Below are 55,456 nucleotides of genomic sequence, written 5' to 3'. Positions count from 1 at the left end.
CGCCACGTAGCGCTTGGGCAGGTGCGCCTGCGGCGCGGTGGCGTGGCGCACCAGCCGCTCGTCGTTGGTGAACAGCAAGAGGCCCGTGGTGTCCCGGTCCAGGCGCCCCACCGCGAGCCACTCGTACCCGCGCAGCGCGGGAGACAGCCGGGCCGTCAGGTGCTCGAACACCGTGCCCACGCCCTCCGGGTCCGAGCCGTGCACCACCAGCCCCGCGGGCTTGTGCAGCATGACCGCCCGGGTAGGAGCCTCCAGGCTCCGCGGCTCGCCATCCACCCGCACGCGCGAGGCGGGCCCCACCGGAGCAAAGGGCTCGCGCGTGACGTGCCCGTCCAGCTCCACGCGCCCCTCGAGGATGGCGCGCTCCGCCTCGGCCCGGGGCATCACCCCCGCTCGGCCCAGGGCCCGCGACAGCCAGTCCGCTCGCTCGCCCTCCGGCGTCCCGGCGCCCCGCAGGCGCGCGGCCTCCAACCATCGAGGCGTCCGCTGTTTGCGTGTCACGTCAGCTCCCTCCCGGGCACCCACCTGCGGCGGGCGACCCGGCAAACACCTGAAAGGCCGCGCATCCCGTGCCTACCTCGCACTCGGACGCCCCCAAGGGAAGGGGCGTCACGCGCCCGTGGTTTGACTCCCTCTCGGTGCTCTGCCATGTGCGCCGCGACCGTGTCCTCCGCGCTCGAAGGTACGCCCGTGGTTCCGTCGGAAATCCTCGCCTCCACGTCCTCGCTCCCACCCCCTGCCCCCGCGGTGACGTTCATCCTGCGGCTGGGACAGGCGCTCCACCGGTATGGCACGCCCGCCCATCGCCTGGAGGGGCTGATGCAGCGGGTGTGTGAGCGCCTGGGGTTGGATACCCGCTTCTTCTCCACGCCCACCGCCATCTTCGCCTCCTTCGGTCCGCCCGAGGCGCTGCGCACCTGCCTCATCCGCACCGAGCCCGGGGACACGGACCTGGAGCGCCTGACGCTGCTGGACGTGCTCACGGATGACGTCATCCACGGGCGCATGTCCCCCAGCGAAGGCGCGATGCGCGTGGAGGCCATCCTCGCGCGCCCGCCGCGCTACGGCCCGCTGCTTCAAATCCTGTGCTGGACGCTGGCGGGCGCCGCCGCGGGCCGGCTCTTCGGCGGAGGTCTGCGGGAGATGCTGGTGGCGGCGCTCAGCAGCTTCGCCATCGGCGCGCTGGACCTCGCCACGGTGAAGCAGCCCTCCACCGCGCGCGTGCTCGAGTTCGCCGCGGCCATCATCTCCTCGGCCACCGCCGCCGTCGCCGCGCGCTTCCTCGGGCCCCTGTCCGTGGAGGTGGCCACGCTGGCGGGGCTCATCGTGCTGTTGCCGGGCCTGGCGCTCACCGTGGCCATCAACGAGGTGGCCACGCGCAACCTCATCTCGGGAACCTCGCGCCTCACGGGCGCGGCGCTCGTCTTCCTCCAGCTCGGGTTCGGCGTGGCGCTCGGCGGCAAGGTGGCGGTGATGCTCCCGCCCGCTCCGGTGGGCATGACGCCCGCGGCGCTGCCCCCCTGGACGGCCGTGGTGTCGCTGCTCGTCGCGGGCTTCGCGATCGCAGTGCTCTTCCGCGCCCACCCTCGTGATTGGGGATGGATTGCGCTGGGCGGCACGTGCGCGTTCGCGGGCTCTCGCCTGGGCGCGCTGTTCCTCGGGCCTCAGCTTGGAGCCTTCGTGGGCGCGCTGCTGTTGGGCATTGGCAGCAACGCGCTGGCGAAGCTGCGCAACCGCCCGTCGATGACCACGGTGCTGCCGGGCCTCATGCTGCTGGTGCCCGGAAGCGTGGGCTTCCGCAGCCTCGCGTCGCTGATGGAGCGAGACGTGGTGGCCGGCGTGGACACCGCCTTCTCCATGCTGATGGTGGCCGTGGCGCTCGCGTCGGGGCTGCTGGCCGCCAACGCGGTCCTGCCGCCCCGCAAGGTGCTCTGACGCGGAGCCTCAGCCGCGCGTGAGGACGAGCGTCGCGATGGCGAGCAGGAAGTACGGCACCAGCGCCGCCGCGCCCCCGTACTCCTTGGCCATGCGCTGGCCGAAGAAGAGGCACACCAGCGAGCCCGCCGACAGCGCCGCGCCCATCCACGCGAGCCGCGCGGCCCCGGAGACGACGAGCGCCACCACGCCCGCCGCGCTCACCGCGCCGGACGCCAGCTCCATCAGCGTGAGGACGGCCAGCATCGGCGCCACCACGCCGCGCAGGGGGGACTTGGAGAAGTGGCCGGTGAGCCAGCCCAGGTTGCCCTTCCAGTCCACCACCTTGTCCACCCCCGACTGGAGGAACAGGATGGCGAGGAAGGCGGCGCACAGCACCTGAGGCAACCACTGGGTGAACGCGGGCGAGTCGAGAGGCGGCATGGCGCGCACTCTAACCGCCTCGCGCCCGTCCCCAAGCCCGGCGAGCAAGCGACCCACCGGACGCCCCTGGGTATCCCTCGACGGGCTGCCTAGCTTCCAGGGGTCATGGCATCCGACCGGGTCGCCCAACGCGTCTTCACCGGCCTCATCCTGCTGTCCCTGTTCCTGCTGTGCCTGGTCATCCGCCCGTTCGCCGAGGCGTTCTTCCTGGCGGCGGTGCTGGCTGGCACGTTCTCGGGGCTGCACCGATGGCTGACCCGCAAGCTGCGCGGACATGACCACGTGTCCGCGGGGCTCATCTGCGCCGCCTTCGTGCTCGCGCTCTTGATTCCGCTGGGCGGGCTCACCGCCTTCCTCATCACGGAAATCTCCGAGGGCGTGCGCTTCATCGGGCAGACCATCCAGCACGAGGGGCTGCAAGGACTCGTCGACAAGCTGCCGGACATCCTGCGCGTGCCCCTGGAGAAGATGCTGGAGCAGCTGCCGGTGGAGCAGGAGAGCCTCAACCGCACCTTGCAGCAGCAGGGCGCGGCGGCGGCCAAGGCGGTGACGGGGGCCGTGGCGGCCACGGGCTCCATCGCGCTGCAGACCGCGATGATGCTCATCGCCTTCTTCTTCTTCCTGACGGACGGGGACCGGCTGGTGCGGTGGCTGGAGAGCGTCTCGCCGCTGCGGCCCGGACAGACGCAGGAGCTGCTGCGCGAGTTCCGCGCCACCTCGGTGTCGGTGCTGGTGTCGTCGGTGGCCACCGCGGGCGTGCAGGCGGGAGCGGCGCTGGTGGGCTACCTCATCGGCGGCGTCCCGGCCCCGCTGTTCTTCGCGGGGCTGACGTTCTTCTTCGCCCTCATCCCGGCGGTGGGCGCGGCGGTGGTGGTGCTCGCCGCCGCCCTGCTGATGCTCCTGAGCGGCCACGCCTGGACGGCCCTCTTCCTGACCATCTGGGGCGTCGCGGTGGTGGGCGTGGTGGACAACATCGTCAAGCCGCTGCTGGCTCGCAAGGGGATGAACCAGCACGGGGCCATCGTCTTCTTCGCCCTGCTGGGAGGACTCGCGGCGTTCGGCGCGGTCGGGCTGCTGCTGGGCCCGCTCATCGTGGCGTTCTTCCTCACGCTGGTGAGAATCTCCCAGCGCGACGAGCGGGCCCCGGCTCAGTCCTCCCCACCTCCGCCCAGCGCGTCAGGGCGAGGGTAGCGCGCGGTACGCCTCGCGCAGCGCCTCGGGCGAGGCCGCCACGCGCGCCGCGACCCGCGTGGCCTCGGCGACAGGCAACCGGCCCAGCAGGCTGCGCTCCAGGTGCTGCGCGATGAAGTCCTGGGACTCATCCACCTTCACGTCCACCACCTGCCCCTTCGCGTCCAGCACGGGCACCAGGCGCGGCGAGGAGATGAGCAGCATCGTGGGCACGTCCAGCCGCTTCACGCGCGCGGTGATTTCGTCGCGCAGCGCCGGCTCGAAGTGGATGCCCTTCTCCTGCACGAGCGCGCGGATGCCCTCGTAGTCCCCGGTGGCCTTGATGACCATGAGCTTGGAGAGCAGCTCGCCCACCGCCTCGCGCATGCGGGCGTAGTCGGTCACCGTCCAGTAGGTGCGGCCATCCACGACCTTCTGCGCCACCGCGCCCTTCTCGCGCAGGTACGTCACGGTCATCTGGTGTCCGCGCTGATGGTCCTCCTCGAAGCTGTCCCCCGTCTCCACGCTGCGCAGGTTGGTGAGGCCCTCCGCCAGGAAGTCCCGGTACATCTGCCGCGCGATGGCCTCGTGGTCGGGTGACAGCTCCGCGAGCGCCGGGTCGTAGGCGTGCCACAGCGCGACCAGGTCCGCCCGCGCCTCCTCCAGCGTGTTGTCGTACTCGCGCAGGAACGCGGAGGGCGGCTGTCCCTTGAGCTTGGGGTCCACCTGCCCGGAGGCATGGCCCAGCACCTCGTGGAACGCCACCAGCCACTTGCGCGCGGTGACGGAGAAGCGCGCGGCCTGGGCGCGCTCCTCCTCGGTGGGAGACAGCTCCATGGCCATGGGCAGGCGCACCAGCGCGGACGCGGCCTCCATGACGTTGGTCACCATGACGCTCTTGCTGCCGTAGCGCTCCCGGATGTGCTGCTCATTGGGCAGGTTGATGCCCGCGGGCGGCTGCGGGTACGTGGTGATGAGGTTGATGGCCTTGGCCACCGGCGGCGCCACCTTCTTGCGCTTGTACTTCTGGGGCCAGGGCAGCCGGTCCTCGAAGTACTGCGCGCGCCGTCCCATCAACTCCATGATGCGGTTCTCCTTCGCATCGCGGTAATTGACGAGCGCCTCCCACTGGCCCTTGTGCCCGCGAGGATCCACATACGTCTCGATGAAGCCGAGGTTGGCGTCCACCTGCGGATCCACCTTCAGCCACGCGATGTTGTACGCGTCCCAGTCCTTCAGGTCGCCGGTCTGGAAGAAGCGCACCAGCTTGCCCAGCGCCGCGCGCTGCGCCGGAGCCGCCGAGCGCATCGCCTCCCCCAGGTGCCCGTTGACGCGCGCCAGCTCGCCCGCGAACAAGCCGGGCGCCACCTTGCCGTCCGGAGTGCCCGCGCGGAACACCTGCTCGACGAGCTTCCCGTCCTGCTTCACCACGCGCGAGTCGAGCGGGTACTTCTCGTTGAAGCCCTCCAGGTCCTTCATCGTGACGCCGGGGCCGTAGGCCGTGTTGGCCGACGCGGTGAGCAGGTCCTGCCCGGGTGGCGGAGCCTTGGAGGTGAGCTGCGGCTCGAAGCTCGCATCGAAGAGGGTGGGACGCAGCTCGGTGAGCCACGCCTTCAGGCCCGCCTCGTCCTTCACGCCCAGGGGCGCTCCCGCCTTCAGCGCGCGCACGGCGGCGGCCTCGAGTTGCTCGGGCGTGAACTCGGGGACGAACTTCTGCCCGGTCACCTGATCATGATTGCCGGTGTGGCCATAGAAGCGGACCAGGTAGTTGCCGAGCTGGGTGTCGAACGCGGCGCCCTGTCCCTCGCGGCCAAACAGATACACGCTCTCCAACAGGCGCTTGGCGGGGACCAGCTTCCACCCGAGCTGCGCATAGGCGATGTCCTCGCCCGCGTGCGCCGCCAGCGTGAGGGACCACGCCACGCGCTTGTCGGCGGCAGACAGCGCCGGGACGCCGGGCGCGAAGACCTGCGCGACGGCGGTGGTTCCCAGCCGCTGCTTGAGGAAGTCACTCGACGAGGCGGGCGCCGCGCTCGGGGCGGGGGGCGCGGCGGCGAGCAGGGCGGCCAGGAACAGGGGCGTCATCATGCGGCTCCGGAAATGAGAGGTCGGGTGCGTGGCTAGCGCGCTCCTCGGGCCGACTCAAGCGCCCTCGTGCCTCGAGGACCATGGACAGACATCTCGCCCGGGGCACCGCGGCGCGCACGTGTCGCCAGGTTCTCCGCACCGGGCCCGAGGGAAGCCACGTCACGCGTCATCCCATCCGACAACGACGATGCACTAGCATTCGCGACCGCGTGCTTCCCCCCACGCTCGGAAAGGCTCCCATGCATCCACCTCCGCGTCGCGCACGACTCGCGTTGTTGTTCGTCCCGCTCCTCGCGCTCGCCCTTCAACCCGCCTGCGGAGACGAGCCTGGAGAGCCGCAAGGCCCCGGTCCCAGCGCCGACGCGGGCCCCAAGGATGCAGGCCCGGAACAGCGCGACGCGGGCCCCGAATGGACAGACGCCGGCCCCACGGATGCGGGCCCTGACAGGTCTGACGCCGGTCCCTCGGATGCCGGCCCCACGGAAGACTGCGCCGCAGTTCCGGACGAGCCACTGCCTCCGCCTCCCGTCGTCCGGGACACGACGGTGGACATCCTCACGCGGCTCACCGCCATCCCCGGCCTCACCGTGCGCGAGAACCCCGACCGCGTCCCAGTCCCCTCCGGCTATCGCTTCTTCACGCTGGAGTACGACCAGCCCGCGGACCACAACCGCCCTGGCTGCCAGCGATTCACCCAGCGCCTGACGCTGCTCCACAAGCTGGATGTCGCCCCCATGGTCTTCTACAACTCCGGGTACTTCGTGGGCCCCACCGCGGGCCGCCGAGAGTTGACGGCCCTGCTCAGCGGCAACCAGCTCTCCATCGAGCACCGCTACTTCCCACCCAGCATCCCCAAGCCCACGGACTGGAGCCTGCTCACCATCCGCCAGTCCGCGGCGGACTACCACCGCGTCATCCAGGCACTGAAGGCCGTCTACACGGGCAAGTGGATCTCCACGGGCGCGAGCAAGGGTGGCGAGACCGCGGTCTTCCACCGCCGCTTCTATCCAAACGACGTGGACGGCACCGTGGCCTACGTGGCGCCGCTGGCCCGCGCGGACGACGAGCGCTTCCCCGCGTTCCAGGCGGCCGTGGGTGGAGACGCCCAAGCGGAGTGCCGCGAGCGCATGCACACCTTCCAGCGTGTCGTGCTGGGACGCCGCGAGCGGATGCTCACGTTGTTCCAGAACTACGCCACGTCACAGGGCAAGACGTTCACGAGGCTCGGCATCGAGAAGGCCTTCGAGCACTGCGTCATCGAGTCCTACTTCGCCTTCTGGCAGTACTACGCCCCCAGCGACTGCTCCGCGTTCCTCGGCGACAGCGCGACCGACGCGGAGCTGATGACGGTCCTCCAGGATTACTCGCCGCTGGAGACGTTCATGGACGAGGGCAACAGCGGCGTCGTCGCGTATCAGGCGTATTACTATCAGGCCGCCGTCGAGCTGGGCTGGCCCAAGCCCTATGACGACCACCTGGGCGCGCTCGTCCACTTCCCAGACACAGACACCGGACCGCAGTATGCGCCCCCCGGCGTCCCCTTGCCCTTCCGCCCCGAGTCCATGCAAGACATCCGGACCTGGGTGACAACGCAGGGCGAGCGGCTGATGTTCATCTATGGCGAGCTGGACCCGTGGACGGCGGCCGCGTATCCGCTGGGCCAGGCCAAGGACTCGTTCCTGTTTCAAGCCCCGGGGGCCAATCACGGGAGCTTGATCCGCTCCCTGAGCGTCTCCGACAACGCGACCGCCACGCAGGTCGTGCGGCGCTGGGCGGGAGTCTCCACGCTGCAGGTCCTGCGCGTCCCCGACGAGCCGGAGGCCCCCGCCTACAACGAGTTCGATCCGCACCTGCCCACTCGCCTGCGCGTGTCACCCGGACGCGCGCGCCACTGAGCGAGCCACGAGACCCGAGGCGCCTCACGGATAGGTGATGGACCCCACGTAGTTGGCCTCCGTGGGGGCGCACTCGAAGTTCAGCGAGGGTTGGATCCTCGGCGTATCGAACACCCGCTCCAGTTGCCCCGGCCGGCGCACCACCACGTGCGCATCCACCGGGGTGCTGACGTCCACGTCCGGCGTGAAGGTCGTCAATGACAGACAGATGTCATAGGTGCCCGGCGGCGGAGTCGTCCCCAGCGGCCAGTAGATGTTCTCGGGCCCCAGCCCCTTGCGCGCATCCACGTCCAGGATGCCGCGGTCCGTGGCGTCGCTGGGGCCCGGGTTCCAGAACGAGATGAGCTTGCCCGTGGGCGTGCGCACCAGGAGGTCCGCGTCCCCGTCGCGATTCCAGGTCGCGGTGAACTGGAGCGCGCCGCCGCCCACGCAGACCCCGAGTTCGCACGTCCCACCATACGCACAGGCATGTCCACACGCGCCGCAGTGGAGCACGTCGGTCTGGGTGTCCACACAAGCGCTACCGCAGACGGTGCGCGGCGCCAGACAATCCGGCTGGCACGTGTAACCGCCCGGCGTGTTCACACACAGCTCGCCCGGCGCGCACTGGGCCGTGCCCAGGTAGCACTCATCCACGTCCGTGCAGACGCTGGGTTGCCCATGGCAGGTATAGCCATGCTCCACCTGGCAGATGCTGTTGCAGCCATCCCTGGACTGGAGGTTGCCGTCGTCGCACGTCTCGACGCCATTCGTCTGGCCGTCGCCACAGACGACCCGGCCCGCCGCCTCGATGGCATCCACCATGAACAACTCGATGACCGACCCGCGCAGGCGAACGTAACGGTAGGACGCGCTGCCGCCTCGGAACGGCACCATCGCGACGTGCGTCCCCACGCTCACGTTCACCAGGCGCAACGTCCCGGTGGTCAGCACGGTGCCATCCGCGCGGAGGAAGTCCACCTGCGTCGCCACCGACAGCTCGACGCCCTGGTAATACACCTTCAGGTTTCCCGTCCCCTCCTCGCCCGCGCCCAGGTCCAGCACGAGCGACGCATTGAGCAGCCCGAGCACCGTGGCCGCCTCGCCATCCGGCGCGCCCACCGCGTTGTTCGCGTTGAGCACCGTGGCCGTGGTTCCAGGTGCCACGGCGTCCGCGTACAGGTCTCCCCCCAGCTTCACGCCCTGGGAAGCACGGACGAGCGGAGCGGGACGGGTCGCCAAGGCCGCCTCGCTCACGGGCAGCTCTCCGCACGCGACACCCAAGGCCCCCGCCAGCAACGGCGCCAGGACGCGCCCCGAAGCCATGCGTCGATGCCTGCTCATGGTGAACTCGCTTTCGCCCGAGGAATGAGAGGGATTCCGGGCACGGGCCGTCCCGGTTGGGATGTCCTGCACGCAGAAGTCTTTCCCAATTCCTCAGCGCGCCACGGGTCAGGCGGACCTCGCCGTGGAAGGCCCGACACTCAGCGCGGCGCCCAGGGCGACGAATGCCGCGCCGCGAACATCGCCCCGCGCGCAAGCATCCACCATCGACAGGCGGACCTCCCCGCGGGGTCATGCTCCCGGCGCGCGTCGAGTTGTGCGCGGAGCCCAGGTCCCCCCAGAATCGTCGCCATGCCAACGTGGCGCCCTTCTTTGTGGCTCGTGTTGCTCGCGCTCGGCACGTCCGCGAGCTGCGCGAGGAACCTTGCTCCAGCTCCCACCGAGCCGCCCGTCGCGCAGCCCGCCGCCCCTACCGCGACTCCGAGCCCCCCACCTCCGAGCACCCTTCCTCCCGCCACGCTCGAAGCCGCGCTCCAGCTCCGCGCGCGTGGACAACACGACCCAGGCCTGCGCGTCCTGGAGCGTGTCTTCGTTCACGCCAGCGAGGCCGGAGACGTGTCCACCGCGGCGAGGGCCCTGCAACGTCAGGGAGACCTCCTGCTGGACCTGCAGCGCTGCGAGGAGGCGGGCCGCTTCTATCAGCGCGCGCTGGTGCTCTACGAAGCGCGCGGAGACCTCGCCATGGCCGGACTCGCGGCGAATGACCTCGGCTTGTGGAGCCGCCGCTGCGGCAACCTGGAGACCGGGGCCATCAGCTGGTTCACGCTGGCCATGGAGCGCCGACGCGCCGCGGGCGACCTGCCGGGCCTCAGGGTCAGCGCCAACAACCTCGGCGCCACGTACTTCAACCTGCGGATGACCGAGGAGGGCCACCGCGCCTACCTGCAGGCCCTGGCCGCCGCCGAGGCCCTCCACGACGCGAGCGCGGAGCGACAAGTGCACGCCAACCTCGCGCTGCTCTGGACGCTGGAGGCCGAGCACCACGCGGACTGGGACGACGGAGAACCCCCGCCGCCGGTGGCACCGGACTCCACCGCCCAGCTCAAGGCTCGCGAGCACTTCGCGCGCGCCCTCGAAGCGGCGCATCGCGCGCAGGAGCCCGAGTCCGCCGTGTGCGCCACGTTCGGCCGGTTCAGCAATCGCTGCGACCGTCTGGCGCCGCGGGCTCAACGCGCGCCGTAGACGCCAGGCACGGGCGTGGCCTCCGAAGGGAGCGCCCGCGAGGCGTCGAAGCGCTCCAAGTGAGGGCCCCAACGCTCCAGGAAGCCCGCTCGCATGAGCGCGGCATCCTCCAGGACGATCCGCTCCAACGGCACGTCCAGGCCCGCCATGAGGAACAGCGCGTGCGCCGCGAGCCGCCGCACCTCGCCATCCGAGTCATCGAGCGCCTCGAGCAGCGCGCGCGCCGCCTCGGGGCGAGCCAACGTGGCGAGTGACTCCACCGCGAATCGCCGCGCGCCCTGCAGCTCCGCCTGAAGGTACTCGCGGATGGCCTCGATGGCCTTGGGCGTACCCGCCGCCGCGAGGAGCATCATGCGAGGCCGGCCGTGCAACGTCTTCGCCTCCAGGCCGAAGGGCTCCAGCGCGGGCCCGGGATGGAATGTCAGCGCCCGCAAGGCGGCACAGCGCGGATCCGGGTCCTCGTCTCCCGGGCGACAGCCGATGGGCTCCGTACCGGAACCGAGCACGGCGAGCAGCGCCTCGGTGGCGCGTGGATCCGGAGCGGGACGAAAGACCACCTCGCGTGTCTGGGCGCGGAGGTCCGAGCGCAGGTGCAAGTCAGGCAGCGCGTCGAGGAAGGTGTCGCGCTTGGAGAGAGAACCAAAATAGGCGAGTGACTCCACGGCTTCATTGCGCAGCTCCATGGAGCTGGGCTCCTTGGCGCGCTGGGTGAGCAGGGGAAGCGCGGCGCTGTCCTGGAGCCTGCCCAGGAGGAACACCCCTCGGCGCTTGGACTCGGCGGACAGGTCCGAGCGCTCCTGGTCTTCCAAGAGCTGGCGCACGAGCGCACTGAAGCGCTCGGGGCCCAATTCCTCGCGGCTGCGGAAACAACGCGCCAGCAGGTCGAAGTTCTGAGGCAGCGCCACCGCGCGACGCGAGGTCTTCGCGGGCGCGCGGGCCCACGTGAGCAAGGCCGCATCCGCGCCGACGGGCGTCGCCGCCACGGCATGGGACTGAACGCCCAGCACGAACATCCACAAGGACAGCCAGAGGTGTCGCGGCATGGCGACAGTATCGCCTGTCGCAGCGGCCGGCGGGAGCCATCCACGCTCCCACCGGCCCAAGTCAGCGCGAACCCTAGAAGGCCGCGCCGCTCGCGCGCAGACCGGGCGAGGACGACAGGCTGGACACGCTCGTGTGCAGCACGAACGTGCCGGTGGCGCTCACGTCCGGGCTGCGGTTGGCGGACACGCCATCCGTACCGGTGAGCGACGAGGCGAACGTGGCCGTGTCCACGACCGTGCCGGACGCGTTCTTCACCGTCACGGTGTCACCGCTGTTCGACAAGCCCAGCGTCCCCGAGGACGCGGCCACCGCGCCCACCGTGCCAGCGGGGATGCCGGACGCGGCGCCGAACACGACCACGGCCTTGCCGGCCGCCAGCGACGTGCCGCTCGCGAACGTGTGCCGCACGCTGCTCGCGTCGGACACGGTCCAGCCGCTCAGGTCCACCGCCGCCGAGCTCGTGTTGACCAACTCCACGAACTCGCCGCTGACGTCCGAGCCCGCCTCGTTGAGCAGCACCTCGTTGATGAACACCGTGCCGGTGCCCCCGGTGGACGTGGTGATGGTGAAGGCCGCGTTGCTCGAGTCCGTCACCGTGGCGTCCGAGGCATCGCTCACGCGCACCAGCGCGGTGGTGCTCGCGGTGGAGGGGACCGTCCACGTGTAGCTGCCCGCCGAGGCCGGCGTGCTCGCCGCCAGCGTGGTCCACGTGGAGCCATCCAGCGTGTACTCCACCTTCACGTTCGTCACGCTGGAGGAGGTCCAGGTGATGGTCTGCGCGCTCCCCGCCGCGTAGCTCTCGCCGCCGTTGGGCGAGCCCACCGTCACGCTCCCCACGGGCGCCGCGTCCCCGGGGATGAGGAAGTCCTTGATGACACCCATGTGCTGCATGCCGTTGGCGCCACTGTCGGCCGCCAGCGCGGGAGCAATCTCCGCGATGGGCGAGTACACGCGCGTGTCCGCCACCAGGCCGCTGGCGAACGAGCTGCCGCCGATGACCACCGACGTCTGATACGCGCGCAGGTCGCTGTCCACCAGCACGTGGTCATACGGGCTGTTGCGTCCGGCGTTGGTGTTGCCGTTGCCGTTGCGATCCGCCGGATACGGCGACGCGGTGTTCACCACGGCGGACAGCGTGTTCAGACACCCCTCGGTGCGGCTGCCGGTGTTGAAGTCACCGCCGATGACGAGGTAGTCGCTCGCGGGGACGTTCGCCTGGATGAAGCTGAGCAGGTTGGTGGCCTCCGTGTTGCGCACGCTGGAGCTGGTGGTCAGCAGGTGCACGCTCACCACCCACAGGTCCTTGGGACCCGGCACGTCGATGCGCGCCCACGCGAAGTCGCGGTTGGTCACGCTGGTGTCGTCCCACTCACCCGAGGCGATGATGGGCCAGCGGCTGATGATGCCGTTGGGGATCTGCGCCCCACCCTCGCGGTAGTACGAGAAGCCCGTGCCGAACGCCGTGTCCACGAACGTGCGCAGGTCCGCCGCCGAGTTCGACAGGTAGTTGAACTCCTGGATCATCACCACGTCCGGCTTCGTCCCCTGGAAGATGCGGATGCCGTGACCTGGGTCGTAGTTCTGCCCGGTCCCACTGGAGATGTTCGCCGCCATCAGGCGCATGCGCACGCTCGTCAGCGGCGCCTCGGCCGTGGCCAGCGGCTCCGACGCCGTGACCTCCGGCGCGGTGCTCCCACCGCACGCGGCGGCCAGCAACAACGACAGCGCACCCACCCAACGCCAAGGATTCTTCATCCGTCTTGAAACCACAGTCTCAGTCAGCACGATGTCCGGTCCTGCTCCGCTCGGGAGCGTGGAGGTTTCTCGAGAACCACGGCGGCCTGATGCACGCGCGAACGCGTACACAATGACCATCATGTTTATCGCGCGAACCGAGAAGAGATTGTGTGAACGATATTGTCTGAAATATTGTTTCGCCGTCGCGGCGGCGGTGGACAGCGCCACGAACAGGTATCGCCGCCCCTGTTCCCGGTGTTCTCAGGCGACGCAGCCCCCGTCGCCGCTCGACACGGGAGGCGTGCGCTTCGGGGCTGGCTCGCGGCGCGTCTCCCTGTCGCATCCCAAGAGAGCATCCGAGCCCTCGTCCCGAGCCTCGCGGCATCTTCCATCTGAGCGCCCTGAAGCAGCGATGCGCTGTTGTGGAGCCCGGCTCGGGTGCTCATCGTCGAAGGCATGCGCGCCATCGACACCCAGGACGAGCGGATCGCCACCTTGCTGGTCGCGGACGACCGCGGACTGCCGCGCGATGGCAGCACCGACGTGCAGGTGCGCCTGCGCGATGGCCGCCGCTTCATCGTCACGTTGCACACGCTGGAGGCGCTCGCGCGCCGGCTCGAGGACGCGCCCGCGTTCGTCATGTCGGGTCTGCTGCTCGTCAAGCGCATGACGGACGCGGCGGTGGTGAGCGCCGTGTGCGCGGCGCTGGGCGAGGGGATCGAACGGTACGGCGCGCTCCAGCCCCCCATCGAGGAGTAGCGCGAGGAGTAGCGCGAGGAGTAACGCGAGGATTGGCGCGAGGCTCAGCGTGTGGCCCACGCGACGTCCCGACTGGACGCCCGCGAACACGGGCCACGCCGCGTGTCCGCGAGCGGATGGACGTCCCACCCGTGGGCCCTCTCCGCGAGGACGCGCTGATACCTCGCCGCGGATGAACCTTCATGTCTTGAAACGCAGTCGAGTGGGGTGGCTCGTTGCGGGGGGACTGCTCGCTGCCTGCGCGGGAGAGGATGCGGCCGAGCCCTCCATGCAGACGGGGACCGTCGAGCAGGCGCTCATCACCTGCGGCCCGTTCTGTCCGCCTGGATACACTTCCGTGGGGTTCGCGTGCGGCACGGCCTGTCCGGGGACCTGCCCGAATGCGGTGTCCTGCGTCCCCATCCCACAGGGCGCGACCCTCACCGCGACGCCTTCATCCGTCCCCGTGCAACCTGGGAAGTTGGGCACGTCGCGCATCTGCTGGAACACCTCGGGGCTTCACTCTCCGGTGTGGATCAAGGTCAGCGCCCATGGCGCGCCCGAGCAGCTCTTCACCAAGGAGAGCGACTCGGGCCGCGCGTGTGAGAACGCTCCCTGGATTCAAGCGGGCAGCTCCTACGTCTTCAGCATCCGCACGCAGAAGACCGGCGGCTCCGTCCTGGCGAGCGTCACGGTCGTAGGGGTTCCAACTCCCTGACGCGCAGTGCGTTGGCCCGCCGCGGCGCGAGGCGCTCCCCCACTCGACGCCGCACCTCGCCGCGCGCGAAGGAGATTGACGGCGCGGGAGGGGAGCGCTCGGATGCGCGCCCATGACCCAGCTGCGAACCCGCGCTGAAGCTTCGAAGTACAAGGAAACCTCCCGCCACGCCGATGTGCTCGCCTTCGTCGACGGGCTCTGCCTCCAGACGAAGCTCGCGCGCCGCGTGGACTTTGGCCTGAGCGGCGAAGGCCAGCCCCTGGTGGCGCTCATCCTGAGCGACCGGGGCTGCTTCACGCCCGAGCAGGCGCGCAAGCAGAAGAAGATGGTCGTGATGGTGGAGGCCAACATCCACGCGGGCGAGGTGGAGGGCAAGGAGGCGGTGCTCGGGCTCGCGCGCGACCTGACGCTGACCTCGCTGGGCAAGAAGCTGCTCGACTCGCTCTGCCTCGTGCTGATTCCGAACTTCAACCCGGACGGCAACGACCGCATCAGCCCCAACAACCGCAAGCTCGACCTGAAGAACCTGGAGGGGCAGGTGAACCCCGAAGGGGGCGTGGGCACGCGCTACACGGGCGAGGGCTGGAACCTCAACCGCGACAGCATGAAGCAGGAGGCGCCCGAGACGCGCGCGCTCGCGGCGTTCTACCAGGCGTGGTACCCGGACCTGTTCATCGACTGCCACACCACCGACGGCAGCATCCACGGCTTCGACCTGACGTACGACACGTCGCACTCGAACGAGCCGCTGTTCAGCGAGCTGCGCGCGCTCAACCGCGTGCTCCTGGAGCGCGTGGCCAAGGCGGTGAAGACGCGCCACGGCTTCGACAGCTTCTGGTACGGCAACTACAAGCAGGAGGGCGACCCGCGCTCCGGCTGGCACACCTACCCTGCCCTCCCGCGCTTCGGCAGCCACTACCGCGGACTCCTGGGTCGGCTCGACGTGCTGCTGGAGACCTACAGCTACATCGACTTCCCGCGCCGCTGCGCGGTGATGCGCGCGTGGTTGCTGGAGCTGATCCGCGACGCCGCCAAGCACGCCAAGACGTACCGCGCCGCCACCGCCGCCGAGGAGCAGCGCATCATCGACCGAGGCACCACGCCCGACGTGAGCGAGTTCGTCGGCATCAACTACGGCGTCGCGACGCGAGACGCGGAGGGCGCGCTGACGTTCGACTACCCCGCCTATGCGAAGGCCGGCGACACCGCGCGCATCCAGTCCTTCGATGAGGCGAGCATCTCGGCGCGGCGCTTCCCGGGGAAGCGGAAGCGCGAGTACACGATGCCGCACTACCGCACGTTCGTTCCGACGCACGCGGTGAGCACGCCGGAGGCGTACCTCGTCCCGGCCGAACTCGCCTCGCGCCTGGAAGGCCATGGCATCCGCTTCGAGCGACTGTCCGCCGCGAAGTCCTTCATGGTGGACAGCTACCGCGTCACGCGCCGCGAGGAGACCTTCAGCCCGGACGTGGCCGCCAACATGCCGCCGCCCGGCGAGGCCGAGCTGCCGCAGAGCCAGAAGCCCAAGCCCGTGCGCTTCGAGACGGTGCTGACGGTGACCCCGGAGCGCCTCACCCAGGAGTTCCCCGCCGGCACGCTGTACGTCCCCACCGCGCAGCGCGGTGGCACGTTGGCGGTGTACCTGCTGGAGCCGCACTCGGATGACGGCTTCTGCCGGTGGCAGTTCGTGGACGCGCTGCTCGGAACGAACGAGTTCTACCCCATCCACCGCGTGGTGAACGCGACGAGCGCGCCCAAGAAGGTGGAGTAGTCCGCGCCCGGCCGCTCAGGAGGACGCGGGGGCCACGTTGCCCGCGCGTCCCGGAGCGGCCAGGGCGAGCCCCAGCGCGGCGGTGGCGGTGAGGCCCGAGGCGATCGCGAACTGCAGCGCGAAGTGTCCCCGGGCCAGCGACATGGCCGCCACGGCCAGCGACCCGCCCAGCAGTCGCATGGCGTAGAGCGTGCTCGTGATGATGCCCCGGTGATGCCAGGGCGCTCGCGACTGAGGCCCCAAGAGCGACGTGCTCGCCGCGGGCCCAAGCCCCAGGCCCACGATGGTGAGGCACGCGAAGGTGGCCACCACGCCCCAGCCTCGCGCGGCGGCAAGCGACAGCAGGCCCGCGCCCAAGGCCGCGACGACGAAGCTGAGGCCCACGCTGGCGCGCATGCCGCCCCGCACCAGGACCTTCACGCCGAAGGTGGAGCCCACGGACCACCCCACCAGCATGGGCACGAGCGCGAGCCCCGCGCCGAGCGGCGTGTGGCCTCCCTGCTCCGTCATCCACAGCGGCACCCACGCCGACATCGTGTACAAGAGCGCGCCCGCGAACAGTCCGCCCGCGACGCCACTCAGCACGGTGCGGTCCGTGGCCAGCTCGCGCGGCAGCAGGGGCATGGAGACCGCGCGCTGCTGACGCGCGAACGTCACGCCCACCAGCACGGCCCCGAGCGCGCAGAACAACCGCGTCCCCATCCCACCGGGCTCCAAGGCGAACAGCAACAGCGCGGCGGAAGCGCCCGCGAGCAACGGCCCCCAGCGGTCCAGCGGCTCGCCCACGCGGCGAGGCGGATCCCGGTAGGACAGGTGCAGCAGCGTCGCGGCGAGCAGGCCCACGGGCAGGTTGACCAGGAACACCCAGCGCCACGAGGCGTGCATCACCAGCCAGCCGCCGATGAGCGGGCCCAGCGCATTGGCCCCGCCCCACGCGCCGGTGAACAGGCCTTGGATGGCCGCGCGCTCGCGCAGCGTGTAGAGGTCGGCGCTGATGGTGAGCGTGGTGGGCTGCAGCGCGCCGGCGCCCAGTCCCTGCATGACGCGGAACGCGATGAGCGCGGGCATCGACGTGGCCAGGCCGCACAGCGCCGAGCCTCCGAGGAACAGGCCCATGCCGAAGAAGAAGACGGGCTTGCGCCCCAATCGGTCCGCGAGCTTGCCGGACACGAGCACGCCCACGGTGGAGGCGAAGAGGAAGGCGGAGAAGACCCACGAGTAGAGCTGGGGTCCACCCAGCTCACGGGTGATGGTGGGCATGGCACTGGTCACCACCGTGCCCTCGAAGGCGCTGACCACCAGGGCCAGCAACACCGCGCCGGTGGCCACTCGACGGGCCGCGCCCGGACGCATCGCGGACACCGACTGAGACGTCAGCTCGCTTCCATCCATGGCCCCCATGTATGCGGAAGGCGGGCATGCGGAAACCGCATCTTTCGCATAGGCTCGTTGAGGAAACCGCATGACCTCCGAACAGCTACGAGCCTTCCTCCAAGTGGCGCGCGACGGCCGGGTCTCCACCGCCGCCAAGGCGCTGGGCCTGTCGCAGTCCGGACTGTCGCGGCAGCTCCAGTCATTGGAGGCCGAGCTGAGCACGCGGCTGCTCGTCCGCACGCCCACGGGCGCGGTGCTCACCGATGCGGGGGCGCGCTTCCTGCCCCATGCACGTCGAGCCCTGGATGCGCTGGCCGCGGGCGTCACCGAGTTGGAGCGACTGTCGGGCACGCCGAGCGGTCCAGTGTCGTTGGGGACGCTGACCACGGTGGGGGCCTATCTGCTGCCGGAGCTGATTCCGGCGTTCTCGCGCCTGCATCCCGAGGTGCGGCCTCGATTGAGCGAGGACCGGGCGGCGGTGTTGGAGGAAAGCGTCGCGCGGGGGACGTTGGACCTGGCCATCCTGACGTTGCCGGTGCGGCGGGTGGATCTGGTGACGCAGAAGCTGTGGGAGGAGTCGCTGCTGCTCGCGGTGCCGAAGGGGCATCGGCTGACGCGACTCGGGAGGCCGGTGGCGCTCGCGGAGGTGGTGGAAGAGACGTGGGTGCTCATCCCGGGGATGGCGGGCGCGCGAGCACTGGAAGCCGCGTGCGAGGCGCGCGGGGTGACGCCTCACGTGGCGCTGGAGACGGACAACTCCGAGGCCGTGCTGCGCATGGTGGAGCGGGGCCTGGGCGTATCGCTGGTGCCCGAGCTGGCGGCGAGCAGTCACACCACGCACCACGTCGAGCTGATTCCCGTGGCGAAGGGCGCGCCGAAGCGACAAGTGGCGCTGGTGCATCGAGGCGAGGGCTACCTGACGGCGGCGGCGCGGGCGCTGAAGGCGTTCATCGTCGAGCACGCGAAGCGACCGGCCACGCGCGGCAAGGCGAAGTAGGCTCGGCGCACAGGAGAGGAATCCTCATGGCGCGGCAGGACGGGTACGTGACGTACGTGGTGGAGTTGCTCGAGCCACTGGGTGCGGTGCAGGTGCGGCACATGTTCGGGGGCTGGGGCGTCTATTACGGCGGTCGGATGTTCGGGCTCATCGCCGAGGGGCAGCTCTACCTGAAGGTCGACGAACTCACGCGCGACGCCTTCGAGCGAGCCGGAGGTCAACCCTTCGTCTACGGGGGTGGAGAGCATCCCGTGTCGCTGGGCTACTGGACGCCGCCCTCGGACGCGGCGGATGACGCCCGAGAGCTGCTGCCCTGGGCACGCAAGGCCGTGGACGCGGCGCAGCGGGCCGCGGTGAAGAAGGCCCAGGCCCAGCAAGCCACGGCGGACAGAAAGGCCGCGGCCGCGAAGAAGGCCGCCGCCAAGAAAGCAGCCGCTGAGGCGAAGCCCGCCGCGAAGAAGTCGGCGGCCAAGAAGCCCGCCGCGAAAAAGGCCGCGACCCAGAAGCCCGCCGCGAAGAAGGTCAGCGCACGAAGGGCTCGCGCATAGGCAGACGTCCCTCGCGTCCTGGCGAGTCTCCGCTCCGCCAGGACTTCAGCCCAGCGGGGCCCCCAGGCCCCACGGGCTAGAGTCCCAGCTCGCTGGAGGACAGCTCGCGCATGCGGAACTTCTGGACCTTTCCCGTCACCGTCATGGGGAAGGACTCCACGAACTTCCAGTAGCGGGGAATCTTGAACGTGGCGATGCGCCCCGTGCAGAACTCTCGCAGCGACGCCTCGGTGAGGCTCACGCCCGGGCGCCCACGCACCCAGGCCATCACCTCTTCGCCGTACTTCGCGCTCGGCACTCCGATGACCTGCGCCTCGCTGACACCCGGGTGCGTGTGGAGGAACTCTTCCACCTCGCGCGGGTACACGTTCTCGCCGCCTCGGATGATCATGTCCTTGATGCGACCGACGATCCGCACGTAGCCATCCGCGTCCATCAGGGCCAGGTCACCCGTGTGCATCCAGCCCGCGGCGTCCACCGCCGCCGCCGTGGCCTCGGCGTTCTCCCAGTACCCCAGCATCACGCTGTAGCCCCGCGTGCACAGCTCCCCCGGCTGCCCTCGCGGCACGACGGCCCTCGAATCCGGATCCACGACCTTCACCTCGATGTGCGGGTGCACATGCCCCACCGTGGCCACGCGCCGCTCCAACGTGTCCTCCAGCAGCGTCTGCGTCGACACCGGCGAGGTCTCGGTCATGCCGTAGCAGATGGACACCTCGCGCATGTGCATCCGCGACTGCACCGCCTTCATCACCTCCACGGGACACGGCGAGCCCGCCATGATGCCCGTGCGCAGCGAGCTCAAGTCGAACTCGCCAAAGCGCGGCTCATCCAACTCCGCGATGAACATCGTCGGCACGCCGTAGAGCGATGTGCAGCGCTCGGCCTGCACCGCCTGCAACACCGCGAGCGGCTCGAAGCCCTCGCCCGGAATCACCATGCACGCCCCATGGGACGTGCACGCCAGGTTGCCCATCACCATGCCGAAGCAGTGGTAGAAGGGCACGGGGATGCACACCCGCTCCTCGGGCCCGTAGCCCAGCAACTCCCCCACGAAGAAGCCGTTGTTGAGCACGTTGTGGTGCGACAGCGTGGCGCCCTTCGGGAAGCCCGTCGTCCCAGAGGTGTACTGGATGTTGATGGGGTCATCGAACTGGAGCGAGGCCTCGCGGTCCGCCAGCGTCCGCTCGCTCACGTGCGCCCCGGTGCGCGCGAGCAACTCCCAGTCATCATCCAGCACCAGCGCCACGCGCAGCGCCGGGCAACGGGGCCGCACCTCCTCCAGCATCGTCCGGTAGTCCGTCTGCCGGAAGCCCTTGGCCAACAGCAGCACGCTGACGCCGGCCTGATTGAGCGCGTACTCCAGCTCCGCCGTGCGGTAGGCCGGGTTGAGGTTGACGAGGATGGCGCCCACCCGCGCCGCCGCGTACTGGCACACCACCCACTCGAAGCGATTGGGAGACCACAGCCCCACCCGGTCGCCCTTGCCCACGCCCAATCCCAAGAGGCCCATGGCCGCCTCAGTGGTCGCGTCCCAGAACTGGCGGTACGTCGCGCGGTAGCCCTGCGACACCACCACCAGCGCCTCCCGGTCACCATGCGCCTCCACCATGCGCTGGAGGTTCCTCCCGACGGTCTCCCCGAGCAGCGGGGTCGGGCACGTGCCATGGGCATAGGAGGGAGCGGTCATGCCCCATCGTCCCCAGGACGCGGCGTGCTCCACAAGCGACCGATGACCGCGGGGCTCGCCGGCCCGTCAGCCATTCACTATCGCGGCGCGGCAAGCGCCACGGCGGGTCCGCCGCGAGCCAGGGACTCGCACAGTCGCGCATGGAGACGGAAGGCCAGACGCGCCTCCTGGACAATCTCCTCCACCGCGTCCTCACCCAGCCGCAGCGCCTCCAGTCGCTCATGCAGCCGCGCGCGGAAGGCCGGCACCTCGCCCAGCGAGAGCGCGTTGTAGAACGCCGTGCCATGGCCGTCCTCCAACTCGAAGGACTCCGCCACCAGCTGCGCCTTCAGCGGCCCCGGATAGAGGTCCAGCACGCAGCGCGCATACGCATGGGCCAGCAGCAGGTGCGGCGCCTCGCCGAGCACCTCCCGCATCCGCTCCACGTGCAGCAGCGTCTCCTCGCACGCGAACGGCTCGCTGCGCGTGTCCCCGCAGAACCAGGCGAGGTCCGCCTCCAACGCGGACGCGCGCCGCAGCTCCGGCAGCCACAACACCTGCGCCAGGGGCACATCCCTCAACCGGGGCAGCAAGGACTCGAATGTCACGTAGAGGACATGGAGCTGACGCAGGTACGCCGTGTAGTGGGCCGCGCGGACGTACTCGCCCAGCACGCCGCCCTCCCAGGGCTCGCAGAACAGCGACTGCAGGAACAGCGAGCGCTCCACGCGCAGGCGCGCCTCCACCGTCTCCTCCTCCAGCCGCAAGGCCAGCCCCGTCGCCTGCGACGCGACGGACAGGCGCCGCTCGCGCGCCGAGGTCTCCGGACGCGGGCCCCTCCAGACGCCGGTGACCGTCACTGCTTCCACCCGCCCGTGGAGACCCCGTGGGGCGCGCCCGCCATCGCTGGCGTCTCGGACTCGGCCGGCCCCGCCAGGCGCCGCACCGCCTCGGCCAGCGTGAGCCCCAGCGCCCGCAGGATGTCCTCGTCCAGCCGCAGCGTCACCGGCCCCACTGCCAGGTGGATGTGCCCGCAGGCGCACCGCGTGACCTCGGCGCATGGCCCCCGCGCCAGCACTGTCTTTCCGCATTCCTGAGCAGACATCGCGTCCTCGCCTGGGCTCAAATTTTGACTTTGATTCTCAAAGTCAAACTCATGATGTCCCAAGCCTTGGGCCGCGGTCAAGGGGCGGGGGCGTGAGCGCCCCGCGTTCCGTCATGCGCGATGACGCGGGCGGGCGTTAGGGAGAGGTCCCCCCTCTTCGGCTAGTCTGACGCAACGCCCCATGGAAGACCCTCACGCAAGACTGGTAGCGGCCCTGTTGGATGCGAGGCAGCGCCACTGCTTTCCCCCGGACGTGCGCAAGGCGGCGCCGGAGTTCGTCGGGCAGGTGCTGGGCTTGTTGTTCCCGCACTTCGCGGACCGGCTGGAGTGCAGCGCCGCGGCGGTTCGGCGTGACGTCACCACCGTGGAAGCCAGCCTGCACCGGCTGTTGGACCTGCTGGAGCCGCACTATCCGCGCACGGAGCCGTCGCTCCCGGCGCGCTTCATGGCGGGACTGCCGGACACGTACGCGTGGCTCCAGCAGGACGCGCAGGCCATCTTCGACGCGGACCCCGCCGCGCGCAGCGTGGACGAGGTCATCCTCACGTATCCGGGCTTCCTCGCCATCGCCATCTACCGCGTGGCGCACGCGCTCCACGGCCTGGGCTTCCCGCTGCTGCCGCGGCTGCTCACCGAGCACGCGCATCAGCGCACGGGCGTGGACATCCACCCGGGGGCGGTCATCGGGCGGCGCTTCGTCATCGACCACGGCACGGGCGTGGTCATCGGCGAGACGACGCTGATTGGCGACAACGTGAAGCTCTACCAGGGCGTCACCCTGGGCGCGCTGATGGTGGAGAAGGCCCTGGCGAACAAGAAGCGCCACCCGACCATCGAGGACGGCGTGGTGGTGTACGCCAACGCCACCATCCTCGGCGGCGAGACGGTGGTGGGCCAGGGCAGCATCATCGCCGGCAACGCGTGGCTCACGCAGAGCGTGCCGCGCAACTCCATCGTCACCCGACGCAGCGAGGTCCGCCCGCGCAACGGCGACAGCGGACTCGATGAGCTGGACTACCACATTTGAAACGCAGCGCAGCCCTCACCCGCAGCCCCGCCACGGACCCATGAAAGCCGACTCCATCCTGCAGACCATCGGCAACACGCCGCATGTGCGCATCCAGCGGCTGTTCCCCTCTCGCGTCACCGTCCACATGAAGCTGGAGCGCGCCAACCCGGGCGGCAGCATCAAGGACCGCATCGCCCTGGCGATGATTGAAGACGCGGAGAAGCGCGGCATCCTCAACAAGGACAGCGTCATCATCGAGCCCACCAGCGGCAACACCGGCATCGGGCTGGCCATGGTGGCCGCGGTGAAGGGCTACAAGCTGGTGCTCGTCATGCCCGAGTCCATGAGCATCGAGCGCCGCCGCCTCATGGCCGCCTACGGCGCCACCTTCGAGCTGACCCCGCGCGCGCAGGGCATGAAGGGCGCCATCGCGCGCGCCAATGAGCTGGTGGCCCAGGTGCCCAACGCGTGGATGCCCCAGCAGTTCGAGAACGCGGCCAACATCGAGGTGCACCAGCGCACCACCGCGCAGGAGATCCTCAACGACTTCCCGGACGGGCTGGACTACCTCATCACCGGCGTGGGCACGGGTGGCCACATCACCGGCGTCGCCGAGGTGCTCAAGAAGCGCTGGCCCAAGCTCAAGGTGTTCGCGGTGGAGCCCGTGAAGTCCCCCGTCATCAGCGGCGGCGCGCCGGGCCCGCACCCCATCCAGGGCATTGGCGCGGGCTTCATCCCCAAGAACCTGCACACGGAAGTGCTCGACGGCACCATCCAGGTGGCCGAGGAGGACGCGTTCACCTTCACGCGCCGCTCCGCGCGCGAGGAGGGCATCTTCGTGGGCATCTCCTCGGGCGCCTCGCTGTCCGCGGTGAACCAGAAGCTGGGCGAGATGCCGGACGGCAGCCGCGTGCTGTGCTTCTGCTACGACACGGGCGAGCGCTACCTGTCCATCGACTCGCTCTTCCCCGCGCAATAGCGCTCGGGACTCAGGGGTGCGCGAACTCGCGCACCCAGCTCACCACCCGGTCCATCTCCTCTGGCGTGTTGTAGAAGTGCGGCGACAGGCGGATGCGCCCGCGCCGCACGGAATGCGCCACCTTGCGCTCGGACAACCAGGTGCTGAGCGCGCGCGGATCCGCGCCGGGCGGCAGGAAGGTGAGGATGCCCGCGCGGTGTTCGGGCGCGGGCCCCACGTCGCAGCCCAGGTCGCGAAGGCCCGCCTCCAGCCGCGAGACGAGCTGGCCGATGCGCTCGGCGATGCGGTCCACCCCCACCTCCAGCAACAGCTCCAGCGCCGCGCCCAGCGCGTAGATGCCGGTGTAGGCCGCGCTGCCCTCCTCGAACTTCAGCGCGTCCGGGCGCAGCTCGAAGTGGCTGCGATTGAAGTTCCACGCGTCCGTGGTGCTGCGCCAGCCCACCAGCACCGGGCGCACGCGCGGCAGGACGTCGCGCGCCACGTAGAGGATGCCGATGCCCGCGATGCCCAGCATCCACTTGTGGCTGTCCGCGCTGAGGAAGTGCGCGCGAGACTTCTTCACGTCCACCGGCACGCAGCCCACGCTCTGGATGCCGTCCACGCACAACAACGCGCCCGCGCGTTCGCACACCGCCCCGAGCGCATCGAGGTCCGTGCGGTACCCCGTCGCGAACTGCACGGACGACACGGCCACCAACCGCGTGCGCGAGGTGAGCGAGGCGGCCACTGCCTCCGGCGTGACTCCGCCCGCGGGCGTCTCGATGTCGCGCACCACCACGCCGCGGTCGCGCAGGTGGAGCCAGGGATAGACATTGGAGGGGTACTCCAGGCGGGTGGCCACCACGACCTCGTCACCGGGACGCCAGTCGAGTCCCTCGGCCACCAGGCCCAGGCCGTGGCTGGTGTTGCGCACGAAGGCCACTTCGTCCGGCGCGGCACCGATGAGCCGCGCGGCCATGCCTCGGACCTTCTCGCAGTGGGCCTCCCAGCCGCGCTCGTGCTGGATGCCGGTATGCACCAGGTCCTCCATCCAGCCACGCACGGCGCTCGCGGCGCGCAGGCTCGTGGGCGCCACGCCCGCGTGATTCAGGTAGAGCTGCTCCTGTAGGACAGGGAACTCGGCGCGGTAGGACTCGAGGGGGCGGGTCATCCGAGGCACTGTAGCCGCGAGCGCGCGGGAGGGGGTCTCCACGAAGGGCCCGAAGTGCGCTATCCGTCCTGCGCCCCGAGTTGAGGAGCCCATGATGCGCCGCGACGTGCTGGCTGCCGTGCTGTCGACCCTCGTGCTGCTCTCGGGATGCGCGGGCACCGTCCACGCGCCCTACCCGCCCATCCGCGCGGACACGTCTCCCCAGGCGCTCGTGCGCGGCGCCGACATCTTCCACGCGAGCTGTGAGGCCTGTCATCGCGGCGGAGACCGAGACACCGCCTCGGGCGCGCCCTTGCGCGAGCTGCCCTCGTACATGGGCCGCTTCCACTCGGCCAACCTGACCGCGGATCCGGTGGGCGGCATTGGCGCGGCGAAGGACGAGGAGCTGGCGCGCGCCATCCGCTACGCGGTGAGTCGCGACGGGCGCCTCATGGTGATGCCCAGCTACGGCATGGGCGACGCGGACCTCGCGGCGGTGCTGGGCTTCCTGCGCTCGGAGGACCCGCTGTTCCGAGCGGATCCAAAGCCCGCGCCCGCGTGCGAGTTCAGCTTCGTGGGCGGCATCGGCTTCCGCTTCATCACCGGCAACACCCCCGCGGAGCGCCCCGCCTCCGGCATCCCCGTGCCCCCCAAGGGGCCCACGCTGGAGTACGGCCGCTACATGGCCCACGAGGTCTACGACTGCGCCTCGTGCCACACGGACGGCTTCAGCCCCGACAAGACGAAAGGCGACGACGCCTTCTCGGGCGGCATGGCCTTCGTGGACCCCGAGGGCCGCAAGGTCTACTCCAGCAACCTCACGTTCGATGCCACAGGCCTCGCGAACTGGACGCTCGCGGACTTCACCCGCGCGCTGCGCGACGGGCTCGCGCCGGATGGCTCGGCGCTGCGCTCCCCCATGCCGCGCTTCCGCGCCCTCGATGAAGCCGAGGCCCGGGCGCTCTACGACTACCTGCGCACCCTGGCTCCGAAGAAGAACAACGTGGACGGCGCGCGCCCCCGCCTCACCGCCACCAGCGTCCGCGCGGCCTGGGTGAATCCCGACACGGGCGCGGGCGACCAGAGCGCGGAGACCCAGCTCGACACCGCCGCCGAGGCCGCCGTCGCCGAGGCCCTTCCGACACCTGCTGCGCCTCCTCCGACGACCACACCCACGGCGACGCCCTCGGTCGGCTCGACGCCCCCTCCCGCGACCACGCTGGCCAGCGGGCAGGTGAATCCCGTGGTGCGCAAGCCGAGGCCCGTGCTGACGCCCGCGAAGGTGGACGCGGCGAAGCTGTTCGTCCAGTACGGGTGCTCGAGCTGCCATGCGCCCGGGGCGCGCTACCACGACCGGCTCGCGCACGCGGCCCACCGCTCGGACCTGGAGCTGGTGAAGTGGGTGCGCAACCCGGAGAAGTACCTGCCGGGCACGCCCATGCCCACCTACGCCGAGCTGATTGACGAGCGCACCGCGCTGGCCCTCGTTCGGTGGGTGAAGGCCGGTGGCCCCTCGACCCTGGCGACGCCGCGCTGACAAAAGATTCACGGCGAAATTGCCAGAAAAAGCCCCTCGCCACGTATCCCGGAAGAGGTGGTGCACGAGGGGGGAGTCCTCCAAATCACCTCGTAGTTCAGTTCGCCTTCCCCTCCATGGTGGCGGGGGGGCACCCGCGTCTTCCGGAATCAGGCCGGCCCCTTATTCCGGGGGCGCGGTTCCAGCACTGGCCTCCGTGTCTTCGCCGCGACCAGAGACCCTGGTCACCGGGTGGGCACGGACCAGTGCTGGATTTTTTTGTGTAGCGTGGCGCCCATGATGGGGTGCCTCCTCAACATCGACCTGGGCGAGCTGCCCGACGAGGACCCTCGGCTCTACGCCCTGGCGCACGTGGCCAACATCGCGTGCGGCGGACACGCGGGGGATGACGCCTCCATGCGCCACGCCTTGGCGCAATGTGAGCGGCACGGCACTCACGTCGGTGCGCACCCATCGTTCGAGGATCGCGAAGGCTTCGGGCGGCGCACGCTCGACGTCGCCCCTGACGTCCTCGGTCAGCAAGTGGCGGAGCAATGCACCCGGCTCGCGAGGCTCGCCTCCGAGCGGGGCCAGCGCGTCGCCTTCGCCAAGCCCCACGGCGCGCTCTACCACGCAGCCCACGCCACGCCGGCCATCGCTCGGGCGGTCGTCGCGGGACTCATCCGCGCGCTGGGACCGGACCTCACGCTCATCGGGCCTCCGCAGGGGGCGCTGTGGGACGCGGCGCGCGAGGCGAGCCTCGCCTATCTGCGCGAGGGCTTCGCGGACCGGGGGACGCGGCCGGACGGCTCGCTCATCCCGAGGGGCCAGCCCGGGGCCGTGCTGACGGACCTCGCGCGCGTGCGGGAGAACGCCTCGCGGCTGGCGAAGAGCGGTGCGGTCGAGACGCTGTGCGTTCACGGCGACACGCCGGGCGCGGTCACCCTGGCCACCGAGGTGCGTGCGGGACTGGATGCACTCGCGATTCGCGAGGACCCGCTGGGCGAGTGCGCGCTGCGACTGACGCTCCCGGAGGGGCTGGACGGAGGACGGGCACAGGAGACCCTGCGCGCCCTGCCTCACGTGGTGGATTGCGTCCTCACCGAGGACCACGTCAGCGTGTACTTCGCTCCCGACGCGCCTCCGGAGGAGCCTCGGCTCGTCCTCGCGCGCTTGCGCTTGCTGCCCGCGGTCGAGCAGCCCCATCCGCGCGTCACCCTGCGCGTGCGCTACGACGGCCCCGACCTGGCGAAGGTGGCGGAGCACGGCGGGTTGACGGTGGACGAGGTGGCGCGACGGCACGCGGCGCGCGAGTACACCGTCCGATGCGTGGGCTTCCTGCCAGGGTTCGCCTACCTGGGCGAAGTGGACCCAAGCATCGCGTGCCCGCGACTGGCCTCGCCTCGCGCGCGAGTGCCGGCGCTCTCGGTGGGCATCGCGGGAGCGCGCACGGGCGTCTACCCCTTCACGTCCCCCGGGGGATGGAACCTGGTGGGGACCGCGCTGGACTTCACGGCCTTCGACTCGGAGCGGGGCGCGGTGCTGCGGCCCGGAGACCGGGTGCGCTTCGAGCAGGTGGATGCATGAACGGCTGGCTGGACATCACCGGAATGGGTGCGCCGGTCACGGTGCAGGATGGCGGGCGCCCCGGGCAGATGCACCACGGCGTCCCCTCCGGAGGGCCCTTGGTTCCGGAGTTGCTCGTGGCGGCCAACCGCGCGGTGGGCAATCCCCGAGGCGCGGCGGCGCTCGAATCCTACGGGCGGCTGGCGCTGCGAGTGCGCGGCCGCGCGGCCCGCATCTCCGTGGACGGGCGCTCGTTCACGGTGGCGGATGGCGAGACCTTCACCGTCCCCGCCCCCGAGTCCCTCGCCGTGCGCTACGTCGCGGTGGACGGAGGCATCGCGGTGCCCGAGGTGTTGGGAGGACGGGGCACGCTGCTCGTCGCGAACCTGGGCGGGCATCAGGGGCGCGCCCTGCGCCCGGGAGACGCGCTCCCCCTCGGCGCCGGCAATGGTCCGCCCGACGCTCAATCCCCCGAGGTGAGCCTGGACGCGCAGGCCCCTGTGCGAGTCACCGCGGGGCCGGACCTGGAGCGCTTCGACGCCACGGCGCTGCCGCTGCTGGTGGGCACGGACTTCACCGTGTCCACGCTGAGTGACCGGGTGGGCATGCGGCTGCGCGGTGCCGCCATTCCCCATGGCGATGAAGGCACGGGTACGTCGAGGCCCATGGCGCGCGGGGCCATCCAGGTGACGTTGTCCGGAGAGCCCATCGTGCTCGGGCCGGATCACCCCACGACGGGAGGCTATCCGCTCATCGCCGTCGTCATCCGCGCGGACTGGGGACGGCTCGCCGCGCGCCGCCCCGGCGCCCACGTGCGCTTCGCGTCCGTGTCCGTCGAAGAAGCACGAGAAGCGTGGACCCACCGCGCCGCCGAGCTGGGCCTGTCCACCGAGCGCTGAGCGGCACGGGGACAGGCGCGCGCGGACCTCACGTCCCAGCGCGACCGAAACTCAGCGCTGGAGCAGGCGCGCGAGGAACTCACGGGTACGCGGCTGCTTCGGCTCGCGAAGCACCTGCTGCGGCGTGCCTTCCTCCACCACGCGGCCTCCGTCGAGGAAGAGCACGCGGTGAGCCACGTCCGCGGCGAAGCCCATCTCGTGCGTCACCACGCACATGGTCATGCCCTCGCGCGCCAGCTCGCGCATGACCTCCAGCACCTCGCCCACCAGCTCGGGGTCCAGCGCGCTCGTGGGCTCATCGAAGAGCATCAGCTCCGGCTTCATCGCCAGCGCGCGAGCAATGGCCACCCGCTGCTGCTGCCCACCCGAGAGCTGCGCCGGGTATGCGTCCACGCGATCGCCCAGATGCACCATCGACAGCATGCGCCGGCCCAACACCTCGGCCTCCGCATCGGGCATGCCCAGCACCTTGCGCGGCGCCAGCGTCACGTTCTGCAACGCGCTGAGGTGCGGGAACAGGTGGAAGCGCTGGAACACCATGCCCACTCGGCGATGCAGGGCCTGGAGCGCCGCGGCGTCATCTCGCACGGGCACTCCACCCACCATCACTTCGCCTTCGGACGGCAGCTCCAGGCCACACAGGCACCGAAGCAGCGTGGACTTTCCACATCCGGACGGGCCGACGAACACCACCACCTCGCCCGGTTGAACGGTGAGGTCCACGCCACGCAGGACGTCCACCGCCCCGAAGCGCTTGTGCAGGTTGCGGACTTCGACGAGCGCCATGTCGTTCCTCAGCGTTGATTTTGGAGGCGCCGTTCCAGCGCCGCGGCCAGCCGTGTCAGCGGCAACGTGGCCAGGAGATAGAACACCGCCACCAGCGGCCAGATGGCCAACGGCGCCGCGAGCTGGCTGGCCAGCTCCTGCCCCGAGCGCGTCAGCTCCGCCATGCCGATGATGGACACCAGCGACGAGTCCTTCAGCAGCGCGATGCCCTCGTTCGTCAGCGGCGGCAGCACGTTGCGCACCGCCTGCGGGAGGATGACGAAGCGCATGGCCTGCGCGGAGCTCATGCCCAACGCGCGCGCGGCCTCGGACTGCCCCGGGTCCACCGACGCGATGCCCGCGCGGAAGATCTCCGCCACATAGGCCGCGCTGTTGAGCGTCAGCGCCAGCACCGCCGCCAGGAACGGCGCCAGGTCCACCCCGAGCAGCTGCGGCAGCGCGTAGTAGATGAAGATGATCTGCACGAGCAGCGGCGTCCCGCGCAGCACCTCGACATAGCCCGCGCACAGCCACGCCAGCACCTTCGGCTTCGCGCGCCGCCCCAGCGCCACGCCCAGCCCCAAAGGCAGACCGGCCAGGAGCGCCAGCGCGGTGAGCCCCAGCGTCAGCGCCATGCCCCGCACCAGCCGACGCGCCACGCTGCCCCAAGGCACGCCCGTCAGCGCTGGCTTGGCCTGCTGCGCCGCGACTCCGAAGTACTTCTCCTCCAGCGCGGCGAACCGACCATTGTCGCGCAGCCGCTTCAGCGCCGCGTTCACCGCCGTGCGCAGGGCCGGGTCGTCCGGCCGCATCACGATTCCGTAGTGCTCCTCGGTGAGCAGGTCCCCGGTGGTGCGCAGGCCCTTGAAGCCGTGGTGGATGAAGTAGCGCAGCGTCGGCGAGTCCCCCACCACGCCCGCGAGGTTGCCGTTGAGCAGGTCCTGCAGCGCCAGGTCGATGCTCGGGTACTGGCGCACCTGCACGTCCGGGAGCTTCTGGAGCACCAGCGCGGCGGTGGTGTTGATCTGGATGCCCGCGACCTTGCCGCGCAGGCTCTCGATGCCAGTGATGCTCAGGTCATCCTGGCGCGCGGCCACCCGCTGGCCGGCCGTGTAATACGGATCCGAAAAGGCCAGACGCTCCTGCCGCTCCGGGGTGATGGTGACGGCGGACATCACCAGGTCGAACTTGCCGGCGAGCAGCGCGGGGAAGACACCGTCGAACGAGGTGTTCGTCCACTCGACCTTGGCGCCCAGCTCCTCGCCCACCAGGTTGCCCAGCTCCACGTCGAAGCCGACCAGCTCCCCGTCGTGCACCGACTCAAAGGGCGGATAGGTGGCGTCCGTGCCGATGCGCAGCGTGCGCCCACGGAAGTCCCCCGGGGCGGAGGGTGCCTCCTTGCGCCCACAGCCCGGGGCGAGCACGAGCCCCCAGATGAGTCCGAGGAAGGCCAGCCCGGCAACGGAGGGTCGGAAGCGGAGGAAGCGCGGGTGCATGGAGACCCCGTGTTACATCGGCGGCTTCGTCCCCTGGAGCAAGCGCTTTCGTACCCGTCCTGCCCCGGACGCACCGGTAGCAACTCTGTTCGGCCGCCCACCGAGAATCCCCACATGTCTCCCCCGCGCATTGGCTCCCGCGTCGCTCCGCAGCCCCGTCCCATTTCCGAGAACCCGCGCCCACGTCCCGACGTGAAGGCCCGCGCCACGCCCGTCCGCGATGAGCGCGGCGTGTCGGGGTTCGAGTCGAAGCCGCGCTCGGCCGGCCCCGTCGCCCTCGCGGCCACGGCCCCCGCGTCCCGAGGCACCGGCGTCACGCCCGGGTCCTACCCCAGCGCCCGAGACGTGGAGGCCATCTCCGCGATGAAGGACCCCGTGGCCCGCAACATGGCCATCACCCAGGGCTACTCGGACCTGTCGAGCGCGATGGGGCAGATGCTCGGCACGGAGAACGCGAGCTGGGCCACCTTCGGCACGTGGGCGTCCAAGCAGGCAGGGGTGAGCATCCGCCAGGAGGACATGCCCAAGATGCTGGTGGACGCGCTCCACGGCGCGGGCGACGTCATGGGGCCGCTGTCCAAGGTGGACGACATCCTCCGCAAGGTGGGCCTGCCCGCGCTGCCGGGCCTGTCGGACATCGCGAAGGCGGGCTCGAAGGCGCTCGACGACGTCAGCAAGGCGATCGCCGACGGCAACCAGCTCGTGTTCCACGAGGTGGGCACCGAGTTCGCGCGCTTCATCGAGACCTTCCAGGGCGACACGGCCTACGACGCGGCCAAGACGCAGAAGTACCTGGAGAGCTTCCCCGCGGACAAGCCGCTGCTCAAGCAGGCCTTCGGGCACTACGCCGAGGCCATGTTCGAGAAGGATCCGAACAAGAAGGCCGAGCTGATGCTGCTGGCCAATGATCAAATCGGCCTGCACGAGCAGACGCAGCTTCAGCCCTACGTGGAGAAGGCGCTGAACACGCCGGTGAAGGAGACGTTCCGGGACCTGCTCAAGCAGTCCATCCAGGGCGCGGCCAACGCCCTGCCCTTCCCCGCCAACCTCGCCGCCAAGGCCGCCATCAAGAGCGGCGTGGTGGACGCGGCGCTGTCGCCCGTGGTGGACGGGCTGGCGAGCACGTTCCGCCGCTTCGCCACGGACCACATGATGAAGCTGGCGGTGCCCGGCGGCGCGTTGAAGCTCGGCAATGACCTGCCGCCTCCCGCGGGCATGGAGCAGGACCTGTTCCCGTCGAACCTGCGCTCGCTCGAGAACCCGGAGCTTCGCGCGCTGATGGGCAAGCTCGACCGCACGCCGGACAGCCTGCACGGCACCGCCGCCAAGGACTGGAGCCGCCTGGACCAGCGGATGAACTACATCATCGACCTGTTCCGCTCGCGCCAGTCGGATCCGCACCTGTTCGACCCGCCCTTCGGCAAGCGTGGCCAGTACCCGGTGCGCGCCGAGGCGCCTCGCGTCGCCTGAGTCGCAGCCGCACCCACCCCGCCGCGGCGGTCCGCGTGGCGGGGTTGAATTCTCGGGCTCGGGGGGCGTTTGAGCGGGGCAGAACCTGCCCTCAGGAGCTCCCCCCATGTCGAAGTGGCTGCTGGCAACGTTGACGCTCTCCCTCCCCGTGTTGGCGCAAGCGGGCGGGCCGCCCGAGCGAGCACAGGACCGTCGAGAGCTGCGCGAAGACCGCCGGGAGCAGCGGGATGACCGGCGGGACCTGCATCAGCTGGAGTCGCTGATCAATCGCTACGACGCGGCACGCGGGCGTCGCGACCGCAATGACCTGAACCGCGTGGAGTCGGAGCTGCGCGCGTACATCGCCTCCGAGCTGGACGAGAGCCACCACGAGCTGGCCAAGGACGTCCGCGAGGTGCGCCGCGACAACCGCGAGCTGCGCGACGACCGGAACGGCTGGAGTTCCCCGGGTGCGCGCGCGGATGACCGAAGGGACCGCCGAGACGACGTGCGCGACGCGCGAGCCGAGCGGGCCTCCCTGGAGCAGACGCGCTCCATCGCCCGGGAGCTGGATGGGCTCTATGGCCGCACGGATCCGGGCAGCCTCCAGCGCAAGCGCGCCCTGATGGGCGACCTGCTCCAGCTCGCGCGCGCCGAGCAGATGCAGAACCACGCCGAGATGCGCGAGGACCGACGCGAGCTGCGCGAGGACGGCGCCCACCGGCACTGACGAGCCTCACGCCTCGTCGACCACGAACTGCTCCAGTCGCGCGATGCCGAGCTTCTTCATCCGGCTCTGGAGCGTGGACGGCTTCAGCCCGAGCAGCGCCGCGGCACCGCCCGGCCCGTACACGCGCCCGCGCGTCAGACTGAGCACTCGCAAGATGTGTTCGCGCTGCACCGCCGCCAGCGTGGCCACCGAGCCCGCCTTCGGCGCGGACTCCCCTGCCGCAGGCGCGGCGACCTCCGCGGGTGCTGGCGCGCTTCCCCGCGAGGGAAGGTCGAACGACTCGCGCCCCAGCTCGGGCCGCTTCGTGAGGATGGTGGCGCGCTCCAGCGCGTTCGCCAGCTCGCGCAGGTTGCCGGGCCAGTCATAGGTCGCCAGACGCTCCAGCCCATCCGGCGTCACCCGCATGCCCCTGCGCCCCGTGCGCCGCGCCTGCTCCTCCAACAAGAAGGCGCACAACTGAGGAAGGTCCTCGCGCCGCTCGCGCAGCGGAGGCAGCCGCAACGGGAAGACGCTCAGGCGGTAGTACAAGTCCTCGCGGAAGCGCTTGTTCGCGATGGCCTGCTGCAACTCCACATGCGTGGCCGCCAGGATGCGCACGTCCGCGCGCACCGTCTTGTCGCTGCCCACGGGCTCGAAGGCCTTCTCCTGGAGCGCACGCAACAGCTTGGCCTGCAGCTCCACCGGCAGCTCGCCCACCTCGTCCAACAACAGCGTGCCGCCGTTCGCCATCTGGAAGCGCCCGGCGCGGTCGCGCGTCGCTCCGGTGAACGCGCCCTTCACGTGGCCGAACAGCTCGCTCTCCAACAGGCCCGCGGGAATGGCCGCGCAGTTGATGGTGACGAAGGGCTGATCCGCTCGCGAACTCCAACGGTGGATGGCGCGCGCGAGCCGCTCCTTGCCCGTGCCCGTCTCTCCCAGAATCAACACCGGCGTGTCCGTCTCCGCCACCTGCCGCGCGCGCATGGCCAAGTCGCGCATGGCCTGGTTCAGCGACGTCTCCAGGATGCCTTCGGAGTCCCCACCGAGCTGCGACTCGAGCAGCTTCGCGTGCTCATGGTCCTGGCGGTGCAGTCGCTCGAAGTTGGCGCGCTGCTCGGCGCTCTGGATGGCGGTGGCCAGCATCTGGCCGTACACCTCCACCAGGTCCACCACGGGCTGCGGGTACGCCACGCACTCGGCGCGGTCCAACGTCAGCACACCATAGGCGCGCTCACCCGCGCACAACGGCACCACCATGCACGAGTGCCCCGCCGGCAGGTCCAACACCCCATCGAACGGGTCGCCGTCTCCATGCGCGTGGTCCTCTTCCGTGAAGGCCCGCGCGCGCCGCGACTCCAACGCGTGCTTCAGCGACGGGAAGTCCGCCAGCTCCAGCACGTGCTGCCGCACCCGCGTGTTCGCCAGCGGCCCACGCGCCGCCACCGCCTCCAACCGGCCGCCCTTCAACAAGAAGAGCGTCGCCAGGTCGAACGGCACCACCCGGGTCAACCAGTCCAATCCTCGACGGAGCAGTTCCCCCACGCCTTCTTCCGTGGTTGCCAGCTCCACCAGCTCCCGAGCATCCTTCGCCACCTCGGCGCGGCCCGCCATCCGTTCATCCGACATGTCTCTCGGATAATAGCGGGCCACCGAAATTGCAGTGGCGGAAGGCACCGGTATTTCGTTATTCACCGCCCCAGCGGCACTGACCTTTTAGGGTCTGGAGTCAAGTCCCTGGAATCACTGAAGCAGGGGCGTTGGCACGGTGCCTGCTGTAGAGAAAGCGCAATCACACCTGCTGGGCCGTCCCTCCTGGCCGGCCCCCACTCAAGGAGTCGTAATGCTGACCGTTGGCGACAAGCTTCCCGAGTTCAAGGTCAAGGCCACCGTGAGCCTGGAGAAGGGCAAGGAGTTCAAGGAGATCTCGAACGACACGTACAAGGGCAAGTGGACGGTGCTCTTCGCGTGGCCCAAGGACTTCACGTTCATCTGCCCGACGGAGATCGCGGAGTTCGGCAAGCACAACAAGGACTTCCAGGACCGCGACGCGCAAGTGCTCGGCCTGAGCACCGACAGCGAGTTCGTGCACCACGCGTGGCGCACGCACCACCCGGACCTGAAGAACCTGCCGTTCCCCATGCTGGCGGACGTGAAGCGCGAGCTGAGCGCCGCGCTGGGCATCCTCCACAAGGAGGAGGGCGTGGCCCTGCGCGCCACGTTCATCGCGGACCCCCAGGGCATCATCCGTCACGTGACGGTGAATGACCTGTCCGTGGGCCGCAACGTCAAGGAGACCGTCCGCACGCTGGACGCGCTGCAGACGGACGAGCTGTGCCCGTGCAACTGGGAGAAGGGCCAGGAGACCCTGACCCAGAAGATGAAGGCGGGGTAATCCATCATGGCTTCGCTCGAAGTCGTCCGCGGCGAACTCGCGGACGCCCACAAGGACACCCGCCTCAACCTCTCCGCAGTACTGGAGGGGGGCAGCCTGACGCCCGAGCAGCGCTGGGGCGTGGCCGTCGCATGCGCCTTCGCCGCTCGGAATGATCGGCTGAAGGAAGCCCTGCTCGAAGAGGCGAAGAAGGCCCTCACGAACCCGGAGCCCGTCATCGAGGATGCGCGCGCCGCGGCCTCGCTGATGGCGATGAACAACGTCTACTACCGGTTCCGCCACATGATCGGGAAGGAGTCCTACTCGAGCAAGCGTGCGGGACTGCGGATGAACCGGCTCGCGCAGGTGCTGACGAACAAGGTGGACTTCGAGCTGGTCTGCCTCGCGGTCAGCGCCATCAACGGCTGCGAGATGTGCATGCGCGCTCACGAGAAGGTCGTGCTGGATGGCGGCCTGACCGAAGACCATGTGCATGACGCGGTCCGCATCGCGGCCGTGGTCCACGCCGCGGCGGTGGGTCTGGAGTCGTAACGCCAGGCCTCACCTCCTGGTGCGCTGTTCCCTGGCGCCCTTCGGTGTTCGCACCGAAGGGCGCTTCCTTTTCCGGCCCCGTGCATCCAATCGGGCACATTCACGAAAGCCAAAGGAAACCCCGCCATGTCTCTCTACAAGAGCCCGAGCCCCCTTCCCGAGCAGGCCCGCACCGCGCTGTCGCAGACGCTCAACGAGCGGCTCGCGGACGGACTCGACCTGCACTCGCAAATCAAGGTCGCCCACTGGAACATCAAGGGCCCGCAGTTCGCCGCGCTCCACCCGCTGTTCGAGACGTTCGCGGTGAGCCTGGCCAACCACAATGACTCCATCGCGGAGCGCGCCGTCACCCTGGGCGGGCGCGCCTACGGCACCAGCCGCCACGTGGCCAAGGCGAGCCGGCTAGCGGAGTACCCGCAGGAGACCTCGCGCGACCTGGAGCACGTGAAGCTCCTGGCCGAGCGCATCGAGGTGTACCTCGCGGGCCTGCGCGAGAGCCGCAAGCTGGCCGAGGGCCAGCTGGACACGGACACGGTGGACCTGTTCACCGGCATCATCACCGAGTTCGAGAAGCACGCCTGGTTCCTGCGCGCCTCGCTGGAGACCTGAGTCCCAGGCGCCGAGGCTGAGCGAGGGGGTGGCCCGCCGGCTGGTGGGCCGCCCTTCTCTCTTGGAGGGCTCAGCGGAAGTCACAGCGCCCGGGCCCCAAGTCCGCTAGCGTGCGCGGCCGTGAGCGACGACGGGACCCTTCATGCCTTCCGCTCCGTGCCACGCACGGGCGTCATCTATGTCACCGCCGAGGCCAGCCGCCGCGGCTACAAGTCCGGAGACCCGGAGTGGTGCAACCTGGGGCAGGGACAGCCGGAGACCGGCGACCTGCCCGGAGCCCCTCCCCGCCTCCACACCGTCACCGTGGACGTGGCGGACCAGGAGTACGCCCCCGTGGCGGGCCTGTGGGAGATTCGCGAGGCCATCGCGTCGCTCTACAACCGGCTCTACCGCCGGGGCATGCCCAGCCAGTACAGCGCGGAGAACGTGTGCCTGTCCGGTGGTGGCCGCGCGGCCCTGACCCGCGCCGCGGCGAGCCTGGGCTCGGTGAACCTGGGCCACTTCCTCCCCGACTACACGGCCTATGAAGAGCTGCTGGATGTCTTCAAGGCCTTCACCGCCATCCCCATCCTGCTGGAGGGCGAGCGCGGCTACGCATTCACCCACGAGGACCTGCGGCGCGAGGTGCAGGGACGCGGCCTGTCCGCCCTGCTCTTCTCCAACCCGTGCAACCCCACCGGCAAGCTGGTGCAGGGCGAGGAGATGGCCCGCTGGGTCGGCGTGGCGCGCGAACAGGACTGCACGCTGCTCATCGACGAGTTCTATTCGCACTACATCTGGACGGGCCGCCCCGGCCACCTGCCCGTGGAGAGCGCCGCGCGCTACGTGGAGGACGTCAACCGCGACCCCGTGGTCATCTTCGACGGCCTCACCAAGAACTGGCGCTACCCGGGCTGGCGCATGACGTGGACGATTGGTCCACGGCAGGTCATCGAGGCCGTGTCGAGCGCGGGCAGCTTCCTCGACGGCGGTGGCAGCCGCCCCCTCCAGCGCGCGGCCATCCCCCTGCTCCAGGAGGACGCCGTGGTGGCCGAGACGAACGCCATCCACACGGTGTTCCGCGAGAAGCGCGACCGCTTCCACTCGCGCCTGGAGCGGCTGGGCATCCGCACGGACCGCGCCCCGGATGGGACGTTCTACGTGTGGGGCAACGTGTCTGGCCTGCCCGCGCCGCTCAATGACGGCATGGGCTTCTTCCGCGCCGCGCTGGAGAAGAAGATCATCGCCGTGCCCGGTGAGTTCTTCGACGTGAACCCCGGCAAGCGCCGCATGCGGACCTCACGGTTCCGCAACTACGTGCGCCTGTCCTTCGGGCCGTCCCAGGAGACGCTCGACAAGGCGCTCGCGCGGCTGGAGCAGATGGTCATGCACTACGCCGAGCACCCCACCAAGACGCCCTGAGCGGTGTCCGCGCCGCCGCGCCGTCAGGACGCGGCGGGCACGGTGTGGAACTCCACCGTGGCCTCCACCGACATCCGCTTGCGGTGCGCCACGGTGAAGCCCAGGTCCGGGCGTCCGCCGCCGTAGCTCCGGGACTTGATGGCTCCAGAGTCGTAGGCGCCGTGAGCGACCGGCGCCTGCACCACCGTCACCTTCTCCGCGAAGCGGCTCGTGCCCACCAGCCGCGTGCCCAGGCCATCCGCCACGCGGCGGGCCTGGCGAAGCGCCGCGCGGGCCAGCTCCTCCAGCCACCCCTCGCGCGCCTCCGTCTCGCGCGCGTAGCCCCAGCGCAGCTCGCGCAGCGTGGCCTGCTTCAAGCCGGTGAACGCCGCCAGCACGTCCGCCACGCGCTCCAGCACGTCCAGGCGGATGCGCAGCGTGTACACCGCCGAGGACGACCGGGTGAGCAGCCCCTCGTTCATCTCCGCGTGCACCGCCTCCAGCGAGAACGCGTCCTTGGAGACGCCCAGCTCCTCCAGCCGGCGCACCAGCGCGAGCACCTCCTTCGCATTGGTCAGCGCCGCGCCTCCCGTGAAGAACGCGGTCGCGCGCACATCCACGATGGCGTCCACGTGGTCCGCCTCCAACTCGTGCTCGGAGGAGACCGTCACCACGATGAGACCTGCGCCAGGAACCGACTCTGCCATGGGGCTGCTCCGTGAACGGAGGGAACGGCCGAGTATAGGCCCCGGGCCGCCACGCGGCGGGAGGAGCCATGCCGCCCCACGGCGGGAGAGGCTCTATGCTGCGGGGCGACATGCGACTTCCCTCGTCTCGCCTGAGGCTGCTGTGCGCGCTGTACTTCGTGCAGGGCATGCCCTTCGGCTTCCAGGTCAACGCGTTGCCCGTGTACCTGCGCGCGCGCGGAGCCTCGCTGGCCGCCATTGGCTTTCTCGGCCTCCTCGCCTCTCCGTGGATGGCCAAGGCGCTGTGGGCGCCCCTGGTGGACCGCTACTCCTCGGAGCGCATCGGCCGCAGGAAGTCGTGGATCCTCCCCATGCAGGCCTTGCTCGCGAGCGCGTGCGTGTGCGCCTCGCTGGCCGTGGACGTGGGCTCGCTGCCGCTCCTGTTTGGCTGCATCTTCCTCATGAACCTCTTCGCCGCCACGCAGGACATCGCGGTGGACGGCTTCGCGGTGGACACGCTCGAACCGGAGGAACTGGGGCTCGGCAACGCCGCGCAGGTGGTGGGCTACAAGCTGGGGATGATGACCGGGGGCGGGCTGCTCGTCTGGGCGAGCGCGCACATCGGCTGGTCGGGCCTCTTCCTCGCGATGGCCGGGTTGTGCCTGGCGGTGTTCGGCTGGGTCGCCGCCTTCCGGGAGCCACCGCCGCGAAGCACGGGCGTGCCGTTGGGAGCCAAGCGCACCTGGCGCGAGGTGCGCGGTGAAATCGTCCACGCCCTGCGCATGCCCGGCACCGGCTGGCTGCTGCTGTTCGTCCTCACGTACAAGCTGGGCGAGACGATGTCGGACGTCATCTACAAGTCCTTCCTCGTCGACTCCGGCTACGTGCCCGCGCAGATCGGCCTCCTGGTGGGAACGTGGGGCATCGGGGCGTCGCTCATCGGCTCCGTGGCGGGAGGACTGCTCGCCTCGCGCGTGCCCCTGCTCAAGGCGGTGGCAATCACCGGCACGCTGCGGCTGGTGCCGCTCGCGGGGCGCTGGCTGCTGGCGCACTCCGGCGTCACCGACACGAACGTCATCGCCGTCACCCTGGCCGAGGAGTTCTTCGGCGGCGCCCTCACCACCGCGATGTTCGCCTTCATGATGTCGCGCGTGGATCCGCTCATCGGCGCCACGCACTACACGCTGCTGGCCAGCGTGGAGACCGCCGGCAAGGGCGTGGCCGGCTTCCTCGGAGGCTGGCTCGCGGATGCCCACCACGGCGGCTGGGGCTACGCGAGCGTGTTCATGCTCGGGCTCGGGCTCTCCGTGGGCTTCCTCGCCCTGCTAGCGCCCCTGCGCCGCTCCGCGCCACTGGCGCCCACTCCCGCCCCCACGCCCCAGCCGAGGAGCAGTGGAGCCGGCACCGAGTTTTGACGGATTTCCCGCAATAATCTCGTGCTAGAGCTTGGGGTGAATTACCACCCTCCCGGGCTCTCCTGGGCTCGGAATGCACGAGGTCCCGACATGAAGCGCCAGACTCTGAGTTCTCTCGTCGCCAGCGCGGTGCTGCTGGCCTCACCCGTGGCCCTGGCAGGCGTGAGCGTGTCCGTGCCGGCCTTCGAGGCGCAGGTCGCCACGGCCCGCACCGCGGCCAGCCCGGGCGGCACCTCCATCACCCGCGCCGAGATGACGGCGGCGCTGAGCGCGTTCCAGAACGATGACCACGTGGTGGATGCCGCCGAGCACACCTACCTGGGCACGAAGCTGGCGGACTCCACGTGGAAGACGGGCATCAACGGCCCGGCCATCAAGTACCTTGGGGACTTCTACGAGCTGTACGACGCGGGCCCGGTGGCGCCGCAGGGCGTGACGCTCGTCACCACGAGCACCGCGACGCTGTACGGCTCGGCGGGGCCGCTGGCGGGGGCCTCGCGCATCGCGGAGGGCTACATCCCCAACGGGCAGGGCGTGGCCAACAACGAGACCCTCAAGGACGCGTACTTCGCCGTGGCGTATCCGCGCGCCTACGAGCAGTCGGATGACTTCTATCCCATCACGCTCGCCGACCTGGTCACCACGCTGCGCGGACAGGTCCTGTTCCAGCAGATGCCCACCGCGGACGACGTGGACGGCGCGGTGGCGTACATCACGCAGATCTCCCGCAACAGCAACCGCCTCTACATCTCCGGCTTCGTGTCCGAGCTGGATGGCGGCTGGGCGCAGGGCTATGTCATCGCGGCGGTCAGCACGGACCGGCGCTACATCCGCTTCGTGCGCGTGACGACGGCCTCCGACTGAGCCCTCGCCTCACTTGAAGGAGTCCGGAGGCAGCTCCGTGGCGCGCCAGAGGTACCAGCTCGCCACGGTGCGCCACGGACGCCAGCGCTCGCCGAACTCCAGCAGGGCCTTGGGTTTGGGCATCTCGTCCTGCTGGTACGCGAGCATGAAGCCCTTGCGCACGCCGTAGTCATCCACCGGCAGCACGTCCGGGCGCCCCAGGCGGAAGATGAGCAGCATCTCCACCGTCCACGGGCCAATGCCTCGCACCTGGGTGAAGTGCTCCACCAGGTCCGCGTCGGACATGCGCCGCACGCGGGCCAGGGGCGGCACGGTGCCATCCTGCGTCTTGCGCGCCAGGTCCAGCAGCGCGGCCAGCTTGTTGGCGGACAGGCCCGCCTCGCGCAGCGCCGTCTCCGGCGTGGCCAGCACCTTCTCCGGCGTGAAGGCCTTGCCGTGGCCCACGCGCTCGCACACGCGGCCGAAGATGGTGGACGCGGCTCGGGCATGCAACTGCTGGTAGACGATGGCGCGCGCCAGCGCCTCGAAGGGGCTGTGCAGCGGGCTGAGTTCCAGCCGCAGGGGGCCCACTTTCTTCATCAGCGCCCCCATCACGGGATCCGCCTTCACGAGCGCGCGGCGAGCGGCGGGAGACCAGGCATCAGGGAGGAGCGGGACGGAGGACGACTTCGCGAGGCGAGGCATGGGCGCCCCATGCTGCCCTCGGCCCGGCGTGGGTCCAATGAAATCCCGTCCACGCGCGGCGCGCCGGGCGTGTGCGAGAGCCAACAGTGGCGAGCCCACGGTGTTCGCAAGTCGCGGCAGGCGAACGGGCCGCTCTGGGGCGGCGGTGGCCCTCGCGCTAGAAGAGTGACGGGCCGGGTCCGCGCCCCCCGGGAGCCCAGGAGCGCACACGGATGGCCGTGGAACGAACCACCGGAAGCGCCAGCCTCGTTGACGTGCTGGATCGCGTGCTGGACCGGGGGCTGCGGCTCGACCCGGGAGCGTCGTGGGAGCCCGCCCCGGGCGCGCGCCACGTGGAAGCGCCGGGCGGGGATGCGCGCCACACGTCTGGACCTGACGCCCGAGGCCACCACCCGCTCGACCCGGTCCCCGGAGCGTAAGGCCGTGGCCGCCCCTGCCCCGCTGCCATCCGTCGTGCCTCCGGACGCTCCGGCGCGGCTGTCGCTCGCCGAGCGGCTGCTGACGTGCGACGGGGCGCAGGCGTGCGCCGAGGCGTCGGTGGAGTGGCTCGTCCATCAGGCCCACCTGTCCCCCGTGGCGTGCCTGTCGCTCGACTCGCCGGATGGCGGGCCGCTGTGCCTGGCCGCTCATGGACTCCTTCCCGCGCAGCAGGACGCGCTCGTCCACGCCTTGGCGCACAGCGCGTTCGCGCTCAGCGTCCCCATGGGTCCCGCCGCCACGCGCGGACTGGCGCCTGGACTCCAGTCGCTGCTGCCCCCCTCGCAGGGCGGCGGCTTCTTCACCGTGCCCCTGCTGGCGCGCGCGGGCGGGCACACCGTGGGGCTGCTCGTGGTGACGTCCCCCACGGAGATGCTGCCGCCCGATGTGCCGTGGTTGGCGTCATGCCTGGGGCCGCAGCTCGCGCGTCAGCTCCTCGGCGGCGGCGGGCCGCCCGCGCGGCTGTGGGAGCCGGATGGGCTGTTGCGCCGCATCATCGACTCGGTGGCGGACCCCATCCTGCTCACGGACATGGAGGGACAGCCGCACCTGGCCAACGCGCGCGCCGAGATGCTGCTCGTGGTGGCACCCGATTCACGTCCAGGTCGTCGCCGCGCGGTGCAGCTGAACCAGCGCGTGTTCGCCGCGGCCTTGGTGGCGGGCGCGGGCGCGGACGCGGTGCGCCGCCGCGAGGTGCCCCTGGTGGATCCCGTGGAGGGCACGGACCTGCACTTCGAGCTGGTCAGCACGCCCGTGCGCGGTCCAGATGGTCGAGAGGCGATGGTGAGTGTGCTGCGCAACGTGACGGACCTGGGGCGCGCCACCCAGGCGCTGGGCGAGAGCTACCGCCGCCTGCGCGCCACCGAGCGAGAGGCCCGCAGCGAGCGTCATCGATTGGACCGCGTGCTCGACTCGGTGGCGGACCCCATCATCCTGACGGATCCAGCGGGCGGCACGGTGATGATGAACGACCCGGCGGAGAAGCTCTTCGCCCTGCCCCCGGACGCGGGCGAGGCCGCCCAACGACGCGTCCGCGCCAACGACGCGCAGTTCTCCGCGTTCCTCTCCGGACTCCTGGGCGGGGGCACCACGCTGCGCTGTCGTGGGCAGCTCATCCTGGTGGATCCCGCCGCGGGCGCCACGCTCCCCATGGAGGCCGTGGCCAGCAAGGTGCTCGGCGACAGCGGCGAACTGACGGGCGTGGTCACCCTCTTTCAGGACCGCACCGAGGCGCTGGAGAAGGCGCGCCTGCTGGAGCGCCTGAAGGATGTGTCCACGCAGTTGGAGGCGCGCGTGCAGGTGGCCACCGCGGAGCTGGCCGAGCAGAACGAGAAGCTGCGGCGCCAGGCCATCCAGTTGGAGCAAGCGAGCGCGGCCAAGTCGCAGTTCCTGGCCAACATGTCGCACGAGTTCCGCACGCCCCTCAACGCCATCCTCGGCTACACCAACATGCTGCTGCAGGGCGTCTCGGGCGACCTGTCCTCCTCCCAGAAGCGCAACCTCACCCGCATCGATTCCAACGGGCGGCACCTGCTGGAGGTCATCAACGAGATTCTCGACATCACCCGCATCGAAGCGGGGCGCATGCCACTGCACCTGTCGGACTTCGGCCTCCCCGAGCTGCTGCAGGAAGTGACGGCGGAGATGGACCCCATCATCGCGCGCAGTCACCTGACGGTGGGCACGCACCTGGGCTCGGGCTTGTTGCCCGTGCACAGTGACAGGCAGAAGGTGAAGCAGATCGTCCTCAACCTGTTGTCCAACGCGCTGAAGTTCACGCACGAGGGCTCGGTGCAAGTCACGGCCGAATACACCGCGCAGGTGGACGCGTTCGCCATCGCCGTGGTGGACACGGGGATTGGAATCGACCCCGCCTATCAGGAGAAGATCTTCGAGGACTTCCAGCAGGTGGACAGCTCCCCCACGCGCGCCTACGGAGGAACGGGCCTGGGGCTCTCCATCTGTCGGCGCCTGGCCACCATGCTGGGAGGGCGCGTCACCCTCCAGAGCGCTCCAGGCCACGGCTCGACCTTCACCCTGCACTTCCCCCGACGTGCGAGACGGACATGACCCTCCCCACCGCTCCCCCCAAACCCCTCGTCCTGGTCGTCGACGACTACGAGGACGCGCGCGAGATGTACGCGGAGTACCTCGAGTACTCCGGGTTCCGCGTGGCCGAGGCGAAGAACGGCCAGGAGGCGCTGGACAAGGCGTTCGAGCTGCTGCCGGACGTCATCCTCATGGACCTGTCGCTGCCCATCATCGACGGGTGGGAGGCCACGCGGCGGCTGAAGCAGGACACGCGCACGCAGACCATCCCCGTGGTGGCGCTCACCGGTCACGCGATGACAGGCCAGTCCGACGAAGCGCGCGGCGCGGGCTGCGATGCCTTCGTCACCAAGCCCTGTCTGCCGGACGCGCTGGTGGACGAGGTCCGGCGCGTGCTGGCCACACGGGCCCGCGTGCAAGTCGGCTGAGTGGCGAGCGCCTCATGGGAATCGACCCCGCGACCGAGGAGGACGCCGCCCAAGGAGAGTGCCCGCAGTACGTCTACGGCATCCTGCGCGCCAGCGCTCCGCTCGACCTGGGACGCATCGGCCTGGGGGCGCCGCCCGCGTCCGTGCGCACCGTGCACGAAGCGGGCATGGCCGCGTTGGTGTCCGAGTCACCGGGCCCGCGCATCGCGCCCACGCGCACGCACTTGCTGGTGCACCAGCGCGTCACCGAGGCCGTGCTGCGCGACCACACCCTCTTGCCCGTGGCGTTCGGCACGGTGTTGCCCTCGCTCTCACGCGTGCGCGAGGTGCTGCGCGCGGCGCGTGAGCCCCTGTCACGCGCGCTGGAGATGATCCACGGCCGGCTGGAGCTGGGCCTCAAGGTGCGCTGCCACCGCGAGCACCTCGCCCGTCAGGTGGAGATGGAAGCACCAGCGCTCGCGCGACATCCCGCGGAGCCCGAGGGCGCGCACGCGGCCCGGCTCGAGGCCGCGGTGTCCGAACGCGCCACGCGAGACATGGCCACGGTGATTGCGGACCTGCGTCCCCTGGCCGCGTCCCTGCGCGAGGATCCGCCGCTCGGCGAACACATGCTCCTCAACGCATCGTTCCTGGTGGACCGAGAGGAGCTGGCGACCTTCGAGGCCCGCGTGCGCGCGCTGGCCACGCGCACGGAGGCCTATGCGTTCCGCCTCACCGGGCCCTGGCCGCCCTACAGCTTCGTGCAGCGACGGCTCGACGTGGACTGAGGTCCGCGCTCAGTGGACACCCGCCGCGCTCACCTTCGCGGCCTCTTGCACCCAGGGCTCGATGCCCGCTTGCAGACGGGCCCAGCCTGGCGCGTGCTCGGTCTTCGCGTAGTACGTGCCATCCGGCGTGCGCGCCACCGTCAGCTCGCCCAGGACGCGCTCGCCTCGCTGGTACGTCACGCGGAACTGAGGCTGGGGCTCGCCCGTCGTCGGCGACTCGCCGCGCCCCAGGAAGTCCAAGGGCACCATGCGCCACACGCGGTCATGCCAGTTGCGCGCGAACTCATCGGGCGTGTCCGGCGCCTCCACCGGCGACAGCCGCACCGTCCCACCGGCCATCCCCGAGGCCCGGTATGCGCGCGACACCCCGCCCGTGGTGACGACCACGCGGTCGAACTCGCCCGCCTCGAAGGTGTGCAGCCGCCGATCCACCAACCGACTGGCCGCCGCGTCCAGGTCTGGCAAGAGCGATGGGCCGAGGAGGAACACGCGGCCGTCCGACTCACGGCGCAGGTACGGCGTCCCCCAGCCCCCCGCGGGCGAGGCGAGCGCGAAGACCTCGGGCTTGCCGCCCAGGGTCAGCGTCAGCTTGCGCTCGCTGTGCGTGAGCCCGACCTCCTCCAGCTTCTTCGCGTCCAGGTCCCCGAGCGAGCGCTGCGCGCGCAGGGGCGCGAACCGACCAAAGAGCTTCACCGCCACGTCGTTGGCGCGCAGCTCGCGCGGGGGAAGCAGGGGCTCCGCGGGCTTGGGCGGAGTCGCCGCCACACCACCATCTGCCGCGGCGTCGATGCCCGGGATGGGCTTGGGCGGCTTGGTGCCCAACCGCAACCAGAACGCGTCCCGGTCGGTCCCGTCCCGATACAGCTCCACGAAGCGAGCCTCGTCCTCGTAGCGGAGGAGGTCGAGCGAGCGCGCGGGCACGTCCAGCACCGTCACCTCGCCGGGAGTGCCCTCGGGTTCGCGCTGCCACACGAAGAAGGCGGCCACGAGCGCCGCGACCGCCAGGGCCCCTTGCAGGGCCACGCCTGCTGCCTTCATCGCGCACCTCCCGCCGAGGCCTCGGTCGCGCGCGGCGCACGCCGCCCTCGACGCCGCGTCACCCCGAAGCCCACCGCCATCGCCGCGGCGGGCACCAGGAAGACGGTCACGTAGAACCACGCCACGTCCTGGTCCCGCGTGTGCTGCAGCGGCAGGTCTTCCTCGGAGGACGTCGCGCCGGAGAGGGCCTCCTCGCCCGTGAGCCAGCGCAGCGTGTCCACCGCGAGATAGGCATTGCCTCGGTTGGTGAGCACGCCGTCGACCAGCGCGTCCGCGTCCGCCATGACCACCGCGCGCGCCGCTTCCTTCACCGTTCCCGAGGCCGGCTTCTCCACCGCCACCACCAGCGGCCAGGGGCGCCGCGCCTCGCCCGGGTCTGGCGTGAAGTCACCGTTGGTGTCCGCGAAGGTGGCGCCGTGCGCGCGCACGCTCACGTCCAGCGAGAGCCCCGCGGGCAGCGGCGACAGCACGTCCAGAACGCCCGCGCCCATCATCGCCACCGGCGCCTGCCCGCCCATGGCGGACAGCGACGACACCGAGGGATGCGACGAGAAGCTCGCCGTGCCCAGGTTGCCTCGGTCGCTCACCTGCTGCGCGGTGCGGAAGTACACCTGATCATTCGCCAACTGCGTGCGCTCGGACTTGAGCCCCAGCGCCGCCAGCAGCGGCTGGAAGTCGGCGCCATCCGGCTCCAACGCCAGCCACAGCCGACCGCCGCGCTCCCAGTAATCGCGCAGGGCCTTCAGCTCCTCGGGCATGAAGTCCTTCGCCGCGCCCATCACCGCCACCACCGAGGCGTCGCGAGGCACCTCGGAGCCCAGCCCCTCCACCACCGACAGCGGTCGCACATCCACGTTCTGCGCGCGCAGCACTTCCTTGAGCTGCGACACGGAGGGGCGCGGCGTCTCGCCCTGCACCGGGCGCGTGTCGGCGCGCTCGCCGTGGCCCGCCGTGAAGTAGGCCACGCGACGCGGACGCGCCACCGCGAGCAGCCGCCGCTGGACCTCCTGGTCCAACTTCTGGAGCTGTCCACGCGCGCGCTCCAGCTCCAGCCCCAGCGTCAGGAGCTCGCGGCGCTCTCCCCGCGCCAGCACCACGGAGCCGTTGTTGAAGACCCCCAGCGCCTTCGCCTTCGCGGGGTCCACCGCCTGGTCCAGCCGCTCCAGCTGGAGCTGCGGACTCTCGGGCGCGAGGTCGCGGAAGTACTGCCGCACCGCCTCACCCACGTCGTTGGCGGGTGGGAAGAACATCGTCACCTGGAGAGGCTCGTTGAGGCCGCGCATCAGCTTGCGCGTGGACTCGCCCGGGCGCGCGGTGCGGAAGTACGACAGGTCCCAGGTGACATCCGCCTGCGTCGCCACGTACATGGCCGCAAAGGCAAACACGAGCACGAAGGACAGCCCCAGCCCGGAGAACAGCGCACCGCGCACGCGGCCCGTCTCCGGCACCGGTGCACGCGCCATCGCCGCGGCCGCCAGCTCCACCAGCGCCAGCGGCACCAACGCGCAGACGCTCAGCGCGGGATGGATCGCGGCCAGCACCACGGCCAGCCGAGGCGCGCGACGAGACAGCGGCTCGCCCAGGAGCGAGGCCCCCACGTCGGACTGGAAGAAGTAGAGCACCAGCGCCAGGAGCCCCACGCCGTAGAGGCCCAGCACCCACGACTCGAGGGTGCGGCGCTCGCCCTGAGCGGCGCGCAGTCGCGCGAAGCGCCAGGCCCCGGCCCCCAACGCCAGCGCGGCCCCCACGCAGGAGAGGCCCCACCGCGCGGAGCCCGCCCCCACGATGCGCTCGCCCACGAAGACGAGCAGCAGTCCCACGACATAGGCCCACGTCACGGGCAGGCCCGAGGAAGCCTTGCGCGCGCTCATCGCCACCTCCGCGCCTCGACCACCCGCGTGGCCGCGAACAGCGCCACGTAGGTGACGACGAGGTAGTAGGCGACGTCACGCGTGTGGATGAGTCCGGACTGGAACGGAGGGAAGTGCTGATTCCAGAGCGACAAGGCGCTGAAGACCTCCGACAGCGGCTGCTCGGTGATGCGCGCCAACAGCCAACACAGGATGAGCGCCACCAACATCACCGCGGAGGTGATCGCCGCCATGAGCTGGTTGCGAGACAGCGCGGAGCCAAACGTCCCCACCGCCAGCGAGGCGCTGCCCAGGAGCAGCAGGCCCAGGTAGCCCGCGGACACGTGCCCCAGCGATACCTTGCCGTTCACCAGAATCAGCAGCGGCATGTACGCGGTGCAGAGGATGTACAGCGACAGGAAGGCCAGCCCCGCGAGGAACTTGCCCAGCACGATGTCGCGGTCCTTCACGGGTGACGAGTACAGGAGCGGCAACGTCCCCATCTGTCGCTCCTCGGCCAAGAGGCGCATGGAGATGAAGAGCGCGGCCACGACGGTGAAGCCGCTGGAGTAATAGAAGAACCCCGAGAGCACTTCGGCCGAGCGCTTGCTCGCACCACTCAAGGCGTACGCGTTGAAGAACAGTCCGTTCAACGCGAGGATGACCGAGAGGATGATGTAGCCACTCCAGGTGCGCAGGTAACCAGCGAGTTCGCGACGCGCAATCAACCAGGCCTTCACGCCCGCGCCTCCTGACCGTGGGTCAGTCCCAAGAAGATGGACTCCAGTTGGCCGGCGCCCTGGTCCAGGCGCAGCAGCTCGAGCCCCGCGCCCACCAACGCCTGGGCCACGCGCGGACGCAGGTCCGGTGATGCCCGCAGCTTCAGCTCCACCCCGTCCTCACTGGCGCGCTCCACCTCCACCGCGCCGAACTCCTGGAGCACCGCCACGGCGCGCGCCCTGTCGCCGCGCACCTCCACCTCGATGCTCCCGCCGCCGCCCATTCGCCGGGCCAGCTCGTCCTCGGTGCCCTGCGCCACCAGCGTGCCCTGGTGGATGATGAGCAGCCGGTCACACGTCTGGGAAATCTCGGGGAGGATGTGGCTGGACACCAGCACCGTGTGCTCGCCCCGCAGGCCGCGGATGACTCGGCGCATCTCCACAATCTGCCGCGGATCCAACCCGCTCGTCGGCTCGTCGAGGATGAGCAGCGCGGGCTTGTGCACCAGCGCCTGCGCCACGCCCACGCGCTGGCGGAAGCCATGGCTCAGCGTGGAGATGAGTTCGCCGTGCACGTCGCGCAGGTCCGTCTTCTCCTCCGCCTCCGCCACGCGCGCCGAGGTCGCCCGCGACGCCACGCCACGCAGCTGCGCGACATAGGACAGGTACTCGCCCACCGTCATCTCGTCGTAGAGCGGCGGCACGTCTGGCAGGTAGCCCATGCGCTGGCGGACCTCGTGGGGATTGCCCACCACGTCATGGCCGTCGATGACCACCCGGCCCGACGTGGGCAACAGCACGCAGCCCAGGACCTTCAGCGTCGTCGACTTGCCCGCGCCATTCAGCCCCAGGAAACCAATGACTTCACCCTGACCGATGGTGAAGGCCAGGTCCCGGATGGCCGCGTGCTCACCGTAGTACTTGGTCAGCCCTTCGACCTGGATCATCAGGAGTCCTCGCACTGATGGGGAAAGCGGCGTTTTTCTGGCGCCCCGGGCGAAGACTGTCAAGCGACGGACCGCCCCCCTTCCGAGCGCCGGCCCGCCCAACCCCTCAGGCGTGCTGGTATTCCGGTCCCGCGCGCGTCTGGCCGAGGGTGAAGCGCAGGGCGCTCTCCAGCTCCGGGAAGGTGAAGGCGTACCCGTGGCGCAGCGCGGCCTCGGGGACAGCGTGGGCGCCCGCCAGGAGCGCCTCCTCGCCCATCTGCCCGAAGAGACCCCGAATGACCGCGGCGGGCATGGGCAGGAAGGCCGGGCGATGGACCACCCGCCCGAGCGTCCGGGCCAGCTCCGCCTGCCGCACCGCGCCCGGCGACACGACGTGGAGGGCCCCTCTCACGGCCGGCGTCATCATCGCGAAGTGGAGCAGGCCGAGGACGTCCTCCAGGGACACCCAGCTCATCCACTGGCGCCCCGAACCCATGGGGCCTCCGCCGCCCGCGCGGAAGGCGGGGAGCATCTTCGCGAGCGCCCCCTCGCGCGCATCCAGCACCACGCCCAGGCGCGCGTGCACCACGCGAATACCCGCGGCCTCGGCGGGCGCGGTGGCGGCCTCCCACTCGCGACACACCTGGGAGAGGAATCCCTCACCCGGCGCGGAGGCTTCGGTGAGCACCTCGTCGCCTCGGTCGCCGAAGTAGCCAATGGCCGAGGCGCTCACCACCACGCGCGGCTTGCGCTCCAGCTTCGCCAACGCCTCGCACAAGACGCGCGTGCCCTCGGTGCGGCTCTTGAGGATGAGGTCCCGGTACTCAGGCGTCCATCGGTGCCCGGCGACGTTCGCGCCCGCCAGGTGCACCACGGCGTCCACGCCCTCCAAGGCCCGAGCATCGATGTCCCCGCGCTGGGGTGCCCAGGCAACCTCGCCGCGCGCGGCATCCGCCCGACCGCGCACCAACCGCTTCACCCGGTGCCCTCCGGTCGTGAGGAAGGGCCCGAGCGCCGAGCCCACCAGCCCCGAGGCGCCCGTGATGGCCACCGTGAGCGGCCCCATCGACGAGAACGCGGCATGGCGCTTCAGGTCCGCGAAGGTGACCGCGTGGCGATACGCGAACGTGTGCTCCAGGCGATGCCGCACGGACGCGCCCGCCACGGTGCTGCCCAGGGCACCGAGGGGCAGCTCGTACTCCACCTCGTCCTCCAGGACCGAAGACGCCGAGGAGGGACCGGGTCGCATGTGATGCGTGTGGACCCAGCGGCGAAACGGCCCGGCCCGCTGCGTGTCCTGGAACAGCACGCCCTCTTCGTAGGCGGTGTGCTCGGCGGCGAGGCGGGAGCGAAAAGGGCCCACATGCAGCGCGATGGCGAGCCGGGCGCCAGTCTGGATGCCCTCGCCGGAGCGCTCCACGACCTGGACCGGGTCCCAGGGAGGAACCAGCCGCTCGAAGGCCCCCTCTCGAGCGTGCCAGCGGAACAGGTCGGACGCCGAAACTGGCATGGGGCTGCGCGCTCTGAAGACGTGCGACTTGCCCATGTGCCCTCCCGAGGCGAGATTGCGACCGCGAATGCTTAATCCGGATCAACTCGACCGTGCAGTGGAATTGCTGCGAGGCGGCGGCGTCATCGCCCTGCCAACAGAAACCGTGTACGGCCTGGCGGCCAACGCCGAGGACGAGCTGGCCGTGCGCCGCGTCTTCGCCATCAAGGGCCGCCCCGCCACGCATCCCCTCATCGTCCACCTCGCGGGCGTGGAGCACCTCAACGCCTGGGCTCGCGAGGTTCCGTCTGAGGCTCGACGGTTGGCCGAGGCCTTCTGGCCCGGACCGTTGACGCTGGTGCTGCGGCGCACATCGCGCGCAACGGATGCCGTCACGGGCGGGCAGGACACGGTGGCGCTGCGCGTGCCCGGACATCCCGTGGCGCTGGAGGTGCTGCGCCGGCTCGGGGGTGGAGTGGCCGCACCGAGCGCCAATCGCTTCGGCAAGGTGAGCCCCACCACCGCCGAGCACGTTCGCCAGGACCTGGGGAGCGACGTGGACCTCGTGCTGGATGGAGGCCCGAGCACGGTGGGCGTGGAGTCCACCATCGTCGACCTGAGCACGGGAGCCCCCGCCATCCTGCGGCCCGGAGGGCTGGCCACGGAGGACGTGGAGCGGGTGCTCGGCCGAGAAGTCCCGGTGCGAACGTCATCGACGGTGCGCGTGTCGGGCTCGTTGGCCTCACACTACGCGCCGCGCGCGGGCGTGGTGCTCGCGGAGCCGTCCGAGGCCGCCGAGCGCGTGCGCGAGCTGCGCGCGCGAGGCTTGAACGTAGGCGTCCTGGGCCCCGCGCATCTCGTCTTGCCCCCAGAGGTCGCGCGCTTCGATGTGCCCGAGCAGGCAGGCGATGCGGCGCGCGTGCTCTATGCCCGCCTGCGTGAAGCCGATGCGCAGGGCCACGATGTCTTGGTCGCGTGTCTGCCTCAGGCGCAAGGACTGGGGCTCGCGGTGAGAGACCGGCTCGCTCGGGCCGCCGCGCCGCGCGACCCGACGCCCTCGCACTGAAGCGTCTGCTCAGGAGCGAAGCCGGAACCGCGCGCCCATGAAGAACCAGAAGTGGAGCGCGCGGTCATGGATGGACTCGGTGCCCAAGCCGTTGCCAAGCCGCACCTGAAGTGTGTCGTAGCGCCCCACGGTGAGCGTGCTGAACAAGCCGCCCCACAGTGAGCCCACGAGGTGGCGATCGAACCCACCCTGCAAGTCCAGCTTGGGCCCACGCAGACGGCTCTCCTCGAGCTGGCGCCCCTCGGCGATGACATAGCTCGTCCACTCATACCCAAGCCCGACGCCGGCCCACGGGTCCGTGCGCCCGGTGGGATTGAAGTGCCAAGCGGCCAGCGCTCCGACCTGGACGTTGCGCCCTCCGCAGTCGAGCGAGTCAGGACATACGCCCTTGATTTGCGCAAACGCGTAGTGCCCCGTCAGCCCCACCTCCAGCCCCGAGGCAAACAGCCAGGAGTTGTCGACCCCGAGCGAGAGCAACCCGCTGTACAAGTCATACAGATAGGGATCCTCGGGGCCACCCGCGGTGAGCCCTACCGGGAGTGCGTAGGACAGACGCATGCCCACATTGAGGCCCGAGGGGGACACGGCTTCCTCGGCGGTCGCGGCGCGGCAAACGAGGAGCAAGCACAGACAGAGCAGTCGGAGAACGAAGGTGTTGCGTCGCACGGCGCTGGACTATGACGGGCCCTCCCGTCCCGTCAACCCGAGGTTCCCGTTCCATGACAACTCTGCTCTCGACCCGCTGGCCCTGGGGGCTCGCGCTGTTCTCCCTCCTGCTGGTCGGAGGCTGTGGTCGCGTGGACGAGGGCGCCTGCGCCGGAATGGTATGCACGGTCGGCAAATGCGTGAGCGACGAAGGCCGGGCGACGTGTGAATGCGACGCGCACGCACAGGCCGCGGGGCTGGACTGCACGAAGGCCGAACTCGTGCCCAAAGGAGACGTCGGAGGAACGCTCGATACCGCGGCGCCCCTGGCCGCGGACGGCCCGCATCCTGGTGGCTTCGATTCCAGCCAGGGTCCCGACGTGGATGTCTATTCCGTCGTCACCGAGGCCCGGCATGTCTATCGATTCTCGTGCGGTGGCCCCGCGGTGGGAGACTGCGCGCTCCGCCTCCTGGACGCCTCGGGCGCAGTGAAGGCAGACAACCAGTACACAGGGCCCGGATTGACGTTCAAGGTCGCCCCAGGCCGTTGGTTCGTGGAAGCCAAGGCGCCATTCACGCTTCAGCCCACGGGCGCGTATGTCTATCGTTTGGAGGACCTGGGGGTCGACGACCACGGAGACACGGACGACACCGCCACGGAGGTCCAACCGGCCTCAACCAACATCTCCGTGAGCGCTCTCGAAAGGGGCGATGTGGATGTCCTGGCCATTCACGCGCTCGCGGGACATGGGTACATCTTTCGCTGTGACACGACGAATGACCACCCCAACGGCGCAATCAACCTGCGCGGGACCTCGGAGTCCGCGTTCGACTCGACGGGACTCTCCATCGGCAGGCCCGCCCAGGTTTCCGTCCTCGCCAAGAGCAACGCTGTCTTCCTGGTGTCCATCAGCGGTTTGGCGCCCGGCCACGCGCTCTCTTGCCGACTCCTGGAGACCACGGACGATCATGCCAACTCCGCCGAGGGCGCGACGCCTCTCACCGTGGGCACCCCGATGGCATTCCGGATGGATACGCACGACGACACAGATGTCTTTGCGTTCAGCGCACTCGCAGGGCACATCTATTCAATGCGTGCCGTCGGCGGCACAGGCATCGTCACGGGAAGCCTTCTGAGTCCCGAAGGTGCGCTGCTGACATATGGAGAAATGGGAGCGACCGCCGAGGCGGGCTTGACCTACGAGGTCGCCAGCTCCGGCACCCACCACATCCGCGTCACGCCAAGCAACGCGGCCGTGGGAGACACCCTGTGGAGCCTCATCGTTGAAGACATGGGCTTGGATGACGCGGGCGACGACATCGCGACGGCGACGGAGGTACGGCTGGGAGCGACCGTGACCGGCTGGCTTCACTCGCAAGGGCTGTATGGCCGCGACCTGGATGTCTTCACGTTCCCAGCGACAGCGGGAACCCTGTATCGCGTCAAGTGCCGCAATGACTGCTACCTCCAAGGACTCTCGCCGGCAGGGCAGACCTCCTGGTGGCAGCGAGTGCTGCAGAACCAGCTGGTCATCGAAGCCACCGCCACGGGCCCGCTGTTCTTCAGCATCAGGGATGCCCAGAATGCCCACTACTCCTTCGAGGTGACAGAGGAAGGGCGCGATGACCACGGCAACGACGCCACGACCGCCACGCCAGTGACGTCTCTTCCTGCCATCCTAGAAGGAGTGATTGAGGTCTGGCAGGACACGGACGTCTTCTCCGTTCAGCTTGAGGCATCGAGGAGGTATCGACTTGCGCCAGTCTCGACCTCCATCGCGATGGCGACGCCCGAATCCCCCAGTGGAAAGCCCCTAGGCAAGGACTCCGCGGGACGCTTCACCGCGAACGAAACGGGCCTCTGGCGGGTGCGCATCACCACGGGGGCAGAACAGTTTGGCCCCTATCGCTTCGAACTCACCGCGGAGTAAGCGACACGATTCGGGGCGGATGCCTCCTGGACAGACGCCGCGCGGTGACACGCGGCGCCTGCCCAGGCCGTGCCTGATGAATCAGACGGGCTGGAGATAGGAGATCGTCACCACGCCGTTGCCCGTACCCTGGTCGGCCTGGTTGCTCTGGCTGCTGCCCGCGTTGTACGAGCCTCCGCCACCGCCGCCGCCGCAGTTGCTGGACGCGCCACCGGCGCCGCCGCCGCTGTAGCCGCCCGCGCCGCCCGCCGCGCCCGCCGCGCCGCCACCGCCGCC

At 70.3% G+C, this 55,456-nt stretch carries 51 protein-coding genes (1 of these 51 cut by a window edge); 28 read left to right on the top strand and 23 right to left on the bottom strand.

The window, feature by feature from the left end; genetic code table 11:
- On the bottom strand, positions 1-501 hold the 5' portion of the coding sequence (locus tag JGU66_32320) for an rRNA pseudouridine synthase (protein MBJ6765463.1). Its footprint begins 300 nt before the window's first position; the window shows 501 of its 801 coding nt (coding positions 1-501); its start codon is at positions 499-501; the stop codon falls past the left edge of the window.
- 147 nt (positions 502-648) lie between these two features.
- On the opposite strand from JGU66_32320, the gene JGU66_32315 reads away from it, so the two are divergent.
- Positions 649-1,935 (top strand): threonine/serine exporter family protein, encoded by a 1,287-nt coding sequence (locus tag JGU66_32315; GenBank protein MBJ6765462.1) that lies wholly within the window; start codon positions 649-651, stop codon positions 1,933-1,935.
- Between the two features lie 9 nt (positions 1,936-1,944).
- Here the strand turns inward: JGU66_32315 and JGU66_32310 are convergent, their stop codons facing one another.
- A complete protein-coding gene (locus JGU66_32310; protein ID MBJ6765461.1) occupies positions 1,945-2,358 on the bottom strand; it encodes a DoxX family protein in 414 nt (137 codons plus the stop codon).
- A 105-nt stretch (positions 2,359-2,463) separates the two neighbouring features.
- Between JGU66_32310 and JGU66_32305 the strand changes: the two genes are divergently transcribed.
- Positions 2,464-3,549, top strand: a complete 1,086-nt coding sequence (locus JGU66_32305) for an AI-2E family transporter (GenBank protein MBJ6765460.1) — start codon at positions 2,464-2,466, stop codon at positions 3,547-3,549.
- Here the strand turns inward: JGU66_32305 and JGU66_32300 are convergent.
- Positions 3,535-5,613, bottom strand: a complete 2,079-nt coding sequence (locus JGU66_32300) for a peptidase (protein ID MBJ6765459.1) — start codon at positions 5,611-5,613, stop codon at positions 3,535-3,537. The two genes, JGU66_32305 and JGU66_32300, sit on opposite strands and share 15 nt — an antisense overlap.
- An 83-nt stretch (positions 5,614-5,696) precedes the next feature.
- Between JGU66_32300 and JGU66_32295 the strand changes: the two genes are divergently transcribed.
- The gene (locus tag JGU66_32295; GenBank protein ID MBJ6765458.1) at positions 5,697-7,511 is read left to right on the top strand and encodes a multidrug transporter; all 1,815 of its coding nucleotides are present in this window, start codon (positions 5,697-5,699) and stop codon (positions 7,509-7,511) included.
- A gap of 24 nt (positions 7,512-7,535) precedes the next feature.
- On the opposite strand, the gene JGU66_32290 is transcribed toward JGU66_32295, so the two are convergent.
- Positions 7,536-8,834, bottom strand: a complete 1,299-nt coding sequence (locus JGU66_32290; protein ID MBJ6765457.1) for a DUF4215 domain-containing protein — start codon at positions 8,832-8,834, stop codon at positions 7,536-7,538.
- A gap of 291 nt (positions 8,835-9,125) precedes the next feature.
- On the opposite strand from JGU66_32290, the gene JGU66_32285 reads away from it, so the two are divergent.
- Positions 9,126-10,016: a hypothetical protein gene (locus JGU66_32285; protein ID MBJ6765456.1), complete on the top strand. Its 891-nt coding sequence runs from the start codon at positions 9,126-9,128 to the stop codon at positions 10,014-10,016.
- Here JGU66_32285 and JGU66_32280 read toward each other — a convergent pair.
- Positions 10,001-11,059: a HEAT repeat domain-containing protein gene (locus JGU66_32280; GenBank protein MBJ6765455.1), complete on the bottom strand. Its 1,059-nt coding sequence runs from the start codon at positions 11,057-11,059 to the stop codon at positions 10,001-10,003. The genes JGU66_32285 and JGU66_32280 overlap by 16 nt on opposite strands.
- 73 nt (positions 11,060-11,132) lie before the next feature.
- Positions 11,133-12,815: a lamin tail domain-containing protein gene (locus JGU66_32275; GenBank protein ID MBJ6765454.1), complete on the bottom strand. Its 1,683-nt coding sequence runs from the start codon at positions 12,813-12,815 to the stop codon at positions 11,133-11,135.
- A gap of 420 nt (positions 12,816-13,235) precedes the next feature.
- Between JGU66_32275 and JGU66_32270 the strand changes: the two genes are divergently transcribed.
- The 3 genes from JGU66_32270 (at position 13,236) to JGU66_32260 (ending at position 16,024) form a co-directional block, all read left to right on the top strand.
- Complete coding sequence (locus JGU66_32270; GenBank protein MBJ6765453.1) at positions 13,236-13,556, top strand: hypothetical protein; 321 nt, start codon at positions 13,236-13,238, stop codon at positions 13,554-13,556.
- A gap of 187 nt (positions 13,557-13,743) precedes the next feature.
- Positions 13,744-14,253 carry a hypothetical protein gene (locus JGU66_32265; protein MBJ6765452.1) on the top strand — a complete coding sequence of 170 codons (510 nt, stop codon included), beginning with the start codon at positions 13,744-13,746 and terminating at the stop codon, positions 14,251-14,253.
- 112 nt (positions 14,254-14,365) lie between these two features.
- On the top strand, positions 14,366-16,024 hold the full coding sequence (locus JGU66_32260; GenBank protein MBJ6765451.1) for a hypothetical protein: 1,659 nt from the start codon (positions 14,366-14,368) through the stop codon (positions 16,022-16,024).
- 15 nt (positions 16,025-16,039) lie between these two features.
- Here JGU66_32260 and JGU66_32255 read toward each other — a convergent pair whose 3' ends face one another.
- Complete coding sequence (locus tag JGU66_32255) at positions 16,040-17,416, bottom strand: MFS transporter (GenBank protein ID MBJ6765450.1); 1,377 nt, start codon at positions 17,414-17,416, stop codon at positions 16,040-16,042.
- 70 nt (positions 17,417-17,486) lie between these two features.
- Here JGU66_32255 and JGU66_32250 point away from each other — a divergent pair, with 70 nt between their 5' ends.
- Both JGU66_32250 and JGU66_32245 read left to right on the top strand, forming a co-directional pair.
- Positions 17,487-18,395 carry a LysR family transcriptional regulator gene (locus JGU66_32250; protein ID MBJ6765449.1) on the top strand — a complete coding sequence of 303 codons (909 nt, stop codon included), beginning with the start codon at positions 17,487-17,489 and terminating at the stop codon, positions 18,393-18,395.
- A 26-nt stretch (positions 18,396-18,421) separates the two neighbouring features.
- Positions 18,422-18,943, top strand: a complete 522-nt coding sequence (locus JGU66_32245) for a TfoX/Sxy family protein (GenBank protein MBJ6765448.1) — start codon at positions 18,422-18,424, stop codon at positions 18,941-18,943.
- A 76-nt stretch (positions 18,944-19,019) separates the two neighbouring features.
- On the opposite strand, the gene JGU66_32240 is transcribed toward JGU66_32245, so the two are convergent.
- The 3 genes from JGU66_32240 to JGU66_32230 all read right to left on the bottom strand — a co-directional run bounded on the left by JGU66_32240 (position 19,020) and on the right by JGU66_32230 (position 21,717).
- Positions 19,020-20,633, bottom strand: a complete 1,614-nt coding sequence (locus tag JGU66_32240; GenBank protein MBJ6765447.1) for an AMP-binding protein — start codon at positions 20,631-20,633, stop codon at positions 19,020-19,022.
- A gap of 77 nt (positions 20,634-20,710) precedes the next feature.
- Entirely contained in the window at positions 20,711-21,472 is a 762-nt protein-coding gene (locus tag JGU66_32235) for a biliverdin-producing heme oxygenase (protein ID MBJ6765446.1), read from the bottom strand.
- Entirely contained in the window at positions 21,469-21,717 is a 249-nt protein-coding gene (locus JGU66_32230) for a hypothetical protein (protein MBJ6765445.1), read from the bottom strand. The genes JGU66_32235 and JGU66_32230 overlap by 4 nt, the downstream gene beginning before the upstream one ends.
- A gap of 181 nt (positions 21,718-21,898) precedes the next feature.
- Between JGU66_32230 and JGU66_32225 the strand changes: the two genes are divergently transcribed.
- Entirely contained in the window at positions 21,899-22,744 is an 846-nt protein-coding gene (locus JGU66_32225; protein MBJ6765444.1) for a serine acetyltransferase, read from the top strand.
- Between the two features lie 40 nt (positions 22,745-22,784).
- On the top strand, positions 22,785-23,705 hold the full coding sequence (gene cysK / locus JGU66_32220; protein ID MBJ6765443.1) for a cysteine synthase A: 921 nt from the start codon (positions 22,785-22,787) through the stop codon (positions 23,703-23,705).
- A 10-nt stretch (positions 23,706-23,715) separates the two neighbouring features.
- Here cysK and JGU66_32215 read toward each other — a convergent pair whose 3' ends face one another.
- Positions 23,716-24,855, bottom strand: a complete 1,140-nt coding sequence (locus JGU66_32215; protein ID MBJ6765442.1) for an aminotransferase class V-fold PLP-dependent enzyme — start codon at positions 24,853-24,855, stop codon at positions 23,716-23,718.
- 94 nt (positions 24,856-24,949) lie between these two features.
- On the opposite strand from JGU66_32215, the gene JGU66_32210 reads away from it, so the two are divergent.
- The 3 genes from JGU66_32210 to JGU66_32200 all read left to right on the top strand — a co-directional run bounded on the left by JGU66_32210 (position 24,950) and on the right by JGU66_32200 (position 28,815).
- Complete coding sequence (locus JGU66_32210; GenBank protein MBJ6765441.1) at positions 24,950-26,371, top strand: cytochrome c; 1,422 nt, start codon at positions 24,950-24,952, stop codon at positions 26,369-26,371.
- 276 nt (positions 26,372-26,647) lie between these two features.
- Positions 26,648-27,937: a LamB/YcsF family protein gene (locus tag JGU66_32205; protein ID MBJ6765440.1), complete on the top strand. Its 1,290-nt coding sequence runs from the start codon at positions 26,648-26,650 to the stop codon at positions 27,935-27,937.
- The gene (locus tag JGU66_32200; GenBank protein ID MBJ6765439.1) at positions 27,934-28,815 is read left to right on the top strand and encodes a biotin-dependent carboxyltransferase family protein; all 882 of its coding nucleotides are present in this window, start codon (positions 27,934-27,936) and stop codon (positions 28,813-28,815) included. Before JGU66_32205 ends, JGU66_32200 begins: the two co-directional genes overlap by 4 nt.
- Positions 28,816-28,866: 51 nt before the next feature.
- On the opposite strand, the gene JGU66_32195 is transcribed toward JGU66_32200, so the two are convergent.
- Both JGU66_32195 and JGU66_32190 read right to left on the bottom strand, forming a co-directional pair.
- Positions 28,867-29,601, bottom strand: coding sequence for an amino acid ABC transporter ATP-binding protein (locus tag JGU66_32195; protein MBJ6765438.1), 735 nt, complete (start codon positions 29,599-29,601; stop codon positions 28,867-28,869).
- A gap of 8 nt (positions 29,602-29,609) precedes the next feature.
- The gene (locus JGU66_32190) at positions 29,610-31,076 is read right to left on the bottom strand and encodes an ABC transporter permease subunit (protein MBJ6765437.1); all 1,467 of its coding nucleotides are present in this window, start codon (positions 31,074-31,076) and stop codon (positions 29,610-29,612) included.
- Positions 31,077-31,190: 114 nt separating this feature from the next.
- On the opposite strand from JGU66_32190, the gene JGU66_32185 reads away from it, so the two are divergent.
- Both JGU66_32185 and JGU66_32180 read left to right on the top strand, forming a co-directional pair.
- Positions 31,191-32,546: a hypothetical protein gene (locus JGU66_32185; protein ID MBJ6765436.1), complete on the top strand. Its 1,356-nt coding sequence runs from the start codon at positions 31,191-31,193 to the stop codon at positions 32,544-32,546.
- A gap of 106 nt (positions 32,547-32,652) precedes the next feature.
- Positions 32,653-33,255 (top strand): hypothetical protein, encoded by a 603-nt coding sequence (locus tag JGU66_32180; GenBank protein MBJ6765435.1) that lies wholly within the window; start codon positions 32,653-32,655, stop codon positions 33,253-33,255.
- Between the two features lie 6 nt (positions 33,256-33,261).
- Here the strand turns inward: JGU66_32180 and JGU66_32175 are convergent, their stop codons facing one another.
- Positions 33,262-34,860 carry a sigma 54-interacting transcriptional regulator gene (locus tag JGU66_32175; protein MBJ6765434.1) on the bottom strand — a complete coding sequence of 533 codons (1,599 nt, stop codon included), beginning with the start codon at positions 34,858-34,860 and terminating at the stop codon, positions 33,262-33,264.
- A gap of 214 nt (positions 34,861-35,074) precedes the next feature.
- Between JGU66_32175 and JGU66_32170 the strand changes: the two genes are divergently transcribed.
- From JGU66_32170 to JGU66_32155, 4 genes are all read left to right on the top strand, one after another.
- Positions 35,075-35,626: a peroxiredoxin gene (locus JGU66_32170; GenBank protein ID MBJ6765433.1), complete on the top strand. Its 552-nt coding sequence runs from the start codon at positions 35,075-35,077 to the stop codon at positions 35,624-35,626.
- Positions 35,627-35,632: 6 nt separating this feature from the next.
- Positions 35,633-36,157, top strand: a complete 525-nt coding sequence (locus JGU66_32165) for a carboxymuconolactone decarboxylase family protein (protein MBJ6765432.1) — start codon at positions 35,633-35,635, stop codon at positions 36,155-36,157.
- Between the two features lie 126 nt (positions 36,158-36,283).
- Complete coding sequence (gene dps, locus JGU66_32160; GenBank protein MBJ6765431.1) at positions 36,284-36,766, top strand: DNA starvation/stationary phase protection protein Dps; 483 nt, start codon at positions 36,284-36,286, stop codon at positions 36,764-36,766.
- 120 nt (positions 36,767-36,886) lie between these two features.
- Complete coding sequence (locus tag JGU66_32155; GenBank protein MBJ6765430.1) at positions 36,887-38,167, top strand: pyridoxal phosphate-dependent aminotransferase; 1,281 nt, start codon at positions 36,887-36,889, stop codon at positions 38,165-38,167.
- 23 nt (positions 38,168-38,190) lie between these two features.
- Here JGU66_32155 and JGU66_32150 read toward each other — a convergent pair whose 3' ends face one another.
- Positions 38,191-38,853, bottom strand: a complete 663-nt coding sequence (locus JGU66_32150; protein MBJ6765429.1) for an SIMPL domain-containing protein — start codon at positions 38,851-38,853, stop codon at positions 38,191-38,193.
- Between the two features lie 110 nt (positions 38,854-38,963).
- On the opposite strand from JGU66_32150, the gene JGU66_32145 reads away from it, so the two are divergent.
- Positions 38,964-40,247 (top strand): MFS transporter, encoded by a 1,284-nt coding sequence (locus JGU66_32145; GenBank protein ID MBJ6765428.1) that lies wholly within the window; start codon positions 38,964-38,966, stop codon positions 40,245-40,247.
- A 90-nt stretch (positions 40,248-40,337) separates the two neighbouring features.
- Entirely contained in the window at positions 40,338-41,111 is a 774-nt protein-coding gene (locus tag JGU66_32140) for a hypothetical protein (protein MBJ6765427.1), read from the top strand.
- A 9-nt stretch (positions 41,112-41,120) separates the two neighbouring features.
- On the opposite strand, the gene JGU66_32135 is transcribed toward JGU66_32140, so the two are convergent.
- Positions 41,121-41,795 carry a DNA-3-methyladenine glycosylase 2 family protein gene (locus JGU66_32135; protein ID MBJ6765426.1) on the bottom strand — a complete coding sequence of 225 codons (675 nt, stop codon included), beginning with the start codon at positions 41,793-41,795 and terminating at the stop codon, positions 41,121-41,123.
- A gap of 212 nt (positions 41,796-42,007) precedes the next feature.
- Here JGU66_32135 and JGU66_32130 point away from each other — a divergent pair, with 212 nt between their 5' ends.
- From JGU66_32130 to JGU66_32115, 4 genes are read left to right on the top strand one after another with little or no spacing between them, the layout of a single operon-like run.
- Entirely contained in the window at positions 42,008-42,214 is a 207-nt protein-coding gene (locus JGU66_32130; protein ID MBJ6765425.1) for a hypothetical protein, read from the top strand.
- Complete coding sequence (locus JGU66_32125) at positions 42,147-44,342, top strand: PAS domain-containing sensor histidine kinase (protein MBJ6765424.1); 2,196 nt, start codon at positions 42,147-42,149, stop codon at positions 44,340-44,342. Before JGU66_32130 ends, JGU66_32125 begins: the two co-directional genes overlap by 68 nt.
- A complete protein-coding gene (locus tag JGU66_32120) occupies positions 44,339-44,749 on the top strand; it encodes a response regulator (GenBank protein MBJ6765423.1) in 411 nt (136 codons plus the stop codon). Before JGU66_32125 ends, JGU66_32120 begins: the two co-directional genes overlap by 4 nt.
- A gap of 20 nt (positions 44,750-44,769) precedes the next feature.
- A complete protein-coding gene (locus JGU66_32115; protein MBJ6765422.1) occupies positions 44,770-45,516 on the top strand; it encodes a GvpL/GvpF family gas vesicle protein in 747 nt (248 codons plus the stop codon).
- Positions 45,517-45,525: 9 nt separating this feature from the next.
- Here the strand turns inward: JGU66_32115 and JGU66_32110 are convergent, their stop codons facing one another.
- The 5 genes from JGU66_32110 to JGU66_32090 all read right to left on the bottom strand — a co-directional run bounded on the left by JGU66_32110 (position 45,526) and on the right by JGU66_32090 (position 51,595).
- On the bottom strand, positions 45,526-46,554 hold the full coding sequence (locus JGU66_32110) for a hypothetical protein (GenBank protein ID MBJ6765421.1): 1,029 nt from the start codon (positions 46,552-46,554) through the stop codon (positions 45,526-45,528).
- The gene (locus JGU66_32105) at positions 46,551-48,425 is read right to left on the bottom strand and encodes a Gldg family protein (GenBank protein MBJ6765420.1); all 1,875 of its coding nucleotides are present in this window, start codon (positions 48,423-48,425) and stop codon (positions 46,551-46,553) included. Before JGU66_32105 ends, JGU66_32110 begins: the two co-directional genes overlap by 4 nt.
- On the bottom strand, positions 48,422-49,144 hold the full coding sequence (locus JGU66_32100) for an ABC transporter permease subunit (GenBank protein MBJ6765419.1): 723 nt from the start codon (positions 49,142-49,144) through the stop codon (positions 48,422-48,424). Before JGU66_32100 ends, JGU66_32105 begins: the two co-directional genes overlap by 4 nt.
- Positions 49,141-50,070, bottom strand: a complete 930-nt coding sequence (locus JGU66_32095; GenBank protein ID MBJ6765418.1) for an ABC transporter ATP-binding protein — start codon at positions 50,068-50,070, stop codon at positions 49,141-49,143. The genes JGU66_32100 and JGU66_32095 overlap by 4 nt, the downstream gene beginning before the upstream one ends.
- Before the next feature lie 106 nt (positions 50,071-50,176).
- Positions 50,177-51,595, bottom strand: coding sequence for a TIGR01777 family oxidoreductase (locus JGU66_32090; GenBank protein ID MBJ6765417.1), 1,419 nt, complete (start codon positions 51,593-51,595; stop codon positions 50,177-50,179).
- Between the two features lie 31 nt (positions 51,596-51,626).
- Here JGU66_32090 and JGU66_32085 point away from each other — a divergent pair, with 31 nt between their 5' ends.
- A complete protein-coding gene (locus JGU66_32085; GenBank protein ID MBJ6765416.1) occupies positions 51,627-52,604 on the top strand; it encodes a threonylcarbamoyl-AMP synthase in 978 nt (325 codons plus the stop codon).
- 9 nt (positions 52,605-52,613) lie between these two features.
- On the opposite strand, the gene JGU66_32080 is transcribed toward JGU66_32085, so the two are convergent.
- On the bottom strand, positions 52,614-53,162 hold the full coding sequence (locus JGU66_32080) for a hypothetical protein (protein MBJ6765415.1): 549 nt from the start codon (positions 53,160-53,162) through the stop codon (positions 52,614-52,616).
- A gap of 161 nt (positions 53,163-53,323) precedes the next feature.
- On the opposite strand from JGU66_32080, the gene JGU66_32075 reads away from it, so the two are divergent.
- On the top strand, positions 53,324-55,180 hold the full coding sequence (locus tag JGU66_32075; protein MBJ6765414.1) for a hypothetical protein: 1,857 nt from the start codon (positions 53,324-53,326) through the stop codon (positions 55,178-55,180).
- 81 nt (positions 55,181-55,261) lie between these two features.
- Here JGU66_32075 and JGU66_32070 read toward each other — a convergent pair.
- Positions 55,262-55,456, bottom strand: a 195-nt coding sequence (locus JGU66_32070) for a hypothetical protein (protein ID MBJ6765413.1), incomplete at its 5' end; no start/stop codon positions are given.

The organism is Myxococcaceae bacterium JPH2 (assembly GCA_016458225.1).
Lineage (GTDB): Bacteria > Myxococcota > Myxococcia > Myxococcales > Myxococcaceae > Citreicoccus.
This window is presented reverse-complemented; position numbering and strand designations above follow the sequence as displayed.

What these genes read in the sequence shown, in the direction of transcription:
- JGU66_32315 (MBJ6765462.1), top strand. Translation starts at nt 649, where the DNA reads ATGTGCGCCGCGACCGTGTCCTCCGCGCTCGAAGGTACGCCCGTGGTT.
- JGU66_32310 (MBJ6765461.1), bottom strand. Translation starts at nt 2,358, where the DNA reads ATGCCGCCTCTCGACTCGCCCGCGTTCACCCAGTGGTTGCCTCAGGTG.
- JGU66_32305 (MBJ6765460.1), top strand. Translation starts at nt 2,464, where the DNA reads ATGGCATCCGACCGGGTCGCCCAACGCGTCTTCACCGGCCTCATCCTG.
- JGU66_32300 (MBJ6765459.1), bottom strand. Translation starts at nt 5,613, where the DNA reads ATGACGCCCCTGTTCCTGGCCGCCCTGCTCGCCGCCGCGCCCCCCGCC.
- JGU66_32295 (MBJ6765458.1), top strand. Translation starts at nt 5,697, where the DNA reads ATGGACAGACATCTCGCCCGGGGCACCGCGGCGCGCACGTGTCGCCAG.
- JGU66_32290 (MBJ6765457.1), bottom strand. Translation starts at nt 8,834, where the DNA reads ATGAGCAGGCATCGACGCATGGCTTCGGGGCGCGTCCTGGCGCCGTTG.
- JGU66_32285 (MBJ6765456.1), top strand. Translation starts at nt 9,126, where the DNA reads ATGCCAACGTGGCGCCCTTCTTTGTGGCTCGTGTTGCTCGCGCTCGGC.
- JGU66_32280 (MBJ6765455.1), bottom strand. Translation starts at nt 11,059, where the DNA reads ATGCCGCGACACCTCTGGCTGTCCTTGTGGATGTTCGTGCTGGGCGTT.
- JGU66_32275 (MBJ6765454.1), bottom strand. Translation starts at nt 12,815, where the DNA reads ATGAAGAATCCTTGGCGTTGGGTGGGTGCGCTGTCGTTGTTGCTGGCC.
- JGU66_32260 (MBJ6765451.1), top strand. Translation starts at nt 14,366, where the DNA reads ATGACCCAGCTGCGAACCCGCGCTGAAGCTTCGAAGTACAAGGAAACC.
- JGU66_32255 (MBJ6765450.1), bottom strand. Translation starts at nt 17,416, where the DNA reads ATGGATGGAAGCGAGCTGACGTCTCAGTCGGTGTCCGCGATGCGTCCG.
- JGU66_32250 (MBJ6765449.1), top strand. Translation starts at nt 17,487, where the DNA reads ATGACCTCCGAACAGCTACGAGCCTTCCTCCAAGTGGCGCGCGACGGC.
- JGU66_32245 (MBJ6765448.1), top strand. Translation starts at nt 18,422, where the DNA reads ATGGCGCGGCAGGACGGGTACGTGACGTACGTGGTGGAGTTGCTCGAG.
- JGU66_32240 (MBJ6765447.1), bottom strand. Translation starts at nt 20,633, where the DNA reads ATGACCGCTCCCTCCTATGCCCATGGCACGTGCCCGACCCCGCTGCTC.
- JGU66_32230 (MBJ6765445.1), bottom strand. Translation starts at nt 21,717, where the DNA reads ATGTCTGCTCAGGAATGCGGAAAGACAGTGCTGGCGCGGGGGCCATGC.
- JGU66_32225 (MBJ6765444.1), top strand. Translation starts at nt 21,899, where the DNA reads ATGGAAGACCCTCACGCAAGACTGGTAGCGGCCCTGTTGGATGCGAGG.
- cysK (MBJ6765443.1), top strand. Translation starts at nt 22,785, where the DNA reads ATGAAAGCCGACTCCATCCTGCAGACCATCGGCAACACGCCGCATGTG.
- JGU66_32215 (MBJ6765442.1), bottom strand. Translation starts at nt 24,855, where the DNA reads ATGACCCGCCCCCTCGAGTCCTACCGCGCCGAGTTCCCTGTCCTACAG.
- JGU66_32210 (MBJ6765441.1), top strand. Translation starts at nt 24,950, where the DNA reads ATGCGCCGCGACGTGCTGGCTGCCGTGCTGTCGACCCTCGTGCTGCTC.
- JGU66_32205 (MBJ6765440.1), top strand. Translation starts at nt 26,648, where the DNA reads ATGATGGGGTGCCTCCTCAACATCGACCTGGGCGAGCTGCCCGACGAG.
- JGU66_32200 (MBJ6765439.1), top strand. Translation starts at nt 27,934, where the DNA reads ATGAACGGCTGGCTGGACATCACCGGAATGGGTGCGCCGGTCACGGTG.
- JGU66_32195 (MBJ6765438.1), bottom strand. Translation starts at nt 29,601, where the DNA reads ATGGCGCTCGTCGAAGTCCGCAACCTGCACAAGCGCTTCGGGGCGGTG.
- JGU66_32190 (MBJ6765437.1), bottom strand. Translation starts at nt 31,076, where the DNA reads ATGCACCCGCGCTTCCTCCGCTTCCGACCCTCCGTTGCCGGGCTGGCC.
- JGU66_32185 (MBJ6765436.1), top strand. Translation starts at nt 31,191, where the DNA reads ATGTCTCCCCCGCGCATTGGCTCCCGCGTCGCTCCGCAGCCCCGTCCC.
- JGU66_32180 (MBJ6765435.1), top strand. Translation starts at nt 32,653, where the DNA reads ATGTCGAAGTGGCTGCTGGCAACGTTGACGCTCTCCCTCCCCGTGTTG.
- JGU66_32175 (MBJ6765434.1), bottom strand. Translation starts at nt 34,860, where the DNA reads ATGTCGGATGAACGGATGGCGGGCCGCGCCGAGGTGGCGAAGGATGCT.
- JGU66_32170 (MBJ6765433.1), top strand. Translation starts at nt 35,075, where the DNA reads ATGCTGACCGTTGGCGACAAGCTTCCCGAGTTCAAGGTCAAGGCCACC.
- JGU66_32165 (MBJ6765432.1), top strand. Translation starts at nt 35,633, where the DNA reads ATGGCTTCGCTCGAAGTCGTCCGCGGCGAACTCGCGGACGCCCACAAG.
- dps (MBJ6765431.1), top strand. Translation starts at nt 36,284, where the DNA reads ATGTCTCTCTACAAGAGCCCGAGCCCCCTTCCCGAGCAGGCCCGCACC.
- JGU66_32150 (MBJ6765429.1), bottom strand. Translation starts at nt 38,853, where the DNA reads ATGGCAGAGTCGGTTCCTGGCGCAGGTCTCATCGTGGTGACGGTCTCC.
- JGU66_32145 (MBJ6765428.1), top strand. Translation starts at nt 38,964, where the DNA reads ATGCGACTTCCCTCGTCTCGCCTGAGGCTGCTGTGCGCGCTGTACTTC.
- JGU66_32140 (MBJ6765427.1), top strand. Translation starts at nt 40,338, where the DNA reads ATGAAGCGCCAGACTCTGAGTTCTCTCGTCGCCAGCGCGGTGCTGCTG.
- JGU66_32135 (MBJ6765426.1), bottom strand. Translation starts at nt 41,795, where the DNA reads ATGCCTCGCCTCGCGAAGTCGTCCTCCGTCCCGCTCCTCCCTGATGCC.
- JGU66_32130 (MBJ6765425.1), top strand. Translation starts at nt 42,008, where the DNA reads ATGGCCGTGGAACGAACCACCGGAAGCGCCAGCCTCGTTGACGTGCTG.
- JGU66_32125 (MBJ6765424.1), top strand. Translation starts at nt 42,147, where the DNA reads ATGCGCGCCACACGTCTGGACCTGACGCCCGAGGCCACCACCCGCTCG.
- JGU66_32120 (MBJ6765423.1), top strand. Translation starts at nt 44,339, where the DNA reads ATGACCCTCCCCACCGCTCCCCCCAAACCCCTCGTCCTGGTCGTCGAC.
- JGU66_32110 (MBJ6765421.1), bottom strand. Translation starts at nt 46,554, where the DNA reads ATGAAGGCAGCAGGCGTGGCCCTGCAAGGGGCCCTGGCGGTCGCGGCG.
- JGU66_32105 (MBJ6765420.1), bottom strand. Translation starts at nt 48,425, where the DNA reads ATGAGCGCGCGCAAGGCTTCCTCGGGCCTGCCCGTGACGTGGGCCTAT.
- JGU66_32095 (MBJ6765418.1), bottom strand. Translation starts at nt 50,070, where the DNA reads ATGATCCAGGTCGAAGGGCTGACCAAGTACTACGGTGAGCACGCGGCC.
- JGU66_32090 (MBJ6765417.1), bottom strand. Translation starts at nt 51,595, where the DNA reads ATGGGCAAGTCGCACGTCTTCAGAGCGCGCAGCCCCATGCCAGTTTCG.
- JGU66_32085 (MBJ6765416.1), top strand. Translation starts at nt 51,627, where the DNA reads ATGCTTAATCCGGATCAACTCGACCGTGCAGTGGAATTGCTGCGAGGC.
- JGU66_32080 (MBJ6765415.1), bottom strand. Translation starts at nt 53,162, where the DNA reads ATGCGTCTGTCCTACGCACTCCCGGTAGGGCTCACCGCGGGTGGCCCC.
- JGU66_32075 (MBJ6765414.1), top strand. Translation starts at nt 53,324, where the DNA reads ATGACAACTCTGCTCTCGACCCGCTGGCCCTGGGGGCTCGCGCTGTTC.